We start from the raw sequence: 57,671 nt of genomic DNA on the forward strand, positions 1-57,671 counted from the left end.
ATATCATTTTTGGCATAATAAATGGCAGAAACGTCGACTATTTTTGGGTTTATGAAGTACGTTTCTGCCACAGATATTCTATCAGATTTTAAAAAGACTGTCGACAGTCACTTTGTCAACAGTCTGAAATGCAGACGATTCTACTTTCGTCTGCATTTTTATATTTTTTTATTTACCAAAATATTTCTTTACCAGCTCATCCATCTTTCCGTTTTCCTTCATCGTTTTGATGGCTTTGTTGAATTCATCCTTCAATTTGTTGTCCTTCTGGAAAATCATTGCATTCCCCGCAAGCTCAGCACCAGCTTCAAATTTGTAATAGCTCAAATCATCGTTATCTGCCGCAAGCTCCTCTGCTACTGCTTTTTCAACGACCATCGCATCAATGACACCCTTTTTCATTTCCAAAACCATATCAGAATAAGCCTTTCTCTTGTCCAGCTTCAGCTTATATTCATCCTGCAGAGAATTCAGAATGGATTCCTGAATGGTACCCATCTGCGTACCGATTTTCTTTCCCTTAATATCCTCTGTTTTTTTCATACCGCTGCTCTTCATTGTCAGCACATAGTTCTGTGCGTCCTCTCCTGCATAGTATACATCAGAGAAATCCACCTGCTTTGCACGTTCCTCGGTATATGTGATTCCCGCAATACCGATATCCGCTTTCCCCTGCTTTACAGAAGGTACAATACCGTCAAAGTCGACATCCTCCCATTTTACGGTATAGCCTGCAAGCTTAGCAGCCTCATTCATAACGTCGATATCAAACCCGTACAGATTTCCTTTTTCATCCACCATTTCATATGGCTTATAGCCGGAATTCGTATATACGGTCAGCTCCTTCTTCGCCGTATCGCTTCCCTCTCCTGCTCCATCATCCTTGCTGCCGCAGCCCGCAAGTCCAGCCATCATAACAACAGCCAGTAACCCAGTCAGTAACTTTTTCATGTTCTATTTCCTCTCTTTCCTTTTCTATATCATTTTTGACAGAAATTCCTTTGCCCTTGCCGTTTTCGGCTCTTCAAAGAATTCCACTGCCTTACTGCATTCCTCGATATTTCCCTGATCCATATAGATGACATAATCCGCAACCTTTTTGGCAAAGTTCATCTCATGTGTAACAACGATCATCGTAATACCGGTATGGTTCAAATCCTGAAGAACCTTCAGCACCTCACCGGTCATTTCCGGGTCCAGCGCGCTGGTCGGCTCATCGAACAACAGAACCTCCGGCTCCATAGCCAATGCTCTGGCAATCGCACATCGCTGTTTTTCACCACCGGACAGCTGATGCGGATAAGCGTCGGCACGATGTCGTAAGCCAACCTTATCCAAAAGGGAGAGCCCCTTCGCACTTGCTTCCTCCGCATTCATCTTTTTTACCTTGCGAAGTGCATACGTAACGTTGTCAATGGCTTTCATGTGATCAAACAAATTGAAATTCTGGAAAACCATCCCGATTTTTTCACGGACACGTGCCAAATCTGTTTTCGGATCATTGATTTTTGTTTCATTGTAAAATATATCCCCGCTGGTCGGTATCTCCAGCATATTCAGACAGCGAATAAAGGTTGACTTACCTCCGCCGCTACTACCAATAATCGCATAGGTTTTTCCATCCTCGAAGGTGAAATTGACATCGAAGAGAACCTTTACACTGTCACCGTAATTCTTATATAAATGCTCTACCCTAATCATATTTCAGCTTCCTTTCTATTGTCTTACCGATAAGAGACAATACCTTATTCATAATATAATACACAAGGAACACAATCAGCAGCGGTTCAAAATCCGCATAGGTCTGATTCTTAACCGCATAGAACCAGTACATCATATCATGCAGACCAATCACAGATACGATGGAGGTTTCCTTGGTCAGTGTGATAAATTCATTGATAACCGCCGGCAGTACATTACGAAACGCCTGAGGGATAATAATATCTTTCCCAATATCTTTACCGGATACTCCCAATGCCTTCGCTGCCTCAATCTGCCCCTTATCAATACCATCAATACCGGCACGCATAATTTCTGACATATAGGCACCGGAATTCAGGGAGAATACCAGAATTCCCGCAACCCAGTTGTTAATATTAAGCCCCGGGACAAGGCTGGGAATACCGAAATAGATGAAAAACATCTGCACATATACCGGTGTTCCACGAAACAGATCGATATATGCCGCAATGATTGCGTTAAACACCTTGTTCACCCTTCTCAGAAATACAGTCGCCAGACCAATCAGCGTTCCGAAGAATGCGGAAGCCAGCGACAATCCGAGAATAACCGGCACACCACTTAACAGCAGCTGCCAGAACCTTTCGATTACTGTAATATCAAAATTCATAAAATCTCCTTCCTCTCTATAAAAATAAAATCGCCCTTCAAAAAATCAAAGGACGATTGCTCGCGGTACCACCTTAGTTCCGTCCGTTTCTATAACGGACGACGCTTACGCCTGTAACGTCAGGTAACACGGAATTGCCTCCTGCCACAGCGCTCGACAATTCAACTCCCAGACACGTTCCATCCTGTTTTACTCTCCCGCTTTCACCAGTATGCAGGCTCTCTTTGCAGCATTTCAGATGTACTACTTCTGTTCTCAGTTGTTAATATAACACTATTATACACGGATGCAAAAAGAATGCAACACTTTTCTGTAAATTTTTTGAAAAAAATTTCATCTTTTAGTTTCAGGGCATTTTCATTAAAATTTATGTTGTGAAAAGATCGGGAGATGGGCTAGTATATAGGGCGTTTCCCCGTTTTCCCATATACTGTAGGGAAAGGAGATGTTACATGATGATTTCAACAGCCGCATTAAAACCGGGAAGCATCGGGATTGGTGTAAACAAACAGCAGGCATATTTGAATATGATGCAGGAAAAGGGGTTCATCAATACCCGTAATCTGCAGGATGGTGTATATGGTACCAGAACGGAGCAGGCCGTACGGGAATGGCAGCGCTATGCAAACCTTCCGATTGATGGTGAAATTGGCAACGATACCTGGGATTCCATTGTAAACAAGCTTCGTGATCTACAGATTGTCACCAATATTCCTGTCGCAAGCAGCTCTTACTATCTCAGCTCTGGTGCGCAGGGAATTTCCGTCTTTAAAATGCAGGAATATCTGAATGAGATTGCCGCTGTCAATAAATGCTTGCGTCCGATACCGGTAGACGGCATGTATGGTCCAAGAACAACCACCATGGTGCAGCAATTCCAGTATTTATATGACTTAAACATCGACGGTGTCATTGGAAAGGCAACCTGGGATGCCATTGTTAACGAGCGCAATAAGCTGTAGGATGAAATTCACAAAACGATAACGGGAGGATTGTCTTTCCTGCCGTTTTCTACATAGAATATACGGACGACCCGCCAGGATTGCGATCTGCTTGACCGATAAAAAAAGCACAGCAGAGACAATCTGTGCTGCACTTCTGATTATGAAAAACGGATAGGGCGGTCAAATTCCAGAACCTCCGGTTCAACATATTTTTCTATTGCATTCAGCTGGTTTTTCTGAAAGATATCCGGCATTCTTCGCTTCTGCAGCAGATAGGTCAGCATGCCCAGCATAATTGTCTCCAACGCCGCGATGATGAAATAAATTTTGAGGAACAGCGTTAAAACGAGAAAGACAGCCAGAAATAATATACCTACGATCATAAGCAAACGACGGTTGATGCCCTTGTAGGTATCCTTGAGAAACGCTGTGTACCGCTCAATAAATACATTCATTGCATCACTGCATACATATCCCTGTATATCCAAAAAGCGGGGACGTTTTTTTCTGGGATTGTGCATACATTCCTGTATTGCATGCATTCGCATGGCACAATAGCGTGCCGCATTTTTATTTCCCTGCTCCTCATAGCAAAGTCCCTTCATATACATGAGCTTCATATACGAAGCATCATCCAGCTCCTCCTTAGGATGCGTCAATAAATTATGCAGCGCTTCCTGCACATCAGTATTGGCGTGATTGTGCAGCGTGGAAAAGCGTTCCCATAGTGCATTCAGCCTTGCATCAAAATCTGTTTCACTCATCATCTCATCCATACCCTTTGCTCCTTTTATTGCCATTATTATATCATATCTGCAAAGCAATCGCCCGCAAACTTAAAAGAAACGCCCAGCCTACATATGCTATGTAGCAAAGCGTTCCTCCAGCTTTTTCATTTCACTGGTACGAACCCGCTCGATGTGCAGGGCAAGATATCCGATTTCTGTTTCCGGAATATCCTTATGATAGACCTTGCGCAGCTCCTCACAGATTTTCTGTGCCGTTTTATAGGCATAGGGAAACTGCTTTGATACATAATCACCGACATCCATCTGCAGCTCCTCATCCGACTGCAGCCGCAGCATCAGAAACTTCATATGATTCATCAAACGAGTATAGGACATGGAATTGGTATCGATTGAAATTCCATAATCCCGCTCCACCTCTTCGATACTGTCGCGTATGATGACCGCTGTCTGCATCGCCTCTGAAACCTTGTCTTCCCCTCTTGCGGAATGCACGTGCAGCGTAATATAGCCAATTTCTCCTTCATTGATCGTATAGCCACACATTTCCTCGATGATTGCCTTCCCCTGCAAGGCGACTTCATATTCCTCCCGGTAAAGCAGAGCGATTTCACTGGCGAAGGGATTGGAAATATCCATATTCGCCTTCATACGCTCAATGGAAAAAGCGATATGATCTGCCAGCGGCAGCAAGATGTTTTTATCAACCTCGTGAAATTTAGCCTGCGCAAGCTGCAAAATTCTGCCTGCGACCTCAATAAAGATTGGGTTGACCTCCTGTATGATTTCCATAGCATCCCCATGATCATTTGTTTCCGTGAACCGATACAGCTCCACTCCCGCACCGGGGGTGATGGAATCTCCGTTTTTCTTTCCGAAGCCGATCCCCTTCCCCAGAAATATCATAGATACACCGGATGCATCCTGTACCAGTACACTGTTGTTGTTTAATGTTTTTACAACGGTATACATAAATGTCCCCCTTTCCTAAATCTTTGTTTCCTAATACGTTTCTTCCTTACCAGCCAGACGTAACAGATAATCCTCTAAATCCGATTTTATAATCGTCACACGGGGACCATAAATAATCTGTAAACCGCGGCTTTTCTTATAGATACCGGCAGCTCCGCTTGCCTGCAGCAGTATATCATCCATCTGCATTGGATCCTTCATCGTCACATGAAGTCTTGTCGCACAGCAGTCCAGACTTATAATATTGTCCTTTCCGCCAAGTCCTGCACAGATCAAAGAGGACAAAGCATCCGCATCATTTTCTTTCTTTTCTGAATGCTGTCCCTCATCCGCTTTCTCCACCACAGCAAGCCTCTCGCTGACATTTATTTCCTGTGATTCGCTTTCCCTACCCGGTGTCTTGAAATCAAGCCGTTTGATCAGGAAGGTGAACAGCACATAATAAATCATAAAGTAGAAAACGCCGACGACTACAATCATCATCCAGTTGGTCTTTGCATTTCCCTGAAGAATTCCAAACAAAAACAGATCGATCAACCCTCCGGAAAAGGTTAAGCCAACACCGACCTGCAGCATATGCATGAGCATAAATGCACAGCCTGCCAGTACACAGTGTATGCCATAAAGCAGCGGTGCCGCAAACAGAAAGGTATACTCCAACGGCTCGGTGATTCCGGTCAGCATACTGGTAAGCGCAGCGGAAATCAGCAATCCTCCGGCAATTTTTTGTTTGTCAGGCGGCGCACAGCGATACATGGCAAGGGCAGCTGCGGGAAGGCCGAAAATCATCAGCGGAAATTTACCAGACATGAAGCGCGTTGCCTCTACACTGAAGTGTACGGTATTGGGGTCCGCCAGCTGGGCAAAGAAGATATTTTGTGCTCCCTGCACACTGACTCCCGCAATTTCCATCGTACCGCCAACTGCCGTTTGCCAGAACGGAAGATAAAAGACATGATGTAGCCCGAAGGGAATCAGTGCGCGCTCGATCACCCCGTAAAGAAAGGTTCCATAATACCCGGAGCGTTGCACGATATCCCCGAGCATATAAATCCCCTCCTGTAAAATCGGCCAGATATAGAACATCAGAATGCCGACCAGCAGATAGACGATGGAACAGATGATGGGCACAAAGCGCGTTCCTCCGAAGAAGCTCAAAATACGCGGCAGCTGAATTTTGTAGAAATGATTATGCAGCGCAGCTGTACCAAGACCTACAATGACACCGCCAAACATCCCCATCTGTAAAGAGGTGATACCGGTCACCGACGTTACAGAGCCATCCGGAAGCGTTGCCGCGATATCCGTAAGCTCCAGCATGGTAGCGATGGAGGTATGCATGATGAAGAAGCTGATTGCGGATGCAAGAACTGCGACCTCTTTTTCCTTCTTCGCCATACCAAGTGCCACCCCCATAGCGAAAATCAGAGGCAGATTCGTAAATACGATATTACCGGCATTGCTCATCACCTTGAATATCATATAGAAGAAGGTTCCTTCACCCAAAAGCCATTGCAATCCATAAGCAGCGATCATGTTGGGATTGCTGAGTGATTCCCCGATTCCCAGCAGCAGACCTGCAACCGGAAGTATGGCAATCGGCAGCATAAAGCTTCTTCCCACCCGCTGCAGAACATTGAGCATGCGATCTTTCATATATGTTCTGTATGAGTCGCCCGTACAGCGAATTCATACACTCCTTTCTCCTTACAACTAAACCATATATAATATGGTACCAATTTTGGAAGATATTGTAAAGGAAAAAACAACATTCGATTTCCATATTGTGCCTGTATTTCTTTACTATTCACATGCACCCATATGCTGAAAAAGGGAGTCAACATTTCTGTTGAAACCCTCTTTGTAAGCACGCTGTATCAACAGGATGCCGGATCCTCTTTTTTTCTGTGGATGATGCGTTTGATACTTCGTTTGATAACATCAAGGAAGCTCAGGGAACGCACCATCCGCTCTCCATCTATATAATTTGCGACCGCACGCAGCAGGACTTTGTTGTCGCGGGAGGAGAAGGAGAATGTACCGCTGCTTTTTGTCATGATTGCAAAACGCGAAATCTTTCTGCCTTTGAACAATACAGAAGCAACGATGGTATCCACCTCGTCCCAGGGAATCTGAATATAATCCTTAACGTTGCGATCATTATAAAACTCGAAGGCCCGATCCCCTACCATGATCTTTCCATAGGCTGATAATCCCATATAGGAAATACCCTTGACTGTATAATCCACCGTTGTGTTTCTTGACTGTACCATATCTGATTTCCTCCTCTGCTGCGAAGCAATGCAACCTTTTTTTTACGGCTTCTACATCACGCCGCCAAGACGTGCCAGAATACCTACGATGAATAAAGCTATGATAATGATGATCGGTGATACCTTTTTCTTTAACAGCCAGCAGCACAATAGCGTCAGCAGCAATGCGGCCAGTCCCGGAATCAGCTGATCCAGATTCTGCTGCAGGGTTGTCACCTTTTCCACATTTAAGCCGGTGCTTCCCAGTGCATCGTACTGCGTGATAGCCTCACGTACACCGTCAATACCGCTGGATAGATTATTCCAGTCAATGAACGCTCCCTTTGACTGTGTAACCGTAGATACAACCGGTGTAAAGGAAATGCTTACCCAGCGCTGTACAAGGGATCCGATGATAAACATACCCAGAATGGATGCTCCGCTTGTTATTTTGCCAAGCAGACCACCGGAAAGATCCTTTACAATAGAGGTTCCCACCTTATAGCCGAACTCCTGTGTATACCAGATAAAGGCCCAGCGGATCACATTCCATGCCACAAAGAACAGCAGTGGTCCGATGATGTTTCCGGACAATGCCAAGGATGCACCAAGCGCTCCCAGAATCGGACGCAGTGTAAACCAGAATACTGGATCTCCGACACCTGCCAGCGGTCCCATCATGCCGACCTTGACACCCTGTATTGCCGCATCATCCACAGATACACCGTTGGCACGCTCCTCTTCAAGTGCCAGCGTAACACCCATAACCGGTGCAGACACATAAGGATGTGTATTATAGAATTCCATATGACGCTTCAATGCGGCAATCTGGTCATCCTTATTCGGATACAGCTTTTTAATGGCAGGGATGATGGAATAACACCAGCCGCCATTCTGCATACGTTCATAATTCCAGGAACCCTGAAGGAACTGATGACGCCATGCAACTGACAAACGATCTTTTTTCGATAATGTAATTTTCTCCATGTTTTCTTCCTCCTTCAAGATCAATAATCATTCAATATATCGCCAAGCGGATCACCGGTATTACTGCTTCCTCCGCCGTTATTGGAACCACCGTGCTCCTTCAGTCCCAGATAAATCAGTGCAATGACAACACCGATTACACCCAGTGCGATCAGCGTCAGCTGGTTCAGCGCAGCTAACACAAAGCCCAGAGCGAAGAACGGCCAGGTTTCCTTTGTTGCCATCATGTTGATAACCATGGCATACCCTACTGCGGCAACCATGCCTCCACCGACTGCCATACCACCGGACAGCCAGGATGGCATCTGATTCAATACATCGGTAACAACACCCGGAGATACGACGCACAGGGCAGCAGCAGGAATCGCGATACGTACACCCTGCAGCAGGATAGCAAGAACCTGCCATACCTCCATCATGCGAATATTTCCCTTTTCAGCAGCGGCATCCATAAAGTGAACCATCGGAATTGCAATGGTACGACAGATCATCGTTAAAAACAGACCTGCTACGGACAGCGGTACGGCAACAGCAATCGATGTAGAAATCGCGTTATTTACATCGGTTGCTCCACCCTGCAATCCCAATACCATGATGATCGCCGATGCAACAGAAGCCAGTGCAGCATCCGGAGCAATCGCTGCTCCTACGTTTGCCCAGCCCAGTGCCATCATCTGCAGGGAGCCTCCCAAAATGATACCTTCCTTCATATGACCGCTCACGATACCGATCAGTGTACATGCTACCAGTGGCTGATGGAACTGAAATTCATCCAGGACCCCTTCCATACCAGCCAGAAGAGCAACGATAACGATTAGTAAAATTGTAATAATTGACATTATGATCTCCTCCTGTTCCTTAAGCCAGCTCTGCTTTGGCTTTCTTTATAATATCGTCCATGTTTTCTTTGGAATCGTTTGGTACCTTGCGCACATCAAACTGGATTCCCTTTGCTTTCAGCTTTTCAAAGGTTTTGACATCGTCCTTACCAAGAGACAGCACCTTGCTCACTGCAATCTTTCCGACGGAATGTGCCATGGAGCCAATATTCAGCTCCTTCACATCAACACCGCCTTCAATGGCACGAAGCGCATCCTGCGGTGTTTCAAACAGCAGCATCGCTTTTGTATTTCCAAAGCGCGGGTCCTTTGCGACCTGAATCATTTTATCAACCGGAACAACGTTGGCCTTCACACCCGGAGGAGCCGCCTGTTCAATCAGGTTTTTTCGCAGCTCATCCTTAGCCACACCGTCAGACACAACGATGATACGCGTTGGCTTAACGGTTTTTGTCCATGCTGTAGCTACCTGTCCATGCAACAGACGGGAATCAATACGTGCCAGCACATATTTGATATGTCCGTCTCCGATTACGGTTCCCTCAGGAATCGCTCCCTGCGGCGTCACCGGCTCAGCTGCCTGTTTTTCCTGTGCAGGCTCCAATGCCTCCGGAAGTAATCGAACACCTTCCTTTGCTACCCCATATACATGTGCGGCAATCTCCTGTGCTGATTCCATTGACATTCTGGATGCAAATGCTTCAATCAGCATCGGCAGATTCAATCCTGTAACGACAGCCCATGTGTCTTCATGACCGTTGATCAGTCCACTGGTCTGATTGAACGGTGTACCGCCCCAGAGGTCTACCATGAACAGGACCTGCTCAGGATTCTCGAATGTAGTGATTGCTTCTTCCATTTTTGCGCGAATGTCATCCGGTCCTTCACTTGGCTGCAGTGTTACTGCTTTTACATTGGGCTGCGTTCCGAAAATCATTTCCCCGGATTGCAGAATGCCTTTCGCAAAATCACCGTGACTTGCAAGAATAATTCCTACCATTTTTTCTCCTACCTTTCTTTTTTTGAATCCCTCGCAATGCAAAAAAACAGGCATCACTCTTCGATTGGATAGACTCCGCCTTTACTCGGTAATCCATCTTCTCAAATAGTTAATGCCTGTTCTTGATAACAGTAACACACCACGAAGTATTCACTTTTTACGGGTAAATAATATCATTGGTATCGCTTACTGTCAATTCTTTTTTTCATTATTTCTTGTATATAGCCATCAAAGCTGCGCGCTTTAGCACCCAGCTTTCAAGAGAAGCTGCACACACTAGAAGCATATCCTGACACCTGCCTATGCGATGGCCATGTCTTCTTGTACACCATTGCCGTTTTCCAATGATGAGCACCCCGGCAATGGATCCATCACACTGTCCCACTGCTTTCACATACCCTTTTGGCGCATGGCTTTTGGTGCATGCAGGAAAGGATAGCATACTCATACAGGGTACGGTTCTCATGCGGTGACGATGCTATAAAAACAGGGAAATCCAATGCTGTGATATGCAGCAACAGCAGCTCGGATTCCCCTTTTCAATACGATTGAAAGCCGCGAATGCGAAGACAGCAGCGATATGATTTCTATATCATACCTTCTGCTTTTCTCCCTGCTGATAGGCCTCATACAGAGCTTGTCCGCTTTTACAGCCTTTTGAACAGCCGCTGCATCCCCCACTGCAGGATTCCTCTTTGCGAATCGAACGCAGTGCAAGGATGATCAGCAGCAGCAAAAGTAACGAAATGATAATGGTAGCCATCCTTCATCAACCCTCTCTTTCTTGGTGTCAGGCATTGATATTTACTTTTTCAAGCTGCACCTGTTTTTTAGATTCCGGACGGAATAGCAGATACAGCATAACCAGCAGGAAAAGCAGAGCGATGATCGTACCGATACCGAATACGCCGGTTGTAAAGAAGGTTGCGAACTGGAATATCATAAAGGCGATCACATAGGCGAATACACACTGATAAGCGACAGCGAAAATCGTCCATTTCGCATTGTTCATTTCACGCTTGATCGCACCGATTGCAGCAAAGCATGGTGCGCACAGCAGATTGAAAACCAGGAAGGAGTACGCTGCAGCAACCGTGAAGCTTGCTGCCAGCGTTCCCCAGATTTCCGATCCATCCTCTGCCACTTCGGCAAAGCCGTACAGGATACCAAAGGTAGCCACGACATTTTCCTTTGCGACCAGACCGGTAATTGCGGCAACGGATGCCTGCCAGTCTCCCCAGCCCAGCGGTGCAAACAGCGGTGAAATTGCAGAACCCAGATTTGCCAGGAAGCTTTCGTTCAGCTGCGTTTCTTCCAGCATGGTGAAGCTTCCGTTCACGAAGCCGAAGTTGGAAGTAAACCAGATAAAGATCGTAGAGAGCAGGATAATGCTTCCCGCTTTTTTGATAAAGCTTGTGCCGCGCTCCCACATGCTGCGAAGAACATTCAAAGCCTTTGGAACGTGGTAGGCAGGAAGCTCCATGACAAACGGCGAAGGATCCCCTGCAAACATACGTGTTTTCTTCAAAATAATACCGGACATTATGATAGCAGCGATGCCTACAAAATATGCGCTCGGTGCCACCCAGCTTGCTCCGTGGAACAGTGCCCCGGCAATCAGTGCAATAATAGGAAGCTTGGCGCTGCATGGAATGAAGGTCGTTGTCATGATCGTCATACGTCGATCCTTTTCACTTTCAATCGTACGGCTTGCCATAATTCCAGGCACACCGCAGCCGGTCCCGATCAGCATCGGAATGAAGGATTTACCGGATAATCCAAATTTGCGGAAGATACGGTCCATGATAAAGGCAATACGTGCCATATAGCCGCAGTCTTCCAGAATTGCCAGAAACAGGAAGAGCACCAGCATCTGCGGAACAAAGCCGAGAACTGCACCGATACCGGCAATGATACCATCGACAAGCAGAGAAACCAGCCAGCCTGCGGTTCCGATGCCTTCCAGAAAGGAAGTCACGGCAGGAGGAATGACATCTCCAAACAGCACATCATTCGTCCAGTCCGTAACGTACGTACCAACCGTTGTTACGGATACATAGTATACCAGATACATCACCACAGCGAAGATCGGCAGTGCGAGCCAGCGATTGGTAACAACATGATCTATACGATCAGATACACTCATACCACTGTGTTTTTTCACATAGGTTTGCTTCATGAGCTTAGCAATGTATGCATAGCGTTCATTTGTGATAATGCTTTCCGCATCATCGTCATAGCTGTCCTCCAGCTCCTTGCGCAAGGCGTTTACGATGTTGCTGTCTGTACTGTTCAGCGGTGCAGATGTCAAAATTTTCTCATCATTTTCCAGATATTTTACCGCATACCAGAAGCTGCTGGCTCCCTTTGCCTGCACAGCACTCAAATCAGCTATGTTCAGCAGACAATCCTTCAGCAGTCCTTCATAAATATTGGTAAAGGCAGTGTTTTTGCTATTGAGCATACCGACTGCTTTCTGAATCAGTTCATCCAGTCCGCGGTTTTTCAATGCGGATACTTCCACAACCGGGATATTTAACAGATCAGACAGCTTGCCTGTATCGATTTCTGTTTTATTCTGCTGAATCAAATCCATCATATTCAGTGCCGCAACAACCGGAATACCCGTTTCCTGCAGCTGTGTTGTCAGATACAGATTCCTCTCCAGATTTGTTGCGTCGATAATATTGATAATCAAATCCGGCTGTTCTTCCACCAGATAGTTTCTTGCCACCACTTCATCCAGAGAATACGGTGACAGGGAATAGATACCCGGAAGGTCAGTAATCACGATATCTTTGTGACCCTTCAGCTTCCCTTCTTTTTTCTCTACGGTTACACCCGGCCAGTTACCTACATACTGATTACTGAGCGTCAGTGCATTGAACATCGTTGTCTTTCCACAGTTTGGATTTCCAGCCAATGCGATTCTGTACATAATCTCCCTCCTCTGTTAGTTTAACCTAACTCAATCTTCAAAAAAAATACATGTTATTCCACGTCGATTAGTGCCGCATCCGCCTTACGGATACTCAGTTCATAACCGCGCACGGTAAGCTCGATTGGATCTCCCAGCGGAGCAACCTTGCGGATATACACTTCCGTGTTTTTGGTAAGTCCCATGTCCATCAGCTTTTTCTTAACCGGTCCGGTAGAATTTAGTCTGCGGATTGTGACGCTGTTTCCGGGTTTTACTTCCTTTAATGTCATACTCATTTCCCTCCTATTTCACATGAATGCGGTTGGACAGGCTCTTATCCAATGCAATCCGTGTATCCTTTACGTGGATGATGACATTGCCGCTCAGCTCATTCACCACGCTTACGTCAGCACCCTCTACAAAACCAAGTGCCGCCAGATGACTGCGAACCTCATCCTTACCATTCACCTTTGCGATTTGAAAGTTTTTTCCAATCGGTGCAGCTGTCAGTACCATATGTCAACCTCCTTTGTTAGCGAACGCTAACCTTTCACACCAAAATATTAGCACAGGTTAACATGTCTGTCAACCAGTTTTTTCCTTGTATGCCCTTTCAGTTTTCGACTGTCAAGGAATATGCCCGAAGATAAGTGTAAAGAAACGATTTTATCGAAGGCTTTCTAAAACAACGAAATGCAGATCGAATGATCTGCACGCGTTTTTATGCATTGGCGAAGCGTTCTCCCAAGGACTCACAGGCATCCAGGCCGGCAGCATCCGGTGTGTAATTAATAATCAGTCCGTTTTCAAACAGATTGGCTCCGGCTGCTTCCACACGTTCCTCCCAGCTCTGCATCCATTCACCGCTGCCCCATCCGTAGGAGCCAAACAGCGCAACCTTTTTGTTCATCAGATTTCCTTCTGCCTGCATGAAGAAGGGTTCAAATTCTGACTCCTCCAGTACCTCCGCGCCCATAGCAGGACATCCGAAGATAATGTAATCATATGCGGATACATCCGGCTGATCTGCGACATGAACGACATCAGCATGCTTTCCTGCCTTTTCAACGCCCTGTGCAACAGCATTTGCCATAGCCTCTGTATTACCGGTTCCTGACCAGTATGCGATAAGAATATTCATGTAATTCCATCCTTTCCTAAGCTGTTATCAGCTGTTCCAGAGGAATGCCTTCCTGCAGTTTTTCCAGAGTACATTCCATGCTCTGCAGAAAGCGTGCCGTTGTTTTTCTCGCACGGGAGAGATTGTGATAAATCTTCCAGTATCCGATTTCCTGATAATTTTTTCCGTTGTTCTGTATAAACGACACAACATCATCCAGCGGATATCCGAGAAAGACACCGATTTCATGAGGAAAGCATTCCTTGCACATATGTTCCTGCAGATGATAAAGCGCCTGTCTGGTCGTCACAAAGCCGTATCCGAAAGCAGACAGAAACTGCTGTATATCCTCCTGACACAGATGCATATCCAGAAGATCCTTGCGATATACGAGGATCAGCTTGAAATCCGGTGAATGCTTCATAATCTGAAGATAAATCCGTTTTGGATTCAGACAGCGGTTATATGCCAGAACAAGTTCTTCTACATTTCCAACTTCACTATCTCTGCAGCTGAACAGGCAAGAAGGCTTCATACCCTCCAATGTCGGTGCTGCATAGTATGCAATCAGTTCAACAAACGACACAATGTTCCCTCCTTTATGTTAGATTAGTCTAACTATAATCCCAATAAGAAACAGAGGGAGTTCCTCTGCACATTAAGTAATCTTAATCTAACTTATGAAACAAGTATACTGCACCAGACTTCCGTATGTCAATCCCTTTTAAAACTTTTTCCTTTTTTTGGCTGTTTCCTTTTTTAGGTTTTTGCCCTTTTAGGCTTTTGACTTTTTAGGCTTTTGACTTTTTAGAATTTTCACTTTTTATGCCTTTTCCCTTTTAAAACTTTTTGCTTTTTAAGCCTTTTTCTTTTTAACATTCCTTTTATAAGCTTTCCCCTAAAACATATTCCATTTGCCTTAAAAGCCTTTTCATCCGTTCGTATCCCTTAAAATCCCCCATCCTTTCCTTGCTTTGCACTTGATACATATTTTAATTTGTTTCATCCGTTTTCTTTTATAGCTAATGATTCCCTCTGATTCACACATGATAAAGATCTTTTAAAATTTTTTCATTCACTCTCTTTACTCCCCCTATCACCTTTTTTCCCTTCCCAGGCTTTTTTTCATATCAGGGTACTCCCTCATTGACCTCAAGGTGCAAAATCAGCAGCGCAGTGAATTGTCCATTTGCATATATGAACGATTGTTACATTCTTTTCCAAGCAAGCATCCCCTTTTCATCCTTCCCTTCTTATCGGATGATAAGTTCTTTTTTATAAGACACCTGCGTTCATATGCTGGATATGTTAGCGGCGACCCTGCAAGAAATCAACAAAAGGCTTCAGAATGCTATGATCAGACAAAAAGAAATGTAAAAAGGAGAGGCGGGAAGTATTTGTAAAGTGGCTTCAACGAGAGATGTACGATAAGTGAATACAAGAGAAAAAGAAGGATAATGATTTTAGAGATGATGTAAAAAGATTTCGTAAGGATGAAGAAAAGCTTTAATAAAGGTGCGAATGGTGAAAAGGCAAGATGGTGTGAAACGAATTAAAAAGGGGATGAGGATAAGTGGCAAGTATACCAAAAGGCGAATCAGAAAACAGGATACAGCAGTTAACAACAGGTTTTCACATCCCCTTCTGCATACAGCAAGAGCGAATACGTACAGGAAAATGGCATTGACACTTTTTGTTAGCCATGCTAAACTTTACCCAGAAAAGGGGTGAGATGATGGCAACCATCATAATACTTATACTGCTCGTTTTGTATATTGTCTTTGCCTTCCATCGGTCAAGAAACAGAATAAAAAACGGCTGCTGCGGTGGCGGTGGACCTGTATTCAGAGAAAGCGTACAGACGGATCAATATGCAATACATGAGCAGTATCATATACGCGGCATGCATTGTGAAAACTGCGCGGCAAGCATTGAACACAGGCTTAATCATATGCAGGATACAGCTGCCCTTGTAAATCTTCAAAAAGAAGTTGTTGATGTATACAGCAATCATCCGCTCAATAAAGAGGAGCTGTTTCAAGCCATTCAAGCATTGGGGTATGAAGCGTATGAGTGATATCAGCTATAATCGCCGGGTTCGCTATTACATCGCGCTCTACGAGCTGTTTCAGGAGCAGGAATGTCTGCACTGTGTGGATATTGCCAGAAAGCTGTCCATCTCACTGCCGGCAGCCAGCCGTATGCTTCAAAAGCTGATCAGCGAAGGACTGATTGAGAAAAAAAGCTATCAGAGCATTTGTCTTACAGAGGTTGGAAGGGGACTGCTGCAGACAACCTATCACACATATTGCGAGCTGATTTCCTATTTTTCCCGCATACCCAATTTCACCGAGGAGGATCGTCTGGAAAGCTCCCTTCTCTGCCTGGGATCCTTTCCGCTATCCCGTATCGAAAAGCTGGTAAAGAGCGCAGACTGCATATAAACAGAAAAAAGGTGTCAAACACGTATTAGATAAAATAAGTGTTAACACCTTTTTTTGTATGCAGGTCAGGTTTTATTTTTCTTCCTTGACCGTAAAATACTGATCAGTTGCCGCTGTGATTTCCGTTGCCAGATCACGCTGCTGGAAGTTCTCTTTTCCACTGTCGCATAACGGGCACAGATAATCATCTGCTTCCTTTGTGAAATCCTCACCGTCATAGGTGTATCCACAAATACTGCACATCCATGTCATATCATATGTCCTCACTTTCTCTGTGAGTTATTATACACAATAAATGCACATCTGTCATTTCTTTTGCCAGCTTATATAGCTTCGAATCTCTGCCGCAGGTCCTCCAGTATATCGTCAATATGCTCGGTGCCTATGGAAAGACGCACCGTCTGCGGTGTGATTTTGACAGCTGCCAGCTCCTGCGCACTCATCTGTGAGTGGGTTGTGGAGGCCGGATGAATCACGAGGGATTTCACGTCCGCCACATTTGCAAGCAGCGAGAATACGGACAGGGATTCCGTAAAGGTTCTCGCCTGTTCTTCACTTCCCTTTATTTCAAAGGTGAAGATAGAAGCGCCTCCCTGCGGATAATAGAGATCATACAATTCTTTCTCTCTCCCCTGTGCAAGAGAGGGATGATGCACCGCAGCAACCTTCGGCTGCTTCTGCAAAAAGTCAACGACCTTAACTGCATTTTCAACGTGGCGTTCCACACGCAGAGATAATGTTTCCAGCCCCTGCAGCAGAAGAAACGAATTGAACGGGGACAGACATGCTCCCTGATCACGCATCAATGTAGTGCGAATTTTCATGATATAGGCGATGTTCCCCACGGCTTGCGTAAAGACAATGCCGTGATAGGAAGGATTTGGTTTTGACAGTCCCGGGAATTTATCGTTCTGTGTCCAATCAAAGCGTCCTCCGTCCACAATGACTCCGCCCATAACCGTTCCATGCCCGCCGATGAACTTGGTTGCGGAATGAACAACGATATCTGCTCCGTGCTCCAGCGGACGGAATAGAAACGGTGTGGCAAATGTGTTATCAACAATCACCGGAATACCATGGCGATGGGCGATTTCGGATACCGCCTCCAGATCAATGATATCCGCATTCGGATTTCCAAGAGATTCCAGATATACAGCCTTCGTATTATCCTGAATGGCTGCTTCAAAATTCTTCGGATCACTGCCGTCCACAAATGAAGTTGTGATGCCGCTGTCTGTCAGTGTGTTAGCGAACAGATTATAGGTCCCTCCATAGACCGTAGAGGAGGAAACGATATGATCACCACAGGTCACAATATTGCGAATCGCATAATCGATCGCCGCTGATCCAGATGCTGTAGCCAGTGCCGCAGCTCCATGCTCCAATGCGGCCATACGCTGCTCAAACACATCCGAAGTCGGATTCATCAGACGGCTGTAGATATTGCCCCCCTCGCTTAAGGCGAAACGCTGCGCTGCCTGCTTGGAATCCTTGAATACATAGGATGTTGTCGCATAGATCGGTACTGCTCTTGCATCGGTTGCACTATCCGGTTCTTCCTGTCCGGCATGCAGCTGCAGGGTTTCAAATTTATATGCTTTCTCTTTCATATGGGTTCCTCTCTTCCAAAACCTAGTGTTTTAGTAGGTTTATTGAAATTATACGGGGTGAATGCATGGATGTCAATATATTTTCACAGTTTTGTGAAAATAACATCATCTATAATGAAAATAATTTCACACAGGCGTATTGTCTTCCTATATAGCCCCTGCATGACATGCAAGTATTGTTTCTTCGACAGTACTTATACAACATATCGCATGGATAGCCTGCAATATCGCTCCTTCGCTACTTGCCCCTAGGAATCGCATAGGATACAACATATCGCGCACTGCAACACATATAAAAAGAGTCAGGGAAACCAAATTGAATTCCTTGACTCTATCCTTCTTTACTTAATTTGCAGTTCTTTTTTCTTTTTCAAAATCAAGAGGATACCGCCTGCCACAAGAGCACCAAGCATGCCTAACGCGTATATCTGCGCCTGTGTTTTATCACCTGTATCAACACCCTTTTCCGCTTTGTCTGCACTTCCCTTTTTCTGAGGTTCTTCAAATGTATCCGTCTTTGCAGAATCAAGAGGTGCGTTCTGTTGTGGGCTATCAGGTTTACCGGCATCCGGTATTTCCGGTTTTCCTTCCGACGTGCTTTCTTTGTCATCCTCCTGCGGTTTATTTGTATCCGGAATTTCCGAAGGCCCATTGTTATCGCCTGAACCTACTTTTTCTATCGTAACCGGTGCGATTGCATCCATACCGGATACTTCATTTACCGCATATACATCGTTTACAGTTTTCAGACTGTCTTCGATTACGCTAACTTCCGCCTTCGTTCCAGCGGCAAGATGCAATTCCACCGTTCCAAGATGCAATTCATCCTGTGCATACAGATGCTCATCACCGGAAAGATAAATTGTCAGCCTCCCGGTATTCTCCTGATAGCGCCATTCCTGTACGCCGCTTTTGATATTCTGGTGAAACTTGAATTGTACATGTTCTTTCCGTACCTTCCCCTGCGTCGCCTTGATCTGAAAGCTCAGTTGCAAGGAACGTATCGTATCCTTGGTATCGAATGGAATCAAAACCGCCTCTACCTGATTCTCATTCCCCGTAAGGATGATGCTTTCAACAGTATCTGCCTGAATGGTGATAGGACCTGCCAATAGACAAATCAGTAACAGGGATACTCCTCGCTGTAGCCATGTTTTCATCAGCCTTCTCCTTTCTTTTCAGTATTATTTTGTCAATGTGATTTCCGGCAAGATTTCCGGAATATTGACCAGCAGGGTATCGCTGACCAGCCGCTGTCCTTCATTGGTCAGGGCATTGTCCACACGATACAGCTCTGCACGTACTTTTTCAGGCAGATTTACACTTTTCAAATCGTTCGGTGCAATCCAGTATACCCAGGTACCCTCGGAAACCTCTCCAAGCAATGCATCCTGTGGATTTGGGGCAAAAATAACCTGATTGGCAATCAAAGACCCCTCTGCGTCTGTTCCGCCGATGATATTTCCTGCTTCATCGTACAGCATAACGACATTATAAGCCGGGTTGCCCTTATAGGTTCCTGTAAAAATCAGAGATTCCTTTTCAATCTTCTGTTCCTCATGCGTTTCGTCTTTTTCCTGAAGGATATAATCTTCTTTCAGAATACCGATTGACGCTGTCTTTGTCACTTCCTCATCGTAAAATTCGATATTATCACCGGTTGGTCCCAGGATATCCAATTCCGGAATGACCAGAGTTTTATTTTTCTGATTCAAGGCGGTGATGCGTACATAAACAGCATCATAGGTTGCTATCCATGGATCATTATTTGCATTCTGGAAATAGACGGTTGCCACATCATTCGTAAAGTCAAAGGTTCCTTCTTTAAGCTTTTTGAATGTTTTGCCATCCTGACTGATTTCAATTCTGTAATTTGTTATATCATTGCGATCATCCTTGCCGCGGTGATAACGCAGCGCTGTCACTTCCGTGGTTTTTCCCATATTGATCGTAATCTGCGGATTCGCATTCGTAGATGCACCGGTATAGGTGTTTTCCTCTGCCCTGCTGTCATCAATCATGCGGTATGCCGCTGACTTCAGCTGCGGAGCACATGGATCCTCTCCTTCTGCCGGTTTTTGTTCATCGTCTTTTGACAGCATATTCGTCGTAATGGTCCAGTTTTCCTTGACCTGACTGCCGTCACCCTCTACCTTGACAGGAGAAACCTGTACAGCAGCGGAGCGATTCAGGAATTTATCAACCACAGTTACCTTGTAGGAAACAGAACGGTTACTCATAGGACCTAGCTGATCCGTGAATTCGTTATCCATGGTAAAACCGACAACCTCATCCATCTGCTTCCCCTGTTCGTAGGTCGTTCTGACAATTTCATAGCCAAGGATAGCTTCTGCCTGTTCCGCTGTATTGCCCAGTGTCAGTGTTACGCTGGAGCGGTCATTCTTTGAAACAGATGCCGTAGCGACATCCCTGCCGCTGATACCTTCACTTGCCCCATGCTCGATTTCATAGGCACGTGCTTCATCATTTACATAATAAATGGCGCGTGTTTCCTTTTCAAACTGCTGCATATATGCCTTGGTATCCGCATCCATCACCATACCCCAGCGCTGGAAGAAGTCACTCAAATCCTTTTCTGCCGCAGCACTCGCCAGACGCATGATATTCTGTTTCCCGTCCCTGCCGAGTGTCAGCTTTATACCACCAGGTGCAGGTGCCAATGCTGTATTTCTAGCATAGCTGTCAACGCGTGCAAAGAATAGATTCTCGAATATTTCATCATAATCCGCATATGTCCTGTAGTTATATCCGCGATCATATGCCAGATGCAGCTGCCAGTACATGCCAAGCTGTGTGAATACATTTTCACTGCGTCCTGTTACATTGGATGTAACTTTCTGATACACATCCTCATATTTGAAACGCACACCGTTATTTGTCTCATCCGCCTGTGCCAGAAGGGAGAAATAATTGTTCGTGATTTCAGCGATTGCATAGCTTCCCTGATTGATATTGTGCCCGATTTCATGGGCAATGCCCCAGCCGAAGTATTTCCCGGCTCCGACCTTCTTTCCGTTTTCATCAATTTCTACAGGCTTGCTGTTTACCAGAGCGCTTGTGGATCCCCATTCAATCCCGATATGATTGCCCGCCGCATACATAAAGGCGCCGTCAAACATTTTCATATATCGGATATTCAAATGCTGTGCAGGCAAATGATTCTTGTCCTTCACATTTTGTGCAGTGCCTTCTTTAAAGTTATTGGTGAGTCCCTTATGCTGATAGAAAAGTGTCATCATGTCATCCATTGCCTTTAAGGAAGCGTTTAGCTTTTCAGCACCTGCCTCGACAGAATCGGCTTTGACTGCATTCCACACCTGTGAAGCCGGTATGGAGTACATCATCTGATCCAGCATAATATCCGTGATATTCAAAACACACGTTTTCTCATCATATGTATAGTCAACCTGCTCATTGCCCTCTGTTTTGTGAGCTTTCTCATGCTGCTGCTGTAAATTCGGTACAAAGCTTTGCAGTTCTTCGACATAGGTGCGAATTCTTTTCATTCGTTCTTCCGTATCCTTCACCTGATACAGATCCAGCTTTAGAACCCTTGTACCTGAACTGACTCTAACAGCATACTGATCTGTATCCTTGTTTCCATTATATTGAATATAGAGCGAGCCGCCCTTTTCAACATCGGTTGAAGTGATCTGCGGAATTGTTATCTCATTCTTGCCGACCTTTAAGTTCGCAACCGTCTTGGCAAATCCGCTTGCCTCTGCATGCTGCTGCGTTGCTATAAGACTCAAGGAACTGTTCTGCCCGCTTTTCATTCCCGGATTTCCGACATAAATGACCAGCTCCTGTCCTGCATATGCACTGATGCCCAGCGGCTGCCATGCATTCAGACCGCCAACAGCAATACCGGAATCCTTATTTGAGCGAAGACCGGCATGAACAGCAATCGTATCGTTCAGCTTATCCTGATCCTCAAACAGCTGTTTCGCTGTATCCAATTCCGTCTGCAGTGCTTTTTGATCTGGATGATATTCTCCATGATCCTTGGTATCAAGACGCTGCTGCAGTGTATTCAGCTGCTCAGCACTGACACCCTTTGTGAGCGTCAGATGGAGATCATCTGCAAATAATGCCTGAATATCCGATTCCAGAGAATCGTATTGGAAGAAACGGATTTCCGCTACCATGATGTTTCTTACACCGCCGGATGTAGTCAGCCCAAAACGCACCCTGTTTGTTTTGACCGGCTCTGCGAGCTTGATAACATAATATTTTCTTCCCTGTCCATCATCCTTCTGTTGAATGCGGACATCCGCTGCCTGTATTTCTTTATTTTGTGCACTGTCCCAATAATAAATCGCCGCAGCACCATAGCCTACCGTATCCATCGGCGCAGCCAGTGTGAAACGATCCATCGTGTATTCCTGATCCAGTTGTACGGTTGTACCCCACTGCCATTGGTGATAGCTGACCGCATCATCCCAGTCCTCTAAACGATAGTAGGATTCATAGCTGTCATCCACTAGACCATTCGCACTTTTCGCATCCGTATCCAAACTGCTGTTCACCATGCTTCCAACAACATGCTTCGCACTTACGATATGCTGTGTGAGCTTTCCTTCCCCATGGGAATCGTTAATCAGCTTATAGGAAGGCATATTCGCACGCTTTGCACTTAAAGTGGAAGCTTTAACCATCAGGGAGGCAGGACCTTCCCCTAATTCATTCACTCCTGTAACATATAAAACATACGTCGTTTCATCCTTCAGATCATTCAATGTAGTACCTGCTTTTGTGATATTGCTGATTTTGGTAAAGGATTTCTGCGCTTCTTCTTTATAGAATACATTATAGCTGTCCGTATCCTTCATGTTTTTCCATGATACGTTTATGGAGCGATATCCGCCGGATGCCTTTACATCGTCCGGTGCCGCTGGCTTACTGCTGGTCTGCGGTGTCATTTTTATCGGTGCTGAATACCCGCTTTTCCAATCACCGTTCACAGACTGTACGGATACCATATAATCCTTTTTATTTTCCAGCTTATCCTTCTTAAATTGTGTGACCGTCACACTCGGTACCGTTATTTTGATAACCTCGCTGTGTCCGTCTGCCTCAATTCTTACCTCATATCCCGTTACATTTCTTTCCGGCGTCCATGAAACTGTGAATTTTTTGTCTCCGACAGTCCCCTGCAGATTTTTCGGTATGTTCATCTCCGGCTCCGGGATCCGTGTTTCCATATCATTTAAGAATTCAACCTTGGAAATTTCTACCAGACTCCCCTGCTTTTGCGTCGTTTTCGTTACCTTAATCGTCACCCTTTTAACCGCGATCTGATCACCGAGATGTACAATCAGATTTCCCTTTGCATCCATTTCCACATAAGGTGAGGAAGCAGAACGACGGGAACGGTAGTAATTAACGATCGGTATTTGCAGTGGCTCAGCCTGTCCCTCAATTTCAACAAGGACCATGCCATCCGCAATTTTGTTTGCACTCTCAACCGGCGCCTGAATGGTAAAGCCCTCCATGCGGATCGGCTGTTCACTCCTCTGGAAATCAAAGGTCAGCTGCAACGGATTTTCCGTACTGATTGCCTGCCCGTCTGTATTTTTCAATGTCACAACAGATTCCGCCTCCAATACATCCTCCAGCTTTCCTGAAACAAGCTCTGTTCCCTCCTCTATGGAAACACCTACTGCGCTATTTGGAACTCGCCTTTCAACCGCAGAGGTCTGCTGCTTGTATTCCTTCCCTTCATCATATAGCTTCTGCAAATCCGCAAGATCTACCTTTCCATCATGATTGATGTCATAGATGGTATCTCCGCTCTCCTGATCCAGCGCATCAATGAATTCCTTGATCTGCAAATTCGATGCCTCATATGCCAGCAATCCGGGCTGCACAGCGTTGGATTGCTGTGGTGCTGAACCAAGATAGAGCTGAATGCTTTGATCATAGCCATCCATCTGAAATATCTGTTCATACATTCGATACCCCTTCGCAGCTACCTGCAATGTATAGGTTCCTTCCGAAAGATTTTCAAAAACAGTAGATGTCTTGGAAGCTCCCTGCGTAGCCTCCATAACAGCAGTTCTTGTCTCCTCTTCAGATTCGTGCTTCAGCGTCAATAAAAAGCTCTGACGCTCAGCTACTCCTTTTCCTGTTAAAAAAGAAACGGTAATACTGCCGTTGATCTGTTTTTTAACAGGCACCTCTTTGCCTTCCTCGTTATGTTGTTCCTTGAGAGCTGTTTGTGGTTTCTCATCACTTTGATCCTGTGTCTGCGTTCCCTCAGCTGCTTCCGATACCGTCTGCACCGGCTGCTCTTGTTCATTGACCACTGCTTTTGACTGCTGCTCCTCAGACTGCTCCTGCACTTCAACAGGCGTTTCTGAATCAGTTTCAGCCTTCATATAGCCGGAAGGAGAACCAAGCGTTAATTGTAACAGCATACATCCAGCAAGGATCAGGGAAAACCATCGTTTCATAACCTCTCCACACCTTTCTCTGTAACATCTGTACAGATTGCTATATACAGAATTACTGTAAGAATTATAACCGTTTTATCTTTTATAAGGCAATAAAAAAGCTCTTTTTTTATCAAAAAGGTTATAATTTCATCCATAAAACTTACATTAAAAAATTTCCCTTCCACAAAGGACAGACTTTTTGCACAACCGTTTTTTCTTCATCCAAGAAGAAATTACAAAAGAAGAGGTCGTTCACTTTAAAGCGCAGTACATCTTCATTGTATATGAAAAAAACAGCCGTGAGATGATTCCCGCAGCTGTCTGCTTGTTTTATTGAAACTTCTGTTCCGGTATATGGAATAGCGTGCAGGCACGCTTCTTGATCATTCTGTACGCAGGGCGGTAACCGGGTCCTCCTGCGCTGCTTTCTTTGATGGTATCAAACCGCCAATCAGTGTCAGAATGACACTTAGTACAATCAGGATGATACCTCCTGCCAGCGGCAGTGCCGCGCTGACCTCCACATTGCCTGCCAAATGATGGATCAGCATATTGCCAGGTATGAGCAGCAGCAGAGTGATAATAATCCCAAGAAGTCCTGCCAGCAGTCCGATGATAAATGTCTCCGCATTGAATACCTGCGAAATATTCTTCTTGGAGGCACCGATTGCACGCAGAATACCAATTTCCTTCTTGCGCTCGAGAACACTGATGTAGGTGATAACACCAATCATAATAGACGATACCACAAGCGATATTGCGACGAATGCAATCAGTACATAGCTGATAACATTGATGATATCAGTCACCGAGGACATCAGTGTACCCACATAATCGGTATAGGAAATCACCTTGTCTTCATCCACCTTTTCCATTTTGGCATTATAGCCATCCAGTACATCAATCACCTTCTGCTTGCTTTCAAAATTTTTCGGATAGATGCTGATGCCGCCCGGTTTATCCAGATCGGCATATCCAAGATTTTTCAAATTTCCATCATAGGAGGAGACCTCTGTGGTCATCAAGGACATCATCAGCTCTGAAAGCTCTTCTTCATTCATATTCATTTTAATCGCCTTGGAAAAAACGCTTGCGTCAATCTGAATTGCATCCTGCATACTGCTGGCAAGATTCCCCAGCTGGCTCTGCAGCTGTGTGCTCAATTCCTTTTGCAGCTGCGCCGTCAGTGTGGATGCATACTGTGTCATGATCGTCTGCATCTGCTTCTGCAGCTGTACCTCAAATTGCTCTGTCAGACCGCTTTGCTGCAGCAGCGTGCTCATTTCCTTCTGAATCAGCGCCTGTGCAGAATCTGTCTGTAGATAGGCAAGGAAATATTCATTCATCCTGGTAGGATCCAGCAGTGCATGCTCCACCATATATTTCTGAAAATCTGTCTGTAATGCTGTTGCCAGCACTTGCAGCTGCTCCTGTGAAATCTGAACATCCAGATTGGACAGGATACGTTGAAAATCAAGCTGCGGCAGCTTTGCCATATCAACCTTGATTCCGCTGAGATCAAGCTTTGCCATATCCATATTCAGCTTACTCTGATCAAAGGTAAAGGCCTGTTTCAGCATCTGTGTATCTACAGTGAATAAAGAATTCATATCAAATGTATTGCTGCTTTTATCTGTAAACGCCTTACCGGTAAATACATCCGTATCCGGCTTTGCCAGCTGTTTCTTAACGATTTCACTGTTCTTAGCCTGCTCGATCACATGCATGGTCAGCTCAGCAGGATAACCGATTCCTGCTTTCAGCATTGTCGCAGTCGCAGAGCTGCTAGGCTGAACAACGCCGACGATTTTTATGTTTTCCCCGTTTTGGATCAGCTGCTTCATATACTTTTTATCTTCTGTCTTATCCTTATATACGTGATAGTTTTTGTCATATACATAATAATCTGCAGCATCGACTAGCTTATAGGTAGTTCCCACAAGCTCATCATAGCTGTAGGAACGACTCTCATCCGGAACCTTTACCTTCACGTCTCTAGAGAATTGCTCCACCATTTTGTCAAGCTCCTCATAATCGCGTAGTCCCAGTGTATACAGCATAAAATCATTGATATTGCCGTTCTTTGTCAAAACCAGAACACATTCATTATACCGCTTGGGCCATCTGCCTGCTTTGATATCGTATTGATCCTCATACAGCCCGGTATCCTGCGGCATCTGGTAAAACACATCAGTGCTCATCATAGAGGACATCATGCTGTTGGTATTGTTGGAGGAGCCAAAGCCTAGTGAGGAAAAGGAGGTATCCGGATGTACCTGACGCAGGGTATCCTTTTTAGCACTATAAATCTGCGGTGCTACCGCATAGGTATATTCAATGGAATTGGTATTTTTCTCAAGATCGGTTTTTCCGTTATCCAGATACTGCTTCAGTGATGTCAGATCATTGGAACCGATTTTTGAAAACATGTTCGTAATCATTTGGGAAACGTGAATTTTATCTTCCTCGTCGTCTCCCTGCTTTTGACCGGGATGCGTATCTGTCATCATGGATGTAATATCAAAGCCTGTACTCTGAATTTGCAGCGGATATTCGGACAGGGTTTCTTCCTCGATGGATTGAATATACTGATTCACACCGTTGGAAAGGGAAAGTATCAATGCGATTCCAATAATTCCGATTGAACCGGCAAAAGATGTCAGTATGGTTCTCGCCTTTTTGGTGCGAAGATTATTAAAGCTCAGTGACAGTGAGGTCAGAAAGGACATGGATGACTTTCCCATATTTTCATGCTTGGGCTGTTCCAACCCGTCTTCACATATTGCATAGGGATCGGAATCACTGCGAATTCTGCCATCCCGCAGCGATACGATACGGGTTGCATAATCCTGTGCCAGCTCCGGATTATGGGTAACCATGACCACAAGACGATCCTTGGCAACCTCCTTCAGCAGATTCATAACCTGCACACTCGTTTCACTGTCCAGTGCTCCGGTCGGCTCATCTGCCAGCAGAATATCCGGATCATTCACCAGTGCACGTGCTATGGCAACACGCTGCATCTGTCCGCCTGACATCTGATTCGGCTTTTTATGTCCCTGATTGCCCAGACCAACCTCCTCCAGAGCCTTTCTGGCCTTTTCTCTTCGCTCTGCCTTGGATATACCGGAAATCGTCAGTGCAAGCTCAACATTTGCCAGCACTGTCTGGTGCGGTATCAGATTATAGCTTTGAAAGACAAAACCAATGGTATGATTTCGATATGAATCCCAGTCTCTGTCACGGTATTTCTTTGTTGAAATACCATTGATGATCAAATCTCCCTGATCATAACGATCCAGTCCTCCAATGATATTTAAAAGGGTCGTTTTACCGGAGCCACTCGGTCCCAGTATAGCGACAAATTCATTGTCCCGCAAATTCAGGCTAACGCCATCCAATGCCTTTTGTATCAAATTTCCAGTCTTATACTGCTTAAATATATTTTTTATTTGAAGCATATCGAACACCCTTTCCCGAATCCTGTTTCCTTCTATTACAGAAAAACAGGTCTGTTATGTGAATTATACGCAAATATCTCGAGAAATTCAATCATGTAAGGAAAGGAAACCTTGTTTTTCAAAGAAAACCGTGCATTTCCCACGTATTCACATCGTTTTTCAATTTCTAAAGGGATACGAATAGCATAAGCATCGTCCTTTCATCGATACTTTTTGCCTTTTAATAAAATCTAAAAAGCATCCAAAGGAGAAATATATTTTCTCTATGCAAAACATCAAAGAGCTTGAACTATCTAAAAAATGAGAATATCTATGATGACATTATCAAGTTTCAACTTCTCACTGGACTACGCATTGGCGAAACATTGGCTATTGCAATGAATGATATTAACTTTAATGAAAACTATATCGATATTAACAAATCTGTTTCAAGAGTAAATAAAGAATTTATTGTTGATACTCCTAAAAGCAATAATTCTTATCGAAGAATCTATATAAATAAGCTACTGAAAGAAATTATTAATCATAACTTGAAATCAAATCTTTCTATTTTCAATTCAAGATATGTTGATATGCTTTTTAGATTCACTTATTGTGAAGTAGTAATGATGAACGTATGTCTGAAATCATGTTTTGTTAAACTGTGACAAGCAGTATTCTTGCGAATAGCCTTTAGTTTAGAGCGAACATTGGCATAATGAACGTAAGTATCGACTATTAGAATAACATCCGATATCCAGTTTCACACAGCACATGAAGCTAGCGTACAGATATCTTTAAGTGTTGAAAATATATGTAATAGCCTTCCCCTCTCCCCCCTAAATAAGCACCAAAAATAAATTCAAAGCATAATTAATGATACTTCATCATACTACAAGATACAAAAAAGCTCGAATCTATCGAGCTTTTCGTATCCTATTGTATTTTTAGTATTGTGTAGTATTTTTGAGTATCTACTCGACACCGAGAATAAAGCTGTACACCGGCTGATTTCCGCTGTTTACTTCCACTTCAACATCGTATTTATCTTCAATGTAGGAAGCAATTCCCTGTGCTTCTTCTTCCGTGATGTCCTCACCATAAATCAGTGTAACGATTTCGCTTTCCTCATCCACCATGGCATCAATCAAATGACGTGTCGTATCCAGCTTATCCGGATTCGATACAATGATATCCTTTTCCAGAATACCCATGTAATCCCCTTCACGGATTTCCATGCCTTCAAAGGTTGTATCCTTAATCGCATACGTTACCTGTCCGGTTTTCACAAGTGCAATCGCATCGCTCATTTCCGAAAGATTCATATCAAAATCTACCTCCGGATTAAACATGATGCATGCGCTCAGTCCCTGTGGAATCGTCTTCGTCGGAATAACCTCCACATGCTGATCCTCACATACCGATGCCGCCTGCTGTGCCGCAAGCACAATATTGGAGTTGTTCGGCAGAATGAAGATATGCTCGGCATTCACCTTATCGATTGCCTGTACAAAATCCTCAGTAGAAGGATTCATCGTCTGCCCGCCACTGATGACATAATCGGCACGAAGCTCTGTAAACATATCCTTCAGTCCATCTCCAGCCGCAACTGTGATGATGGCATATTTGCTCTTCGGCTGCTGTGGCGCCTCTTCTTTTTCAACTGCGGCATTCATCATGATGTTTTCATGCTGCTCCTGCATGTTTTCCACCTTCAGCTTGACAAATTCTCCATAGCGCTGTCCCATGTTCAGGGCATCTCCCGGTGTCAGTGTATGCACATGCACCTTTACGATATCATCATCCTGCACACAGACGATGGAATTCCCGATGCTTGCCAGAGAATCACGCAGAGATTCCTCTCTGAAATTTTTCATGCCGCGCTCAGACAGACGAATGATGAATTCCGTACAATAACCGAATTCCTCACTTTCCATGGATGCCTGAACACCCTCGCTTGTTTCGCCTGCTTCCTCTTTCTGAATGATTGTTCCCTTCATTGCAGAAAGGAAGCCTTCAAAAATCGTCACAAGTCCAGCACCGCCGCTATCCACAACGCCGACTTCCTTCAAGACAGGCAACAGCTCCGGTGTACGAATCAAAGACTCCTTGGATTCCTCCACCATCTTTTCCATAACCTGCGTTACCGTTACATCCTGTGTAGAAGTCGCATAGGCATACGTATAATCAGCAGCCTCACGCACAACGGTCAGAATCGTTCCTTCAACAGGACGCATTACTGCCTTATACGCTACTCTGGACCCCTGTACCAGTGCATTTGCCAGCTGGAATCCGTTGATTTCCTTCATGCCTTCCACACCCTGATACAGACCGCGGAAAATCTGAGAGGTAATAACACCGGAGTTACCGCGCGCCCCCATCAGCAGTCCCTTGGACAATACCTTGGCGATTTCACAGACATCATCACTCGGACAGGCCAGCGCATCCTGTACACCGGCATTGAATGTCAACGACATATTTGTTCCCGTATCTCCATCCGGTACCGGGAATACGTTTAATGCATCGATTTCACTGAATTTGTTGGACAGCAGATTCGCACCGCTGGCCAGCATATCCTTAAATAAACTTCCGTTAATTGTCTCCATATGCAGTACCTATTTCATAACCTTTACATCCTGCACATAGACATTCACTTTTTTGAATTCCAGTTCCAGGGATTTTTCAAGCATATATTTCACACGTTGCTGCACTTCGTAAACAATCTCGCTGATTTTTACTCCGTGAGACACTACGATGTACAGGTCCAGCTCCAGATGATCATCCTTCTGGCGAACCACAACACCTTTTGCGTAATTTTCTTTCTTTAACAGTTCTGCGATACCGTCCTTCAGAAATTTCTGAGATGCCATACCGACTACCCCATAGCATTCTGTCACAACACCGCCAGCCAATGAAGCAATGGCATCAATGGAAATTTCGATATTTCCATACTGTGTACTTTTAGAGATTGACATAATATTCCTCCTTACATCTTATTTATTATACCAAAAACCGTATAGATTTCCAAGAATGTTCCTTCTTTTCTTGCCTGTTTATTCTTTTTTACTGCAATTTTCGTTATGTATGGAATGCGTAGCAGCATCCGGCCATAGGCAGACATTGCTCTTTTTCAGACGCTTCAGCGTTCCCAGATAGTCGTTGAGCAGCGGCATGGACTCATAGGAGGTGAAAATGGTATTCCCGTCCTGCATGATGATTTTCACCATATGCTTGTCATACGATGTTTCATACGGAACCATTTCCGAAATCATCTGCACGATGGAATCGTCCACCTTCTGCTTTCCGCCAAAGCTCTTGGCAAGCTTTTTTCGCTCTGCAGCCGTAAAGCCGTCCACGAGCGGATAATTGACAATCGTATCCAGCTTAGCGCTGTCGATCACCAGACTGCTTCCGTCATTCACCAATGCATAGTTTTTCCCATTATCGATATAATATCCGACAATACTCTTTTCTTTCACATCAATGGTAATGGCACCATCCAGTCCCTTATGTACGGTTGCATCCTCAATCAGATCATCCTTCTCCAGCTTCCATTCCAGATAAAAGCGGGGAATGACGATATAGCGGCTGTCATAGGTCAGTCCCACCTTTTGAAGAACCATTTGTTTTGTATAGAAGGAATTTCCTCTTACATCCAGTGATTTCACCTTAGAAAAATCACTGATAAAGTACAAGGCAGCAAGCACGCACGCAGCGAGAAGAATCAGCAGTCGCTTCTTTCGTTTTTTCTTTCTGCGGTTCTTTTTTTTATTCTGAAGGGCCAGGTATTTTGCTTCGACGTCATCATAGAGAAGATCGTTTATATCTTCCAATTGAATTTCTCTACTTCCGTAATCAGCTCAACGCCAAAGCGGTTCCGTACTTCCTTCTGAATGACTTCTACCAGCTGCACTACATCCTCTGCCCTTGCATGATCTTCATTGATGATAAAGTTCGCATGCTTCTCTGAAACCATCGCTCCGCCGATCCGTGTTCCCCGCATACCGATTTCTTCAATCAGCTGCCAGGCCTGATGATCCTTGGGATTGCGAAACATACTGCCGGCACACGGCTTGTCCAGCGGCTGGGAGGACATGCGGCGCTTTCGGCGGGAATCCATCAGATCGCGAATTTCCTTCTGATCCCCCTGCTGCAGCTGCAATCTGGCACCCAAAATGATCCAATCGCGGTGACTCTGGAAGATAGAATGGCGGTATGCGTATTCCAGCTCCTCGACTCGCATGACGACAATCGAGCGATCCTTTAATATATAAACCTCTTTTAAAATCTGTGAGATATCACTTTTATAGGCACCCGCATTCATGAAAACCGCGCCGCCAAGCGTACCGGGTATCCCACTGGCAAATTCCAGTCCGCTGAAGGAATTCTTCATTGCTTCATGTGCAAGCATGATAATGCTGGCACCCGCCTGTACCAGACAAGAGCCTTCCTCTTCAAAGAAAAAATCAGTAAAATAGCGGTCCAGACAGAGGATCGCCCCTTCATAATCATCATCGCTGCAAAGGATATTGCTTCCCTTGCCGAATATCCGGTGCGGAATTCCTTCCTCCTTCAGGATATCCAGAATCCGAAGCAGACACAGCTCATTCTTCGGATAAATAAAATATTTGCAAGTCCCGCCGATACGAAATGTCGTCCGCTTGGACAGCGGCACCCGGCATTCCACATCGCCATAGGACTGTAGTTTCATTTCTATATTCATTTATGTTCACCTTTTCATTTCATCGCACCAGTTCAGAATATCCTCACTCGCATTCGGTTTTCCAAGCGCCAGCGAAGCACTGCGCATGGAAGCGCGCAGCAAATCATCCGACATGATCTGATCAATTGCTTTTGATAATGCTGCCGCATTCAAATCCTTTTCCTCCAGCATGACAGCCGCCTTATGATCGACCAGCACACTGGCATTATAAAACTGATGGTTGTGGGCAACATAGGGACTTGGCACCAGAATGCTCGGTGTTCCCAGCGCAGTGATTTCCGCTGCGGTTGTTGCGCCGGCACGGCAGACGATCAGATCGACATGTGCCATGATATCCAGCTGTTTTACATAATCGACGACTTTTATATGCGGAGCATGAATCTGCTTACGCATCTCTTCGTAATTGTTTTTTCCTGTCACAAACAGTATCTGATAGCGATCACTCACAGTCGGCAGTGCATCCTTCATGATGGCATTAACGGATGTAGAGCCCAGTGATCCCATAACAACCAGGATCAGTGGCTTGTGCAGGCTCAGACCAAGTGATAAAAAGTAGTCCTTGTCAAATTTGGCATGGACCGCATTACTCGCGCGGGGATTACCCAGCAGTCTGGTTTTTTCTCTGCCGAATTCCTCAAAGCATTTCTCATAACAGATGACGATCGCATCCATATACTTAGCGACCATTTTATTAGAAACTCCGACAATGGAGTTTTGTTCATGGATAATGGTAGCTACATGCTTATGATGTGCAGCCAGCATAACAGGTGCACTCACATAGCCTCCAAAGCCAATCGCGATATCCGGTTTAAATTCATCAATGATCCTGCAGGCTTTACGGTAACAGTTCATCATCAGCAGCAGTGCCCTGCACTTGTTGAAGACATTTCCTGTCAGTCCGCTGGCATGCAGACCCTGAAAGGCGTAACCATGGGACGGTACTTCACTGGCCTCCATTCGATCATCATTTCCCACAAACAATATCTCAATATCCCCATAGCGCTCTTTTGCGGCATCCGCCAGCGCCAGGGCAGGATAGATATGACCTCCGGTCCCTCCAGTGGCAATCAGCATTCTCATGTAATCACTCCTTGTTTTTTATTATACCATAGGAAGACGTGTTACTGCGCAGTAAATTTTATGTTTTTCAGCTTTCATTTGCGATGCTCATCAAGAGCCCCATACTGCCCATCATAACAACGAGCGAGCTGCCTCCATAGGATATGAAGGGTAAAGTAATTCCGGTAACCGGAAACAGACCGACGACTACCCCAAGATTGATCATCACCTGAATGGCAAACAGCGAAATCAGACCGATAGCGACATAGCACAGATAGGGATCCGTGCTGTTTTTAGCGATTTTCACTCCCTGATAAATCACCATCAGAAATAAGGTGATTAGGATACAGCAGCCGATAAAGCCGAATTCCTCAGCAAAGATAGCAAAGATGAAATCCGTCTGTGGCTCCGGCAGATAGAAATGCTTCTGCATGCTGTTATCAAAGCCGACACCCAAAATCCCTCCCGGTGAGATGGCAAACAATGATTGGATGATCTGAAAGCCGGCTCCCAGCGGGTCCTTCCACGGATCGATAAAGGAGGTGATACGGGCAAGCCGATAGGGTGCGGAAATGATCAGTCCGCCCAGTCCGGCAGCCCCCAGCATGCCGACTCTCACAAAATAAGAAAGCGGAGAATCCGCCGCAAGCACCATGACGACAATGGAGCACACCATGACCATGCCGCTTCCAAAATCCGGCTGCAGCAGAATCAATCCGAAGCCGAGCATAACCAGAAAGGCCGGAAACAGCAAATCGCGTTTAAAGGTTTTGATACGGTATCGCTTTGCCAGAAAATCCGCAACATAAATGATGATGGCAATTTTGAAGAATTCGGATGGCTGAATCAGAAAGGAGCCGACACCGAACCAGCTGCGGCTTCCGTTTCGCTGGATGCCAAGTCCTGGTACCAGTACCAGAATCAGGGCAATCACGCACAGGATGAACAGCTTTTTTCCATACCTGCGAAGCTTCGTTAATGAAATGCGGCTGGCCACATACATAACAAAGACACCAATCAGCGCAAACACCGCCTGTCTGCTCATAAAATAGGATGCATCATGAAACTTTGCGGATGCCCATACGCGGGAAGAGCTTCCTACCATGATCACGCCGATGACCACCAGCAGCAAAATCAGCACGGTGAGCGTCCTGCACTTTCTGGAAAACATAACTACCACCTCTGACACAGTGTATGCCGCCAAGAAAAAAAGTAGTACCCGACTACTTTTCTCTGTATTTCCCATTCAGGATATCATCCTCGACATGTACCTTTCGCAGATTGATCGTTCCAAAGACGCAGGATACATCAACCGCAAGATCCTGTGTACCCTCCGGATGATGCTCCACGCGGGTATTACCGAATACATTTTCACTTTTTACACGATAGTGTATCGTATCACTGACAAGCAGATCAATGCTGCCAAACACCGCTTCCAGCTTTACATAGCCGCATTCCGTTAAATCCGCATCCACCAGATCGATCATCTGTGTTCCGAAGATACTTTCCGCCTTCAGCGAATATACGGTACCGCGCGCATTCAGCCGTTTGTTTCCGAAATAGGTGGCACTGCGCAGATCACGGCGTCCATCCTCCTCCTGCAGAATGCTGTCCCGATGCCTGAAGCGCAGAAAGCTGTCACCGATAATCATGCGGCAGCCTAGCAGAATCAAGCCGATCGCCACAAGCATGCCCCATGTCAGACGGATACTGATCCAGTCATTTGCACTGCACAAAAGATACACTCCGAGGAAGAAAACACAGCCGTTTCCGAAATGGAAGCCATCCTCAAAAAAGCTGAACACTGCCGGTACAATCAGAAACAGCGTCCACCAGCCAGGGAAAAAGATGGAGAAATCCCACCAGTCCATGGCACCTCCTAAATATCCGATTCCAACTGCCAGAAACAGCAGTCCGATAATTCTTGACTTCATATGCATACGTGTTCTCCTTTCACTTGCGCCTTCTTTCAAAGCTGCAGGACCCGCTATACATTGGTATCCCTCTTTTTTATTTCTTTACTGTCCCATCCCATTTCACGAGCACAGCATGCAGCAGATAGCGCAGCTCGCTTGGCTGTCCATCTCGTTCATAGGAACAGGTGCTCAATGAGACGATACGATCACGATTCTGTATGGTAATCGCTCGCTTGAAGTCCGAACGCTTTTTCACCATATCCACGTAGCTCATAAAGTCCGCATCATCCGCGTATTGCAGCCGATAGGAATCACTTGTTGCCGTCGTTGAATACATACTGAAGATTTCACAGCGGTAATTCTGCTTCTCGGTAAAGATGTAAAGATAGGGATGCTTTTCAAAAAATGCCTGCTCCTTAAACTTTTCCAGCTCGGCAAACATGGTTCCATGCTTGACGTTGTGTCCGTAGATGATCGTGTTTCGATCCTGAAAGGAAGCATCTGCACCGGCATCCATAAAAATAGCACCGGCATAATTTTCCTTTTTTTCAAAGGTGTGATTCAGATAATAGGAATTATCGCTTCCCTGCACGATGGGATAGGATATATCTGTATCCGGAATCAGAATCCAGCCGACAACCTCCGGATTTTTCTCCTTCAATGCTGACCAATCGATTGTAAAATCTTCCTTTTCCGGATTTTTGGGAACCTTGGCAACCTCCTGCACCGCATCCTTTTCCTTTCCCTCCTGATAGTTCAGATAGTAGATGCTGATCAGCTTGTAGGCAGAAAAGAGAAAGACGGCCAGAGCGATGACAAACAGTATATCGTATATGATTTTTTTTGATTTTGACATAGGCTTCTTCATGCGGATACCTCCGTTGCTGATTTTCATTTTACCATAGTTTATACAAAATTACTATCCATACGAAATTTGTTTGACAATCCAATCGTTCTGTCCTATACTTCATTTAGACATCTATCTAAATGAAAGGAGTGATGCAATGGGATTTCAGGAAACCTTTAAGGCGCTGTCCGATCCGACCCGCAGAGAAATCGTGAATCTGCTGAAGGACGGAAAACGCAGTGCAGGCGATATCGTTTCGCATTTTTCAAGCACGAATGCCACGATTTCCCACCATCTTTCCATTCTTAGAAAGGCTGGTCTGATTACAGATGAAAAACAAGGGAAATACATTTATTATGAGCTGAATACCAGCGTGATTGATGAAATTATCGGCTGGATCACATCCCTGAAAGGAGAAGAGCAATGAAAAAGCAGACCCTGGGCATCGCGTTTTTGATTCTGATTACGTTTTTATTCTGTCTTGGGATTCTTCCCTTCCTGCCCGCGCAGATACCGATTCACTGGAATGCGGCGGGTGTTATCGACGGCTGGTGCGATCAGCTTTTTCTGCTTCTGTTTCCGGTATTGCAGCTTGCGATGGCCGCTGTATTTTCACTTATCCGGCACATTGATCCGCGCAGGAAAAACGTGGAGCGCTTTGCATCCACCTGCAACGTATTTTTATTGGTACTGTGTCTGCTCATCTTCGGGATGTGTCTGATAACAGCGATTTCCGCCTGGAAGCCGGATGCTATCAACGTGCCGATGGCAATCACACTGGGACTTGGCATCCTGTTTGCCGTCATCGGGAATCTGATGCCGAAGATACGTCAGAATTACTTTATCGGCATTAAGACCCCCTGGGCGCTGGAGGATGAGGATAACTGGCGCAGAACCCATCGCATGGCAGGACGTTTATGGTTTACGGCCGGCTTGAGCATGATGCTGCTCTGTGTGCTGCCCAAAGAATTTCTGACGGCCTGCATCCTTGCCATTGTACTTGCAATCGCATTGCTGCCTTATGTTTATTCATATGCACTGTTTCGCTCAAAGCGGACGAAAGGAGAAAACAATGATTGAAATCAAGCATGTCACAAAAATATACGGAGGAACCCACAAGGCTGTGGATGATATTTCTCTAACCATCCCCACGGGAGAAATCATCGGCTTTATCGGTCCCAACGGTGCCGGCAAGACCACAACGATCAAAATGATCACAGGTGTGCTTAATCCGGATGAGGGAGAAATCCTGATCAATGGAAAAAACATCGTAAAGGAGCCGCTGGAAGCAAAAAAGGAATTTGGAATCGTACCGGATAATGCCGATATCTTCCTGCGTCTGAAGGGCTTGGAATATCTGAATTTCATGGGCGATATCTATGAGGTTGACAGTGAGCAGCGCAAGCAGCGCATCGCTTCCTTGGCGGAAACCTTTGAAATGAAGGACGCGCTGAATGACCGCATTCTTTCCTATTCTCATGGTATGCGTCAGAAAATCGTCATTATGGGTGTGCTGCTTTCCGATCCGAATGTATGGATACTGGATGAGCCGATGACCGGGCTGGATCCGCAATCCTCCTACTCCCTGAAGGAAATGATGAAGGAGCATGCCCGAAAGGGAAACACCGTATTCTTTTCCACTCATGTACTGGAGGTTGCAGAGCGCCTGTGTGATAAGGTAGCCATCATCAACAAGGGACGCATCGTGTTCTTCGGTACACTGGAGGAGCTGAAGCAGCTGCATCCGCAGTGTGATTCTCTGGAAGCCCTCTTTATGGAGGTTATTGCCCATGCGTAAATATCTGTCGCTGACACGTGTTCTGCTAAAGAACTCCATGGGGATGATGAGCGACGGTAAATCTAAGAAAACACTGAATGTGATTCTATACGGTGTGCTTGCGCTCTGTATGATTCCGCTGAGCTTCACGCTGTACATGATGTTTGATACCGCCATTGTTCAGCTGCAGGCTCTGCAGCAGGAGGGAGCTGTTCTGGCGCTGGGCTTTCACCTCTCCTCTCTGGTTACCTTTCTGTTTTCCATTTTTCTGATTCCCTCTATCTTTTATTTCAGTAAGGATTCCGAAACACTGCTCTCACTGCCCCTGCCTCCTCAGACGATTCTGAGTGCCAAATTCAGCGTGTGTCTTGCATATGAATATGCCTTTACGCTGATTGTCTTAGCACCGCTGTTTATCGCCTACGCAAGCAATACTGTGATTGGTATCCCCTATGTTCTGCTTGCACTGGTGATTTTTATCACACTGCCGATTTATCCCCTCGTCCTCTCCAGCATTATCACGATGCTTCTGATGCGCTTTGTGCCGTTCTTCAAGAATCGTGACCGCTTTAATATGATTGCCGGTATTCTGTCCATCGTTCTGGCCTTCAGCTTCAGCTTTGCCATGAATTCCGGTACGATCAGCGAGGACCCCAATGCACTGATCACCATGCTGGTTGCGGGACACAATTCCATGATTTCTCTGTTCTCGAAAATTTTTCCAGCGATTCCCTTTGCCGCAGAAGCACTTATCGGCAGTGATGTAGTGCAGCTGGCCTTGTATATTCTCATCACCTGTGCTGCTTTGGCGGTGCTGGTTATTCTGGGAAAATGGCTGTACTTCAAGGGAGCCATCGGCTTCAGTGAAACCAAAAGCTCCCGCAAGGAGCTGTCCGCAAAGGAATTTGCCCGTGTCAGCCGCCACAGCAAGGTACGCACCTATCTGATCAAGGAGCTGCGTCTGCTCGTACGTACACCGGTGTATGCATTAAACTGCATCGGCATGTGTCTGTTGATGCCGATCATGCTGCTGGTTATCTTTATGACCGCGGATGCGGATGTCCTGCTGCAGCAGCTGCCGGATATCACACCGTATCTGGACGGTATGCTTCCCTACGCTGTTCTTGTCGGCATGGCATCCGGCTTTCTGTTCAGTAATCTGAATATGATTTCCTCTACCGCCATATCGCGTGAAGGCAGCAATCTCTCCTTCATGAAATACATTCCGATGTCCTTGAAGCAGCAGCTGCAGGCAAAGGTTGTCAGCGGCATCCTGATGTCTGTCATCAGCATGCTGCTGACACTGCTCTGTGTTTACTTCCTGCTGCCGATTTTCCCACTTACCTGGTATTTCGCTGCCGCAGCAGCTTCCCTCATCACCATCGTGCTTGGCAATTATGCAAGTCTTGCATTGGATATCCTGCACCCTAAGCTGGTTTGGGAGCAGGAGGCTGCCGCCGTCAAACAGAATATGTCAGGAATCGTGTCCATGCTGGCAAGCATGGCGTTGTGCGTCCTATTCTGTATCGTACTCTTTATACTACCTGATGATTTCCTTCTCCTCACAACTGCAGGCATGGTGATTGCAGGCATTGTCATTGATGTGGTATTCTATATGCGACTTGATCGATTCGCACAGAAGCGCTTCGATCAGCTATAGGAGTGAACATATGAAACGTGTGATTGTATATTTCGGTGACGAGAAACAGAAGCAGCCCATCGTGGAACAGGTACTGAAGGAGCTGCAGATGGACTATCGCATCATTCCAGACGATTTGCTTAACCAGCGTGTTGCCGCCCTGTTTCATCTACCCGGCTATGATGAAATACCGGACACTGCCCCTGCCCACCACAGCATTGATCTCATGCTGTTTGAAGAGGCCTCGGATGAGGACATACAAGTGCTGAATGAACGCCTGCAGGCAAATGGCACCGCCATGCAGCGAAAAGCAATGCTGACAGAGCATAACAAACGCTGGAAATTCAGCGACCTGCTTTCAGAAATCGAACGGGAGCATACCTACTTTCAAATTATGGATGCTCTGCGCCCCCTGCTTGTCCAAAGCAGTGAGCTGGTGATTGAAGCCTACACCCCCGCTTCCTGGAAATCGTATGAGCAGGCCTTCTATCAGGCTTATGCATGTATGAACAAGGAATGCTCTTTAGAAGAGATCACTGCCGCCTACAAAGCCCTGTCCTCTGCAAAGAAGCAGCTGATACCTGCAGGATAAAAACACCTCTGCATGAAAGAGGCATTCCTGTCAGGTGGAACCAATGATGCCGGAATTCCCTTATACGAAGCAAGCTAGATTACAAAAGCCCAAGGACATGAAGTTCCTAAGTTATAGGGAATGGATGAAGCTGTAAAAAAAACAAAAGAAGAAATAAAGCTCCTGATGAATAGGAATTTATTTCTTCTTTTTTGCTATTTAAACACTTGTACGCTGACTGCATAAGAAGTACAGGACTTTTTCTTTTACTCGCTATACATACAAGGATGCTCTTTTCGCATGGCATCAAACACATCCGCAGGCTGCGGCTTGCCAAATACGAAGCCTTGTACCATATCACAATTCATTTCCTGCAGCAGTTTAACCTGAGAAAGGCTTTCCACGCCTTCCGCCACTGTGGTCATGCCCAGCTGCTTCGCCAGCTGTATCACAGCGTTGATCACCTCAAAGCCGCGATCATCCATATCCTGAAAGAAGAACCGATCCAGCTTCAGTACATCAACAGGAACATTCTGTAAAACATTCAGCGAAGAATAGCCGCTGCCAAAATCATCCAGTGAGCACAAAAAGCCCAGAGCATGGAGCTCATCGATCACCTGTTTCAGACGGCTCAGGTTTTCAAACACGACCGTTTCCGTCAGCTCGATTTCAAGCAGATGCGGCGGAATTCGATAACGTTCTTTCATCATGCGGTAGCTGTTCAGAAAATCCGGCTGATACAGATGATTGCGGGATAAGTTCACCGAGATGGGAATAACCTCGCTTCCTTCATCAATCCATGTCCGAAGCCGTTTGCACGCCTGCTCAAAGATGTATAAATCCAGCTTGCGAATAAAGTCATTGCGCTCAAACAGCGGGATGAAATCATTTGGCATAATCATGCCCCAATCTGCACTCTGCCAGCGGGCCAGCGCCTCTGCTCCCGCAACACGCCCGGTTTTCAGCGATACCTTCGGCTGCAGATACATGAGAAATTCCCCGTTTTTCAATGCGGCTTCCATACTGTTTTCCAATTCCTTTTCTCTCAGCATCTTCAGACGGTTCAAATCACTGAAGAACATATTGGAACAGACGGCATGCTCATGCTCCCCATGATTATGCTTCCTTGCGGCAATCGCCTTATCCCGAATGCTTACCGGATCCTCATGCGGATTGTCTGCCAGATAGGTACCACAGGACAACGTGAGATAATAGGGTTGCTGGCGCTTTGCATTGAACGCATTCACGTTTTTTGAAATGAGCTGCAGACGCTGTTCAAGCTGCTCCTTGTCCATGGTTCGCAGCAGAAGATTGAAATGATCCGCATGTATTCTGGACACTGCCTCCCCCTCCCTGAGCTGCTGCCGGATACATGCATATACGTGCTGGAGTACACGGTTTCCTTCCTCACTGCCAAATGCATCATTGATCAGCTTGAATCGTCGAATATCCAAGGACACATAGGCAAAGGACTGCGCGTTTTTCAACAGCTTTTCAACCTCAAGGTCAAAGCGCGGCTGTGTAAAGCCCTTCGTCACCGGATCCACAAAGGCGATGTTAAGGATTTCCCTGTTTTTCTTCTGGATGATAATCGATACCAGACAGGCAAGCATACAGAACATGAGCAGAGTTCCCCCTAGCACCATCCATGTATTCTGAACGATATAATCTGCCAGCCCTCTGGAATAGGCGGCCGGTGATACGATGGATAACAGATACCAGTCCGTTTTCTTCAGCGGGCTATAGGTAAGGATCCGCTCCTCCCCATTGTTCATATGAAATCGCAGATAGCCGCTTTTACCGTTTTGCATATCCGTACGCATGGCTTCCACATGATATCCCTTCATCATCGTTGCCTGCGCATACAGGCCGGAGAGATAATTCGTATCACTGATCTGAGCATTTTTATTGTGCGAGTGGAGAATGAAATCCCCATTACCGGATACAACATGTGAAAAGCCGCTGCCGTCAAAGGTATCCGTACCCTGTAACAGCTTCATGGTGTTTTGCGGAACCCAGCCGGCGACGACATGCTTTTTATTTTGTGCATCCACATACGGCACAGCATACAGCGCACCATAGCTGTTTGTCCCCCCTTTGATCAGGGAATCATTCACCGCATCACTTCCCTGCAGTGCCTTCTGGATTGCCGGTAATTCATGCAGATACAGCGTTTTCCCTTTTACCACTGCATCTTTGTTTTCATCCAGAAGCACTATCCACTCATAATCACTTTTTTCCTCCAGGGTATGCAGATAGGAATCGACCTCCTCCTCCTTCAAAAAGGGGAGGGACTCACTGATTGACTTGAGCTTATTCAAATTGAATTCGATCCGCTGATTGGCCTTTGCGGAGGTCTGGCGGGAAATTTCCTCCAGATAGCGCTGGATTTCCACCTGCTGTAAATGCTCTCCGCGGCTGATGAGCACATAGCAAAGATAAAGTGCTGACAGCACCACCACAGCGGTCAGGGACGCAATCCATACGATTTGTTTTTTACCAAGTATTTCATGTTGTCTCATATTATCTTTCCTTTTTACCCATTGGCATATTCATCTTTAAGTCTACCATGAATACTGTAGAAAGCAATAAAATACGCACATTTAAACAATAAAGCATAGAAATTCAGAATGCAAATCGTTAATAATATTTCATATGGCACAAAAAGGGATATCAAAATCATCGAAGAAATAAGGTCCTTCTTCAAATAATCATGGATAAACAGAAAAAAGCTGCATGCCGCAAATTCTGTGCAGCATACAGCAGTATGATTATACCTCTTCAAACTGAGAATTGTACAGCTTGGTATAGAAGCCATCCGCTTTCATCAGATCCTCATGATTGCCGGCTTCCACGATGTCGCCATCCTTCATAACCAGAATCAGATCAGCATCCCGGATCGTTGACAAACGGTGAGCGATCACAAAGCTTGTTCGATTCTCCATCAGCTTCTCCATTCCCTTTTGAATGAGTACCTCGGTACGGGTATCGACAGAGGAGGTTGCCTCATCCAGAATAAGCACCTTAGGATCCGCAAGGAAGGCACGTGCTATTGTCAGCAGCTGCTTCTGTCCCTGCGAGATATTATTGGATTCCTCATTGATCATCGTATCATAGCCGTGATCCAGCGTACGAATGAAATGATCGACATAGGCAGCATCTGCCGCAGCCATGACTTCCTCATCGGTTGCATTCAGACGGCCATAACGCAGATTCTCCATGACAGTTCCGTTGAACAGCCACGCATCCTGCAGCACCATGCCAAACAGGGAACGCAAATCGCTTCGGCGCATATCCGTCGTTTTTATACCATCGATATAGATGCTGCCGCTGTTCAGCTCATAGAAGCGCATCAGCAGCTTAACAATGGTCGTCTTCCCTGCACCGGTTGGTCCGACGATGGCAATTTTCTTCCCCGGCTTGATATACATAGAGAAATCATTGATGACGATTTTATCCGGTGTATAGCCGAAGTGCACGTTTTCAAAGGTAACCTGTCCCTTGATCCTCGTTTTTCCATTTGCATCAAAGACCTCGACAGGCTGTGTCGTTTCCTTGACCTCTTCCTCTTCTGCCAAAAACTCAAACACGCGCTCTGCCGCTGCAGCTGTAGACTGCAGAACATTCATCGTCTGCGCAACCTGAGAAATCGGGTTGTTGAAGTTTCGGACATAGATGATAAAGGACTGGATATCACCGATTTCGATGACGCCGTTCATCGCCAGCCAGCCCCCCAGAATACACACACCGACATAGCCGATATTTCCGACAAACATGGCAATCGGCTGCATCAATCCGCTAAGAAATTGTGATTTCCACGCAGAATCATAAAGCTCATCGTTGTATTCGGCAAATTGAGCAATGCTCTTTTCCTCTCCGTTGAAGGCCTTCATGACAATGTGACCGCTATACATTTCCTCGATGTGTCCGTTCACATTTCCCAAAGAGCGCTGCTGCTTTGCAAAGTATTTCTGAGAATGCTTGACAACGGTGGTTACCAGGAACAGGGACAGCGGAATGACAACCAGTGCCATCAACGTCATCTGCCAGCTGATGGACAGCATCATGACAAGGAAGCCGATAATCTGCACGATGGAGGATATCATCTGTGCCAGAGACTGACTCAGTGTCTGCTGTACCGTATCGATATCATTGGAGAAGCGTGACAGCACCTCACCATGAGACTGCTTATCAAAATAGGAGAATGGCAGAATGTCAATTTTCGCCGCCATCGTCCTGCGCAGATTGAAGGATACCTTCTGTGCCACACCTGCCATCATCCAGTTTTGAATGAAATTGCATAAGGTGGAGATCAGATAGATAGCAATCAGAAATAACAGAATCTCTGCGATACGGTCGAAATTGATGGAGCCTGTTCCATAAATTTTAGCGGTAAATCCGCTGACCAGCTCAGTTGTCGCCCTTCCCAGAATCTTTGGTCCAACGACCATAAAGACTACAGACAGTACGGCAAAGAGCATGGAAACAATAATATTCAGATAATAGGGACGCATGTAAGCAATCAGCTGCTTCATGGTGCCCTTGAAATTCTTGGCTTTTTCGGTAGGAGCTCCCGGGCCTCTGTGTCCCATCGGTCCTCGCTTCGCTGCATGTGAAGAACGGTTTTCTTTACTCATTTTCCAGTTCCTCCTTTGATAATTGACTATATGCAATCTCTTTATAGACATCGCATGACTTCATCAGTTCCTCATGGGTACCGATGCCGGCTACCTGCCCCTTATCCAGAACAACGATGCGCTGGGCATGCATGATACTGGAAATACGCTGAGCCACCAGCAGAACCGTACTTCTGGTTTCCTGACACAATTCGTTCAATGCCTTACGCAGGCGGGCATCTGTTTTGAAGTCCAGTGCGGAGAAGGTATCATCAAAGATATATATTTCCGGTTTTTTGACAAGCGCCCTTGCGATGGACAAGCGCTGACGCTGTCCGCCGGAAACATTCGTACCGCCCTGTGCGATCGGTGTATCAAAGCGCTCCTGTTTCTCATCAATGAAGTCCAGTGCCTGTGCAATGGAAGCGGCCTCTTCCATATCCGCAGCTGTCGCGTCCTCTTTCGCATATCGCAGATTGCTGGCAATCGTACCGGTAAACAAAGAGCCCTTCTGCGGTACATAACCGATTTTCTCACGCAGATCATGCTGAGATACCCTGCGGACATCCACGCCATCCACCAAAATACTTCCCTCTGTTACATCGAAGAAGCGCGGAACCAGATTGATAATGGTCGATTTACCGCTTCCGGTACTTCCGATAAAGGCTGTTGTTTCACCCGGCTGAGCCGTAAAGCTGATATCGTGAAGAACATCCTCCTCAGCACCCGGATAGCGGAAGCTGACATTATGGAATTCAATACAGCCGCGTTTTGCATCGTCAAAGCGCTCTGCTGTCTTCGGATCGCAGATGGTCGGCTCGGTATGCAGAACCTCCATCGCACGCTGTGCAGCCGCACTCGCTCTTGGCAGCATGATGGAAATCATCGTAATCATCATAAATGCCATGATGATTTGAATCGCATACTGGATAAACGCCATCATATCTCCGACCTGCAGTGCTCCGGAATCAATCTGATGGGATCCAACCCAGACAATCAGTACAGAGGCACAGTTCATAATCAGCATAACCAGCGGCATCAGACATGCCATGGCACGCGTGGTGAACAAATTGGTTTTCAAAATATCTCCGTTTGCCTTTGCAAATTTCTCACTCTCACACTTTTGGTTGTTGAAGGCACGAATTACCGGCATTCCATCCAGAATTTCACGTACGACGGAATTCAGCTTGTCCATCAGCTTCTGCAGCATCTTGAACTTCGGCATAACAAAGGCGAATGCCACCATCATGATGCTCAGAATCAGCACAACGACCAATGCGATGATCCATGTCATGGATACGTTGGTATTCACAACCTTGATCACAGCACCGATCCCGATGATCGGGGCATAGATGACAATACGCAGAATCATAACCAGCGCCATTTGAATCTGCTGGATATCATTGGTGGTACGGGTAATCAGCGTATTCGTGGAGAATTTATTAAATTCAGCACTGGAGAAGTGTTCAACCTTATTGAAAACATCCTTACGAAGATTCCTGGACACACCCGCCGCAACACGCGCAGCCAGAAAGCCGACAGCAACAGCTGCTGCTGCAGAGCCAAGTGCCACCGCCAGCATCATAAGACCATGCTGGATCAGATAGGTGTATTGAATGGCATCCACATCAACACCGATTGTCTTGTATTCATTGCGCACATAGGTTGCATTGGCAGTATCTGCTGTTTCCGCACCCATGGCATCGGTTACCTTGTTCATTTCCTGCTTCATATCCATCAGCTGCTTTGATGGCATGGTTTCCAAAACGGTGAAGATATCCATGCCCTTCGGCAGACTGGTAAGCAGTTTCATCATCTTTTTCTGCTCATCGGACAGATCCTTGCTGGATGAGGTTTTTCCACTCTTAGCCTCTGCAGCACTCTGCTCCAGCCCCATGACAGTCGTTTCCGCCTTGCGCAGGGATTCCTTTATGGTATCTCTTGTCGCACTATCCACATCCTTCAGCTCATAGACATTTTCCTTTTTCAGTATCGGATAGGCATCCAGCTGATCGGCAGTTGCTTCCGCACTTGTGATCTTTGTATAATTGTCTGTAAAGACCTTCTGTTCCTTTTTATCCATGAACAGAACCAGCTTTTTCACTTCACTTTCACGAATTACACTCGGAACACCGTCTTCTACACCACCGGATACGATACCGACATCGACGATGCTGGACATATAATCCGGCATCGCAAGCTCACACATCGCCTGCGTGAACAGCAATGCAACAATCGCCAGAATCGATAGGGCAAACGGCTTCAGATATTTACCTAATTTCGTCATTTCTGTTCTCCTTCCTCAAGCTTTTCTTTGCGTTTCTGAGAATATGCCAGTGCCTTTTCCAAGATACGGACAAACGCATTGGCATCCTCCTCACCGAGTTCCTCAATGAATTCGGCAAGACGTTCCGTCATAAAGGCTTCACAGTTTTTCATCATCCGCCGGGCATCCTCACTCACCTGAATATAGACGCTTCTGCGATCGGTATCCAAAAGAATCCGATCCACCCACCCCTTTTTCTCAAACTGCTTTATAATCTGGGAAATCGCAGCGGGCGTCACCTGAAAATAATCACTCAGCTCGCTCATCTTTACCAAATTGCCGTCATTGAGCTTCATGATGGCATCCAGCACCATGATATCACGATGCTTCATTTTCGGATGATCATCTTTTTTCAGCAGGTTGTCTCTGCGAAACATGTAAAATAAATGTGTAACCTTCCGGACAATATCCATCTCATCCATTGTATCACCTCTCCAATTAGTTAAGTAACTTAATAATTAACTACCTTAACTATTATATTCAAAATTGCGGCTCTGTCAACAAGGTTGCTTATCTTCACACAAAGTTCACAATGTTTCCGCTTTCACTGAAAATAAAAAAAGAGGATTGAAAGCGTCCTCTCTCGTCTGCATATTATTCCTGTACGGCAGCCTCTGCCTGTTCGATCGTTTTCAGAAAGCTCTGTGCCTTTTCCACGTAATAGATTTTATTACCATGCGCACAGACATAACGGAAGCAGCCTTTCGCTTCCTCCAAGTCCTTCTCAACAAAAGCAATCAGTCCCAAATAGTATTTGAAATCCACACGCTGAAATTCAAATCCTGCTGTCGGCATCGCTTTTTCAAAAAAGACGCGGGAGCCGGTAAAGTTCTGATCCATCAGATCCAGCTTGTTTTGAATCCCCTCCAGACACTGTGTTTTAATCATTTGCATCGGTCCGTTGTTTACTCTGGCCCCGGCCTTCTCACATTCATCGTAATGATATTTCACCATACTGCGATCTCCCAGCTGGTAATACGCATAGGCCATCAGCGAGTGATAGGCGAAGATGAAGTTTCCTCTGCCCTGCGCACTGGTTGCCAGCACATCGATTGCCAGATGCGGATCATTCAGATAGACCATGCACTGTGCAAGATGCTGCGGCATCGGAAAGCTCTTTTTCCGTTTTCCTTTTTTGGCATAGGCGAAGATTGCCGTTGCGCAGGCCTCCGGATTGCATTGATCATACAGCAGGGATATAATCGGCTGCATGGACATATTTTTACGTTTGGTAAGCTGGAAAAACAGAATGGAATACATCATCATCGCCGCAAAGACCGCAAAGAAATTTTCGACATACAGGATGACGAGCAGAACTGCGATCAAGCCTGTAAAATACAACAGATTCATTTTCAGATTAAAGCTCCAGGCCTTTTTGCCAAGCGCTTCATACTCACTCAGATATGCATGGTGCAGGCGGTAAACACGTTCCACCTCCGCAACGCTGGTGACATTTTCCTTTGCGAATTCCCTACGCTTGCCTCTGTTGGGAATACTCAGCATTCCATACAGGCAGACGACAAGTGCCGGAAGCACGGTTACGGTGCCAATCAGCTCAACGATGGTGAAGCCGCCCATAAAGAACAGCACCATGATGAGGATAAAGGGAACGTTAAAGCGCTGCATGGCATAGCTCAGCAGCATGACGCCGTTAGCAAGACCGGATATGGTCAGACCACCGATCAGATAATACATATAATCCGCTTTTACAAGCTCTCCCACCATTTCCGCAGGAATGCTTTGCTGCATCAAGGAAACGATATAGTCTCTTTGATAGCCCATAAGTCCAAACAGGACTGCACCGGCCGCAAAGCTGACCAGTAAAACCATAAGATGTTTCTTACATTGATATTTCCACATACAATTACCTCTTTTGAATACTGTAACATACTATATCATAAACAAAGGAAAAGGAAAAGAAATTTCCCTTTCCTTTCCATAAGTTTTATATAAATTTACTCGCTTTTGATCTCTCTTCCGTTCATCATCGGAGCACAGACCAGCACGATTACAACGGATATGACAAAGTTCATCGCCAGCGAAATCAGCGTCAGCTGCTGCAGCAGCTCCAGTGTAAACGTCCCCTTGCTCAGGAAGAAAATGGTCAGCCCGATCCCGGGAGCAGCAGCTGCAACCATGATCAGCATACGCAGCATATTCTCCATCATTGCGTTGTTGCGACTCTTTAAGATACGCACAGAAAGCACGCTCGCTGACAGAAACAGCGTCGCATAGCCCAGCAGCATGATGAAATACTGCACGACACTGGCGATATCCGTTCGATACAGCAAAGCCGCCACAAGAATAGCCGCACTCATGGGCAGCAGCATCTTTAAAAAGGTCGGCAGTAGTACGCAGAGCAGCTTTTTCAGCGGATGATCGGGAATCAGATAAATCTGATAGTTGTTCATATCCTTCATGAAATCGGAATTCTGGACAATGGTAAAGAGCCAGAACATCATCATATACATGAAAAAGCCGAAGCCCATATCCATGATGAGCGTGATAACCAGATAAATACCAATCGTCAGAATATCCGTCCAGCGGATATAGTCATTGGATTTGCGCAGCAGCAGAACTTTCTTGGAAAAGATAGCCATCGCACCACTGCGAAAGCTTGCCTTGACCTCATGTATCTTACGATCACTCATTCCATCGCGTTTGCCAGCACGCATATCCTTATACAGTGCAGTAAACTCCTGTGCATCCTGCATGGCACGCTCCACAAAATCCCCCTTATAGCCGCATAGCAGCAGATAGGCTGCCATACAGGAAATCAGAAGTAAGCCGATTCCAAGCAGCATAAGTCCCCATGAGGAAGCGATATAGGAAACCAGTATCATTTTGATCCATCCAAACAGCGGCACCCAGTAAAACAGCTCCGTATTCAGAAAGAGCGTTCCACTTCCTGCCAGTGCAAGATCATTCTGCATGACAACCATACCATACACCGCCGCAACCATCAATACATACAGCAAAGCGGCAATCGCAGGAATATGGCGGTAGCTGTCCTTTTGAATGGAGAGCAGATACACATAATAATATACAACCAGAAAGACAAAATACACCAAGGAAAAGCAGAGGAATGCCATAAGCAAAAACGGAAAGGACAATTCGATCGTGCTTCCCAGCAAAATGACCATCAGCAGAGAAACCGCCCCGCACAGGAAGGCAGAAGCGATATTCTGCAGCATGAGAAAGCGCATCGTCTGTACGCGGGTAAAGGGTCCGCTGAACAGATAAAAGGCATCCGATTCCATGAACAACGCCTTTCTTTTTTGCAGCAGCATGACGCCGACCATCAGAGCAGTAAAGCCAACACCGATCATGATGGCCATATTGGCATCCGTGATATTTTGCATCGACAATGCAATTTCCGGCTTGGAAAGACTCATGACAATCAGTCCGCCGTATAGCAGAATCATGAGTATGGCGAAAATCGCGCTTCCCTTACGGGAAAATACATGGCGGATATTCGCCTTCATGCGGGTCAGATACAGCTTATACAGTACGCTCATGTTCATCACCTTCCACCGATGCAAAGAAGATTTCCTTAATGCTTTCATCCTTCAGCTCTTCCTTTCGCACATGCGCAACGATTCTGCCATGATCCATAATATAGGCACTGTCCCATATCGCTTCGATCACATCAATGATGTGCGTGGAAATCAGAATGGCAACCCCCTGCTGCTTCAGGCGTACAAACAGCTGCAGTGTTTCTTCAATACTGGACGGATCCAGTCCTACCATCGGCTCATCCACCAGCAGCGTCTGCGGGGAAATAATCAACGCCAGCAGCATACTGACCTTTTGCTTCATCCCCTTGGAGAGCTCACGAACCGCTTTTTTACGTTTATCCTCCAGCTTGAACAGAGCGATATATTCATCCGCAAGTGCACGGTAATTCTCACAGCGGTATGCCTTTCCGATAAATTCCACATGCTCATCTATGGTCAGAAGATCATAGAGCACCGGTGCTTCAGGAATATAGCCAAAACCCTTTTTCGCATCCAGTGAGCTGTTGGCAACACCGTTGATTTTGATATCTCCCTTGTACTGCAGCAGATTGGTTATGCTTTTTATGGTTGTCGACTTACCAGCCCCGTTTGGTCCCAGCAGAATGGTTACCTCTCCATCCGCCGCGCATAAGGAAACATCATCCACAGCCTTGAATTTCCCATACAGCTTTGTCAGATTCTTTACTTCGATCATAATACACCCTCATCTTTCTTTTTTATATGAACTTCTTTTTTATCCCGAAACTGACGATATTGAAAGCACATCCACAGAAAGCCCTCAATCGTACAGACTGTCCCGAGTATCAACAGCAGATTATGCATATTCGCTGCCCAGCCAACCCCGCTTGCAAGCAGCATACCGACACCAGCCACAAACAGCACAGCACCCTTGCGAAAGGTCAGATTCACGATACGCAGACGCATGTTCTTCATGCGAAGCAAAATACCGACCACCATCAGCAGACCGACAGCCCCCAGAATCGAGCCTGCCAGCAAAAGAATCATCGACACTACAGAGCTTTTAACCCACAGCAGGGACAGCAGACAGAGGCAGCCGATGACCAGTGCACCGGCGAATATATGCAGGGTCGAACGATACCCCTCCATTCTGGTTTCCACCTCACTGTGTAAGGGAACACAGCCCTCCTCAGCCCAGAAAAAGTAAACATCTTCTCCCTTCGGATTTATAATGTGCCAGCCGCTGTTCTCAAACAGCTGAAAGTACGCTTCCTTTTCATCCTCCTTCAGCTTCTGCATATCGTAGCTGAAGATGCGATTGACCGGCTCCTGCTTCTGCAGGATGTAGCACATACCGCGGAATTCCTCAAATACCCAGCCTTCCTTTGCATACTGATGCAGCATTTCCATATCCTCACAATCGGAAAAGGCAAGACCACCGCACATCACGCGTTTTCTATCCTTCATATCCGTTTTCCTCCAATATTCGCAATCCGTCCTCTACCATACGCCTACGACGCGCTACCTCATGAAGCAGCACCTGTCTGCCAGTATCGGTAATCTGATATTTTTTTGTCCGGTCCGCATCAACAGAGGTCTGCAGAATCCATTCCGCCTTGCACAGCTTCTTCAACAGGGTATACAGGGTTCCCGGTCCCATGGTAATGCTTTGATTACTGAGCTCTTCGATATATTTCATGATCGCATAGCCATGGCGCTCCGTAATCAGCGACAGCAAAATGTAATACATGGCATCTGTCAGCTGCTCACTCTCCATCGTATTGCTTTTTGACATATTCTCAACCTCCATAATAGATATATCCATTTTAGATATATCTATTACAGATATAATATACCATGCGAATAAGCAATCGTCAATATGTTTTGATTATCAAACTGCCAAAGAATGGAGACAGGAGACTGCACTCCCTCAGTCCGCATGCCTTTCAGCACTGCAGAAAGACCGCAACAAGGCAAAGCAGCACAACCAGCATCAGCTTCATTTCCTCATCCTCGCTTTCCAGTGCAGATATTCCATATGGTATACGATTAGAAATACTGGCATATTCCTAAAAAATATGCGAAAACACATGTATATCCCATACAAAAGCATACAAAAAAGAGCTGTACACAAACGTATACGTTTATGTACAGTGCACAGGATTATTTTATAGCATACCGCAACATTGTGCAAGTGTGCAGTACAACATTATGATATTCTTCCCTTACACACGTTTCGCAAAAGCCGGCAGGCTAAGAAGCGCGTTGATACGGGCAAGGCAATAAAAAAAGCCGCGGCATCGTATCTGTAGCTTCCGCAGCTTCTTACATTTAATAAAATATACAGTGCTTTTCCCGTTTATCTTTAGCAGCCAGACCAATGAAAGTAGAGCCTGCCGGTACATCGCTGATCACAACCGCATTGGCTCCGACCTTGGCATCATCATGAATCGTGATATTGCCAAGACATTTTGCGCCTGCTCCAATCATGACACGGTTTCCCAGTGTCGGATGCCGTTTGGCGTGCTGTTTCCCGGTGCCGCCCAGGGTTACTCCATGATACAGCTGACAATCATCCCCAATGACGGCGGTTTCTCCGATTACAACTCCCATTCCATGATCAATCAACAGTCCCCTGCCGATCGTTGCCCCCGGATGGATTTCAATTCCTGTCCAATGTCTGGCGATATTGGAATTCAGCCTTGCCAGAAAGAACAGATGGTGCTGATATAGAAAATGAGAAACCCGATGAAAAGCCAGTGCACGGATATGCGGATACAGCAACAGAATTTCCAGCTTGGAATGTGCTGCCGGATCATTTTGCAAGGAGCGGTTCAGATTGTGATTGATGTCCTTCAGTACACGAAACATATTAGTCAAAGTCCAGTACGGAGAGATATTTTTCTCCGCCGTCCGGTGCTACTGTAACGATGTTTTTTCCGGGATAGCGCAGAGCCAAACGCTTTGCTAAAGCGATGTTGGCACCGGAACTGATACCAACCAGGATACCGGTTTCCTTAGCGAAGCGCACAGTCTCAAAAACAGCCTCATGATCGGATATCAGCAGAATATCATCCGCCAGCTCCCGATCAAAATTGGCAGGAACAAAATTTGCACCGATCCCCTGTATTTTGTGCGGACCTGCCTGACGTCCGCTTAAAACTGCACTTTTTTCCGGTTCACCAGCCATACATAAAATAGCGGGATTGTGCTCCTTCAGCCGCTTTGCCACCCCGCTGAAGGTACCTCCCGTACCGATGCAGGCCACAAAGATATCTACATCATGCAGCTGATCCAGAATCTCTTTTCCGGTTGTTTCGTAATGTGTAGTGGGGTTATCCGGATTGTCGAATTGTGATAGCGAACGATAGTTGCTATGCTCCTTCATCAGGCGCTCCATCTCCTCCATGGCTCCCTGCATTCCCTTGCTTCCCGAAGTCAGAATAAGTGTCGCCCCATATGCCTTAACCAGCTGCCGACGCTCCATGCTCATCGTTTCCGGCATGATGATAATCACCGGAATATGATAAACAGCTCCAAGCATAGCAAGAGCGACGCCGGTGTTACCGCTGGTGGCTTCAACCAGCACGGTGTCCTGTCTGATTTCTCCCTTGCTCCTGGCGGCCTCCAGCATTCCCAGCACCGCGCGGTCCTTGATACTGCCACCGATGTTATATTTTTCCAGCTTTACATATATATTGGTATCCTCTATATGATACAGGGGTGTATTTCCAATCAGCTTTACTGTTTCCTTCATCTTTCATGTCCTCCTTTTTACAGTTAATATCCTCTATGAACGATACGATATACAACATCGTTCACGAAGCAGGACGCTTTCGCATTTGAACGTATTCCAGAACAATTTTCCTGCAGTATATGCTTTCATGCGACAAACCTCCTTATCTGCTATAGTATATTCCTTTTCATAAGGAAAAGACACTATGACGCTTTTATGCTTTTTATTATCCCATACTTATGCAAAAAAAGAAACAGTTTGACTATATTTTCTGAAAGAAATGAAACTTTGTGTAAGCTGCAGCCCGGTATTCTAACCATGCAATCCCCTTTCCTTTACGCATGATAAAACTGCAATGCCCACGATACACAGCTCCTCATGTAAATGCAATCATGAAATTGTAAAACATTAAAAAAATTTAGGAGTTTTGCACCTTCCATACGTATATAAGAGTATATAGGAAAAAAAGGAGGATATTACCTATGAAAAAAGATTATGCAAAGGATTACCCGATTCCCTTTCACAATGATGTTTTTTTCAAGTATATGCTGATCGGTGAGGATGCAGACTCTGCATGGCTGAGAAGCAGAATCATTGAAGAAATTTACGGGTTGAAGGTCCATGAAACGAAGGTGCTGAACCCGGAGCTGTTACCGGAAGCATTTTTTGGAAAACGTGCAGTTTTGGATGTCGTACTAGAGGATGAAGCCGGTCACTTTTACGATTTGGAAATGCAGGTATCGGGCTATACGCAGAGGGAACAGCTGCGTTTTCAGCAGTATGGCTATCGCTTGGTCGGCAGACAACTGAAGCAGGGAGACGAATATACCGAGCTGAAACCATTTTATCAGATTATTTTTATGAATGATAAGCCCAAGGATGGAGGTCGCATGATTCGTCATTACAAGGTTAAGGATGAAGATAATCAAGAGGAGCCCAATGGTACACTGAATCGTGCAATTGTGTTTTTACCAATGATTCAGCAGCGTGTAAAAGAGGTTGGAGGAGTGGAAAATTTGACAGAGTTTGAAACCTTCTGCTATGTGCTTGCATATAATCCGGATGATGCTATACTAAACATGAAGAAAAGGATGGTGAACGTAGTTATGGAAAAATATAATAAAATGCGAGAAGATGGATCGTTATTCAGCTGGGCGGAATCCGTGGAGTTTGCAGAACAGGCAGTTCAGGCCAATTTGCAGGAACGAACTGCAGAAGCTGAGCGAGTGGGGCTGGAGAATGGATTTAAAAAGGGCATCGAAGAAGGACTTGAAAAGGGGCTTGAAAAGGGACTTGAAAAAGGTTTTGAAAAAGGAAAAAGGACATTCTTACAGACACAAATCATCCATAGGTACAAAATTGAAGATAATTGGGTGAATTCCCTATCCGATCAGCAGATAGATGACGCGGTCATCCTTATTCTGGAATGTGATACATATGATGATTTAAAAGAAAAGCTGAGAAAGAATGAACGTAAATAGCAAAAAAAGGAATGCGAGTAAAATCCGCATTCCTTTCTTTTTTAAATTATGAACAAGCATCCATTCCTTAACCATTTCAAGCCTACCAGCTGTCGAGAAAAGCCATTCTTCTTTTCACGCATGAAACAGCCCGCATATACAAACCACAGGATACAAGTGGATGCAGTGCACGGCTGAGCCTTTGCGTCCTGCCCAAAAAAAGCCGCAGGTTTCCCTTTGGCTGTTGCATCTTATTTCTTTTTTGCTTTGCTCTTGGTGCTTTTGGAATCCTTGGCATTTGCCATTTTCGGTGCCTTCGGATCAGGATCATCAAAGTAGCGTCCCGGCTTGGATAAATCAAAATACAAACGGCTGTCTTCACTCATACCAAAGCTCTTATTGCTGCCATCATCTGTAATTTTATTCAGTGCTTCACAGAACAGAGCATTGTGGGCTTCCTCACGCTCCAGCAGGAACATGATGGTTTCCTTGACATATTTGTCATCAATCTGACGATACAAATATTCGTATACAACCTTGGCGCGCTGCTCACTTGCAATATCCGCAAGCAGATCGGCTGCCAGATCACCTGTCACGGTAACATAATCAGCAGTCCATGGATTTCCGCTGGAATTTACCAGAGCAGGATTCAGACCAAAGGTAACCATCGTTTCAATTTCACCGGCATCCACCTTCTTATAGTCCACATCACCGCCATTTAACAGATTGATGGTTTCTGCCACCATCTCCATGTGGCTCAGCTCTTCGGTACCGATATCCAGAAACAAATCCTTGAAGACCGGATCCTTAGCGCGAAAGCTCTGTGACAGATACTGCATCGCTGCCTTGACCTCACCGTTGCAGCCTCCCAGCTGTTCCTGCATCAGCACAGCATACTGCGGATTGGGACGCTCTACCTTTACAGGATGTAATAACTTTTTCTTGTGTTCAAACATATTCTCACTCCTTTGTCACCATTAGTATGGGAAGGAGTGTTTCATTTATACGTGAATTTCAGACATCTATTTTCTTGTATTCACTGCCAAGCTGTGCATAATGCGCCGCATTCTCCAGAATCTCCTTTACCTGCTCCTCACTGCATTTGCGAATGATCCGGGCAGGACTGCCCACAGCCAGACTGTTTTCCGGTATCTGCTGTCCTTCCTTCACAAGAGCCCCTGCACCGATGATACTGTGTCTGCCGATATGTGCACCGTTCAACACAACAGCACCCATGCCAATCAGCACCTCATCCTCAACAATACAGCCATGCAGCACCGCATTATGGCCCACAGTCACCCGTTTCCCTATTTGCAGCAAATGCTTCGGATCCGTATGCAGCGTGCAATTATCCTGTATATTGCTGTCTTCGCCGATATGAATATGATCCTTATCCCCGCGCACCACACTGTGAAACCAGATGGAGCTTCCCTTTTCCAGTGT

51 protein-coding genes and 1 other annotated feature (1 of these 52 running past the window's edge) are annotated in these 57,671 nt (G+C 45.7%); of the genes, 9 read left to right on the top strand and 42 right to left on the bottom strand.

The window, feature by feature from the left end:
• Positions 1-168 precede the first annotated feature (168 nt).
• From NE665_RS11670 to NE665_RS11680, 3 genes are read right to left on the bottom strand one after another with little or no spacing between them, the layout of a single operon-like run.
• On the bottom strand, positions 169-951 hold the full coding sequence (locus NE665_RS11670; RefSeq protein ID WP_117444108.1) for a transporter substrate-binding domain-containing protein: 783 nt from the start codon (positions 949-951) through the stop codon (positions 169-171).
• 24 nt (positions 952-975) lie between these two features.
• Complete coding sequence (locus tag NE665_RS11675) at positions 976-1,701, bottom strand: amino acid ABC transporter ATP-binding protein (RefSeq protein ID WP_117444109.1); 726 nt, start codon at positions 1,699-1,701, stop codon at positions 976-978.
• Positions 1,694-2,350 carry an amino acid ABC transporter permease gene (locus tag NE665_RS11680; protein ID WP_117444110.1) on the bottom strand — a complete coding sequence of 219 codons (657 nt, stop codon included), beginning with the start codon at positions 2,348-2,350 and terminating at the stop codon, positions 1,694-1,696. Before NE665_RS11680 ends, NE665_RS11675 begins: the two co-directional genes overlap by 8 nt.
• 45 nt (positions 2,351-2,395) lie before the next feature.
• Positions 2,396-2,616: a binding site (T-box leader), on the bottom strand.
• Positions 2,617-2,802: 186 nt separating this feature from the next.
• On the opposite strand from NE665_RS11680, the gene NE665_RS11685 reads away from it, so the two are divergent.
• On the top strand, positions 2,803-3,312 hold the full coding sequence (locus NE665_RS11685) for a peptidoglycan-binding protein (protein WP_002610548.1): 510 nt from the start codon (positions 2,803-2,805) through the stop codon (positions 3,310-3,312).
• Positions 3,313-3,452: 140 nt separating this feature from the next.
• On the opposite strand, the gene NE665_RS11690 is transcribed toward NE665_RS11685, so the two are convergent.
• From NE665_RS11690 to NE665_RS11750, 13 genes are all read right to left on the bottom strand, one after another.
• The gene (locus NE665_RS11690) at positions 3,453-4,070 is read right to left on the bottom strand and encodes a hypothetical protein (RefSeq protein WP_117444111.1); all 618 of its coding nucleotides are present in this window, start codon (positions 4,068-4,070) and stop codon (positions 3,453-3,455) included.
• Between the two features lie 87 nt (positions 4,071-4,157).
• The gene (locus tag NE665_RS11695; RefSeq protein WP_117444112.1) at positions 4,158-5,012 is read right to left on the bottom strand and encodes a PRD domain-containing protein; all 855 of its coding nucleotides are present in this window, start codon (positions 5,010-5,012) and stop codon (positions 4,158-4,160) included.
• Between the two features lie 30 nt (positions 5,013-5,042).
• The gene (locus NE665_RS11700; RefSeq protein ID WP_117444113.1) at positions 5,043-6,668 is read right to left on the bottom strand and encodes a PTS transporter subunit EIIC; all 1,626 of its coding nucleotides are present in this window, start codon (positions 6,666-6,668) and stop codon (positions 5,043-5,045) included.
• A 221-nt stretch (positions 6,669-6,889) separates the two neighbouring features.
• Positions 6,890-7,285: a DUF956 family protein gene (locus NE665_RS11705; RefSeq protein WP_117444115.1), complete on the bottom strand. Its 396-nt coding sequence runs from the start codon at positions 7,283-7,285 to the stop codon at positions 6,890-6,892.
• Positions 7,286-7,336: 51 nt separating this feature from the next.
• Positions 7,337-8,251 (bottom strand): PTS system mannose/fructose/sorbose family transporter subunit IID, encoded by a 915-nt coding sequence (locus NE665_RS11710; protein WP_009587571.1) that lies wholly within the window; start codon positions 8,249-8,251, stop codon positions 7,337-7,339.
• Positions 8,252-8,271: 20 nt separating this feature from the next.
• Complete coding sequence (locus NE665_RS11715; protein WP_318250631.1) at positions 8,272-9,096, bottom strand: PTS mannose/fructose/sorbose transporter subunit IIC; 825 nt, start codon at positions 9,094-9,096, stop codon at positions 8,272-8,274.
• 13 nt (positions 9,097-9,109) lie between these two features.
• On the bottom strand, positions 9,110-10,090 hold the full coding sequence (locus NE665_RS11720) for a mannose/fructose/sorbose PTS transporter subunit IIA (RefSeq protein WP_008817516.1): 981 nt from the start codon (positions 10,088-10,090) through the stop codon (positions 9,110-9,112).
• A gap of 592 nt (positions 10,091-10,682) precedes the next feature.
• Positions 10,683-10,853: a FeoB-associated Cys-rich membrane protein gene (locus NE665_RS11725; protein ID WP_009270983.1), complete on the bottom strand. Its 171-nt coding sequence runs from the start codon at positions 10,851-10,853 to the stop codon at positions 10,683-10,685.
• A 27-nt stretch (positions 10,854-10,880) separates the two neighbouring features.
• Positions 10,881-13,028, bottom strand: a complete 2,148-nt coding sequence (gene feoB / locus NE665_RS11730; RefSeq protein ID WP_117444117.1) for a ferrous iron transport protein B — start codon at positions 13,026-13,028, stop codon at positions 10,881-10,883.
• A gap of 53 nt (positions 13,029-13,081) precedes the next feature.
• Entirely contained in the window at positions 13,082-13,300 is a 219-nt protein-coding gene (locus NE665_RS11735) for a ferrous iron transport protein A (protein ID WP_044903390.1), read from the bottom strand.
• A 13-nt stretch (positions 13,301-13,313) separates the two neighbouring features.
• Positions 13,314-13,526: a FeoA family protein gene (locus NE665_RS11740; protein WP_002610528.1), complete on the bottom strand. Its 213-nt coding sequence runs from the start codon at positions 13,524-13,526 to the stop codon at positions 13,314-13,316.
• Positions 13,527-13,731: 205 nt separating this feature from the next.
• Complete coding sequence (locus NE665_RS11745) at positions 13,732-14,151, bottom strand: flavodoxin (protein ID WP_117444118.1); 420 nt, start codon at positions 14,149-14,151, stop codon at positions 13,732-13,734.
• Positions 14,152-14,167: 16 nt separating this feature from the next.
• A complete protein-coding gene (locus tag NE665_RS11750) occupies positions 14,168-14,716 on the bottom strand; it encodes a DUF3793 family protein (RefSeq protein WP_117444119.1) in 549 nt (182 codons plus the stop codon).
• A gap of 1,149 nt (positions 14,717-15,865) precedes the next feature.
• Between NE665_RS11750 and NE665_RS11755 the strand changes: the two genes are divergently transcribed.
• Both NE665_RS11755 and NE665_RS11760 read left to right on the top strand, forming a co-directional pair.
• A complete protein-coding gene (locus NE665_RS11755; protein WP_117444136.1) occupies positions 15,866-16,207 on the top strand; it encodes a heavy metal-associated domain-containing protein in 342 nt (113 codons plus the stop codon).
• Positions 16,200-16,574 (top strand): winged helix-turn-helix transcriptional regulator, encoded by a 375-nt coding sequence (locus tag NE665_RS11760; protein ID WP_233104657.1) that lies wholly within the window; start codon positions 16,200-16,202, stop codon positions 16,572-16,574. The genes NE665_RS11755 and NE665_RS11760 overlap by 8 nt, the downstream gene beginning before the upstream one ends.
• Positions 16,575-16,646: 72 nt before the next feature.
• Here NE665_RS11760 and NE665_RS11765 read toward each other — a convergent pair whose 3' ends face one another.
• The 13 genes from NE665_RS11765 to srtB form a co-directional block, all read right to left on the bottom strand.
• On the bottom strand, positions 16,647-16,826 hold the full coding sequence (locus tag NE665_RS11765; protein WP_117444122.1) for a rubredoxin-like domain-containing protein: 180 nt from the start codon (positions 16,824-16,826) through the stop codon (positions 16,647-16,649).
• Positions 16,827-16,897: 71 nt separating this feature from the next.
• On the bottom strand, positions 16,898-18,184 hold the full coding sequence (locus tag NE665_RS11770; protein ID WP_117444123.1) for an O-acetylhomoserine aminocarboxypropyltransferase/cysteine synthase family protein: 1,287 nt from the start codon (positions 18,182-18,184) through the stop codon (positions 16,898-16,900).
• Between the two features lie 341 nt (positions 18,185-18,525).
• The gene (locus tag NE665_RS11775; protein WP_117444124.1) at positions 18,526-19,344 is read right to left on the bottom strand and encodes an LPXTG cell wall anchor domain-containing protein; all 819 of its coding nucleotides are present in this window, start codon (positions 19,342-19,344) and stop codon (positions 18,526-18,528) included.
• A gap of 24 nt (positions 19,345-19,368) precedes the next feature.
• Positions 19,369-24,660 carry a fibronectin type III domain-containing protein gene (locus NE665_RS11780; RefSeq protein ID WP_178759971.1) on the bottom strand — a complete coding sequence of 1,764 codons (5,292 nt, stop codon included), beginning with the start codon at positions 24,658-24,660 and terminating at the stop codon, positions 19,369-19,371.
• A gap of 365 nt (positions 24,661-25,025) precedes the next feature.
• On the bottom strand, positions 25,026-28,103 hold the full coding sequence (locus tag NE665_RS11785; RefSeq protein ID WP_117444125.1) for an ABC transporter ATP-binding protein/permease: 3,078 nt from the start codon (positions 28,101-28,103) through the stop codon (positions 25,026-25,028).
• 953 nt (positions 28,104-29,056) lie between these two features.
• Positions 29,057-30,688, bottom strand: coding sequence for a DAK2 domain-containing protein (locus tag NE665_RS11790; RefSeq protein ID WP_117444127.1), 1,632 nt, complete (start codon positions 30,686-30,688; stop codon positions 29,057-29,059).
• A 9-nt stretch (positions 30,689-30,697) separates the two neighbouring features.
• Positions 30,698-31,057, bottom strand: a complete 360-nt coding sequence (locus tag NE665_RS11795) for an Asp23/Gls24 family envelope stress response protein (RefSeq protein WP_117444128.1) — start codon at positions 31,055-31,057, stop codon at positions 30,698-30,700.
• A gap of 78 nt (positions 31,058-31,135) precedes the next feature.
• Positions 31,136-31,915: an FtsQ-type POTRA domain-containing protein gene (locus tag NE665_RS11800; protein WP_117444129.1), complete on the bottom strand. Its 780-nt coding sequence runs from the start codon at positions 31,913-31,915 to the stop codon at positions 31,136-31,138.
• Positions 31,903-32,805, bottom strand: a complete 903-nt coding sequence (murB, locus tag NE665_RS11805) for a UDP-N-acetylmuramate dehydrogenase (protein ID WP_117444130.1) — start codon at positions 32,803-32,805, stop codon at positions 31,903-31,905. Before murB ends, NE665_RS11800 begins: the two co-directional genes overlap by 13 nt.
• Before the next feature lie 6 nt (positions 32,806-32,811).
• Positions 32,812-33,885, bottom strand: a complete 1,074-nt coding sequence (gene murG, locus NE665_RS11810; RefSeq protein WP_117444131.1) for an undecaprenyldiphospho-muramoylpentapeptide beta-N-acetylglucosaminyltransferase — start codon at positions 33,883-33,885, stop codon at positions 32,812-32,814.
• 67 nt (positions 33,886-33,952) lie between these two features.
• On the bottom strand, positions 33,953-35,035 hold the full coding sequence (ftsW, locus tag NE665_RS11815; RefSeq protein WP_117444132.1) for a putative lipid II flippase FtsW: 1,083 nt from the start codon (positions 35,033-35,035) through the stop codon (positions 33,953-33,955).
• 52 nt (positions 35,036-35,087) lie between these two features.
• Positions 35,088-35,798 (bottom strand): hypothetical protein, encoded by a 711-nt coding sequence (locus tag NE665_RS11820; protein ID WP_233104656.1) that lies wholly within the window; start codon positions 35,796-35,798, stop codon positions 35,088-35,090.
• 76 nt (positions 35,799-35,874) lie between these two features.
• Positions 35,875-36,648 (bottom strand): class B sortase, encoded by a 774-nt coding sequence (gene srtB, locus NE665_RS11825; RefSeq protein ID WP_117444134.1) that lies wholly within the window; start codon positions 36,646-36,648, stop codon positions 35,875-35,877.
• A 136-nt stretch (positions 36,649-36,784) separates the two neighbouring features.
• On the opposite strand from srtB, the gene NE665_RS11830 reads away from it, so the two are divergent.
• From NE665_RS11830 to NE665_RS11850, 5 genes are read left to right on the top strand one after another with little or no spacing between them, the layout of a single operon-like run.
• On the top strand, positions 36,785-37,054 hold the full coding sequence (locus tag NE665_RS11830; RefSeq protein WP_002610489.1) for an autorepressor SdpR family transcription factor: 270 nt from the start codon (positions 36,785-36,787) through the stop codon (positions 37,052-37,054).
• Entirely contained in the window at positions 37,051-37,707 is a 657-nt protein-coding gene (locus NE665_RS11835; protein ID WP_117444135.1) for an SdpI family protein, read from the top strand. Before NE665_RS11830 ends, NE665_RS11835 begins: the two co-directional genes overlap by 4 nt.
• Positions 37,700-38,425, top strand: a complete 726-nt coding sequence (locus NE665_RS11840; RefSeq protein WP_118654599.1) for an ABC transporter ATP-binding protein — start codon at positions 37,700-37,702, stop codon at positions 38,423-38,425. Before NE665_RS11835 ends, NE665_RS11840 begins: the two co-directional genes overlap by 8 nt.
• Positions 38,418-40,064 (top strand): hypothetical protein, encoded by a 1,647-nt coding sequence (locus NE665_RS11845; RefSeq protein ID WP_117444508.1) that lies wholly within the window; start codon positions 38,418-38,420, stop codon positions 40,062-40,064. Before NE665_RS11840 ends, NE665_RS11845 begins: the two co-directional genes overlap by 8 nt.
• A 10-nt stretch (positions 40,065-40,074) precedes the next feature.
• The gene (locus NE665_RS11850) at positions 40,075-40,635 is read left to right on the top strand and encodes a DUF3783 domain-containing protein (RefSeq protein WP_117444507.1); all 561 of its coding nucleotides are present in this window, start codon (positions 40,075-40,077) and stop codon (positions 40,633-40,635) included.
• A gap of 245 nt (positions 40,636-40,880) precedes the next feature.
• On the opposite strand, the gene NE665_RS11855 is transcribed toward NE665_RS11850, so the two are convergent.
• From NE665_RS11855 to NE665_RS11905, 11 genes are all read right to left on the bottom strand, one after another.
• Positions 40,881-43,136, bottom strand: a complete 2,256-nt coding sequence (locus NE665_RS11855) for an EAL domain-containing protein (protein WP_233104655.1) — start codon at positions 43,134-43,136, stop codon at positions 40,881-40,883.
• Between the two features lie 249 nt (positions 43,137-43,385).
• Positions 43,386-45,251 (bottom strand): ABC transporter ATP-binding protein, encoded by a 1,866-nt coding sequence (locus NE665_RS11860; RefSeq protein WP_117444505.1) that lies wholly within the window; start codon positions 45,249-45,251, stop codon positions 43,386-43,388.
• Positions 45,244-47,517: an ABC transporter ATP-binding protein gene (locus NE665_RS11865; RefSeq protein ID WP_117444504.1), complete on the bottom strand. Its 2,274-nt coding sequence runs from the start codon at positions 47,515-47,517 to the stop codon at positions 45,244-45,246. The genes NE665_RS11860 and NE665_RS11865 overlap by 8 nt, the downstream gene beginning before the upstream one ends.
• Complete coding sequence (locus NE665_RS11870) at positions 47,514-47,978, bottom strand: MarR family transcriptional regulator (RefSeq protein WP_178759973.1); 465 nt, start codon at positions 47,976-47,978, stop codon at positions 47,514-47,516. The genes NE665_RS11865 and NE665_RS11870 overlap by 4 nt, the downstream gene beginning before the upstream one ends.
• Positions 47,979-48,150: 172 nt before the next feature.
• Positions 48,151-49,416 carry a hypothetical protein gene (locus NE665_RS11875; RefSeq protein ID WP_117444503.1) on the bottom strand — a complete coding sequence of 422 codons (1,266 nt, stop codon included), beginning with the start codon at positions 49,414-49,416 and terminating at the stop codon, positions 48,151-48,153.
• A 95-nt stretch (positions 49,417-49,511) separates the two neighbouring features.
• Positions 49,512-51,074, bottom strand: a complete 1,563-nt coding sequence (locus NE665_RS11880) for a putative ABC exporter domain-containing protein (protein WP_178759974.1) — start codon at positions 51,072-51,074, stop codon at positions 49,512-49,514.
• A complete protein-coding gene (locus NE665_RS11885) occupies positions 51,058-51,768 on the bottom strand; it encodes an ABC transporter ATP-binding protein (protein ID WP_117444502.1) in 711 nt (236 codons plus the stop codon). The genes NE665_RS11880 and NE665_RS11885 overlap by 17 nt, the downstream gene beginning before the upstream one ends.
• The gene (locus NE665_RS11890; protein WP_117444501.1) at positions 51,765-52,499 is read right to left on the bottom strand and encodes a DUF2812 domain-containing protein; all 735 of its coding nucleotides are present in this window, start codon (positions 52,497-52,499) and stop codon (positions 51,765-51,767) included. Before NE665_RS11890 ends, NE665_RS11885 begins: the two co-directional genes overlap by 4 nt.
• Positions 52,489-52,827 carry a PadR family transcriptional regulator gene (locus NE665_RS11895; RefSeq protein WP_117444500.1) on the bottom strand — a complete coding sequence of 113 codons (339 nt, stop codon included), beginning with the start codon at positions 52,825-52,827 and terminating at the stop codon, positions 52,489-52,491. The genes NE665_RS11890 and NE665_RS11895 overlap by 11 nt, the downstream gene beginning before the upstream one ends.
• A gap of 536 nt (positions 52,828-53,363) precedes the next feature.
• Entirely contained in the window at positions 53,364-53,903 is a 540-nt protein-coding gene (gene epsC, locus NE665_RS11900) for a serine O-acetyltransferase EpsC (RefSeq protein ID WP_117444499.1), read from the bottom strand.
• 1 nt (position 53,904) lies between these two features.
• Complete coding sequence (locus NE665_RS11905; RefSeq protein ID WP_117444498.1) at positions 53,905-54,789, bottom strand: cysteine synthase family protein; 885 nt, start codon at positions 54,787-54,789, stop codon at positions 53,905-53,907.
• A gap of 461 nt (positions 54,790-55,250) precedes the next feature.
• Between NE665_RS11905 and NE665_RS11910 the strand changes: the two genes are divergently transcribed.
• Positions 55,251-56,249 carry a PD-(D/E)XK nuclease family transposase gene (locus NE665_RS11910; protein WP_117444497.1) on the top strand — a complete coding sequence of 333 codons (999 nt, stop codon included), beginning with the start codon at positions 55,251-55,253 and terminating at the stop codon, positions 56,247-56,249.
• 230 nt (positions 56,250-56,479) lie between these two features.
• Here the strand turns inward: NE665_RS11910 and NE665_RS11915 are convergent, their stop codons facing one another.
• Together NE665_RS11915 and NE665_RS11920 are read right to left on the bottom strand one after the other, a co-directional pair.
• Positions 56,480-57,184 (bottom strand): manganese catalase family protein, encoded by a 705-nt coding sequence (locus NE665_RS11915; protein WP_117444496.1) that lies wholly within the window; start codon positions 57,182-57,184, stop codon positions 56,480-56,482.
• 58 nt (positions 57,185-57,242) lie between these two features.
• Positions 57,243-57,671, bottom strand: partial view of a gamma carbonic anhydrase family protein gene (locus NE665_RS11920; RefSeq protein ID WP_117444495.1) — the 3' portion only. Its footprint extends 84 nt past the window's final position; the window shows 429 of its 513 coding nt (coding positions 85-513); its start codon lies off the right edge, out of view; the stop codon is at positions 57,243-57,245.

This window comes from Clostridium sp. DFI.1.208, from assembly GCF_024463855.1.
In the GTDB taxonomy this organism is placed as follows: Bacteria; Bacillota_I; Bacilli_A; order Erysipelotrichales; family Erysipelotrichaceae; genus Clostridium_AQ.

Bases quoted from the DNA above. Each gene is read 5' to 3' on its own strand.
- NE665_RS11670 (WP_117444108.1), bottom strand. From the start codon at position 951: ATGAAAAAGTTACTGACTGGGTTACTGGCTGTTGTTATGATGGCTGGA.
- NE665_RS11675 (WP_117444109.1), bottom strand. From the start codon at position 1,701: ATGATTAGGGTAGAGCATTTATATAAGAATTACGGTGACAGTGTAAAG.
- NE665_RS11680 (WP_117444110.1), bottom strand. From the start codon at position 2,350: ATGAATTTTGATATTACAGTAATCGAAAGGTTCTGGCAGCTGCTGTTA.
- NE665_RS11685 (WP_002610548.1), top strand. From the start codon at position 2,803: ATGATGATTTCAACAGCCGCATTAAAACCGGGAAGCATCGGGATTGGT.
- NE665_RS11690 (WP_117444111.1), bottom strand. From the start codon at position 4,070: ATGGATGAGATGATGAGTGAAACAGATTTTGATGCAAGGCTGAATGCA.
- NE665_RS11695 (WP_117444112.1), bottom strand. From the start codon at position 5,012: ATGTATACCGTTGTAAAAACATTAAACAACAACAGTGTACTGGTACAG.
- NE665_RS11700 (WP_117444113.1), bottom strand. From the start codon at position 6,668: ATGAAAGATCGCATGCTCAATGTTCTGCAGCGGGTGGGAAGAAGCTTT.
- NE665_RS11705 (WP_117444115.1), bottom strand. From the start codon at position 7,285: ATGGTACAGTCAAGAAACACAACGGTGGATTATACAGTCAAGGGTATT.
- NE665_RS11710 (WP_009587571.1), bottom strand. From the start codon at position 8,251: ATGGAGAAAATTACATTATCGAAAAAAGATCGTTTGTCAGTTGCATGG.
- NE665_RS11720 (WP_008817516.1), bottom strand. From the start codon at position 10,090: ATGGTAGGAATTATTCTTGCAAGTCACGGTGATTTTGCGAAAGGCATT.
- NE665_RS11725 (WP_009270983.1), bottom strand. From the start codon at position 10,853: ATGGCTACCATTATCATTTCGTTACTTTTGCTGCTGCTGATCATCCTT.
- feoB (WP_117444117.1), bottom strand. From the start codon at position 13,028: ATGTACAGAATCGCATTGGCTGGAAATCCAAACTGTGGAAAGACAACG.
- NE665_RS11735 (WP_044903390.1), bottom strand. From the start codon at position 13,300: ATGACATTAAAGGAAGTAAAACCCGGAAACAGCGTCACAATCCGCAGA.
- NE665_RS11740 (WP_002610528.1), bottom strand. From the start codon at position 13,526: ATGGTACTGACAGCTGCACCGATTGGAAAAAACTTTCAAATCGCAAAG.
- NE665_RS11745 (WP_117444118.1), bottom strand. From the start codon at position 14,151: ATGAATATTCTTATCGCATACTGGTCAGGAACCGGTAATACAGAGGCT.
- NE665_RS11755 (WP_117444136.1), top strand. From the start codon at position 15,866: ATGGCAACCATCATAATACTTATACTGCTCGTTTTGTATATTGTCTTT.
- NE665_RS11760 (WP_233104657.1), top strand. From the start codon at position 16,200: ATGAGTGATATCAGCTATAATCGCCGGGTTCGCTATTACATCGCGCTC.
- NE665_RS11765 (WP_117444122.1), bottom strand. From the start codon at position 16,826: ATGACATGGATGTGCAGTATTTGTGGATACACCTATGACGGTGAGGAT.
- NE665_RS11770 (WP_117444123.1), bottom strand. From the start codon at position 18,184: ATGAAAGAGAAAGCATATAAATTTGAAACCCTGCAGCTGCATGCCGGA.
- NE665_RS11775 (WP_117444124.1), bottom strand. From the start codon at position 19,344: ATGAAAACATGGCTACAGCGAGGAGTATCCCTGTTACTGATTTGTCTA.
- NE665_RS11780 (WP_178759971.1), bottom strand. From the start codon at position 24,660: ATGAAACGATGGTTTTCCCTGATCCTTGCTGGATGTATGCTGTTACAA.
- NE665_RS11785 (WP_117444125.1), bottom strand. From the start codon at position 28,103: ATGCTTCAAATAAAAAATATATTTAAGCAGTATAAGACTGGAAATTTG.
- NE665_RS11790 (WP_117444127.1), bottom strand. From the start codon at position 30,688: ATGGAGACAATTAACGGAAGTTTATTTAAGGATATGCTGGCCAGCGGT.
- NE665_RS11795 (WP_117444128.1), bottom strand. From the start codon at position 31,057: ATGTCAATCTCTAAAAGTACACAGTATGGAAATATCGAAATTTCCATT.
- murB (WP_117444130.1), bottom strand. From the start codon at position 32,805: ATGAATATAGAAATGAAACTACAGTCCTATGGCGATGTGGAATGCCGG.
- murG (WP_117444131.1), bottom strand. From the start codon at position 33,885: ATGAGAATGCTGATTGCCACTGGAGGGACCGGAGGTCATATCTATCCT.
- ftsW (WP_117444132.1), bottom strand. From the start codon at position 35,035: ATGTTTTCCAGAAAGTGCAGGACGCTCACCGTGCTGATTTTGCTGCTG.
- NE665_RS11820 (WP_233104656.1), bottom strand. From the start codon at position 35,798: ATGAAGTCAAGAATTATCGGACTGCTGTTTCTGGCAGTTGGAATCGGA.
- srtB (WP_117444134.1), bottom strand. From the start codon at position 36,648: ATGAAGAAGCCTATGTCAAAATCAAAAAAAATCATATACGATATACTG.
- NE665_RS11830 (WP_002610489.1), top strand. From the start codon at position 36,785: ATGGGATTTCAGGAAACCTTTAAGGCGCTGTCCGATCCGACCCGCAGA.
- NE665_RS11835 (WP_117444135.1), top strand. From the start codon at position 37,051: ATGAAAAAGCAGACCCTGGGCATCGCGTTTTTGATTCTGATTACGTTT.
- NE665_RS11840 (WP_118654599.1), top strand. From the start codon at position 37,700: ATGATTGAAATCAAGCATGTCACAAAAATATACGGAGGAACCCACAAG.
- NE665_RS11845 (WP_117444508.1), top strand. From the start codon at position 38,418: ATGCGTAAATATCTGTCGCTGACACGTGTTCTGCTAAAGAACTCCATG.
- NE665_RS11850 (WP_117444507.1), top strand. From the start codon at position 40,075: ATGAAACGTGTGATTGTATATTTCGGTGACGAGAAACAGAAGCAGCCC.
- NE665_RS11855 (WP_233104655.1), bottom strand. From the start codon at position 43,136: ATGAGACAACATGAAATACTTGGTAAAAAACAAATCGTATGGATTGCG.
- NE665_RS11860 (WP_117444505.1), bottom strand. From the start codon at position 45,251: ATGAGTAAAGAAAACCGTTCTTCACATGCAGCGAAGCGAGGACCGATG.
- NE665_RS11865 (WP_117444504.1), bottom strand. From the start codon at position 47,517: ATGACGAAATTAGGTAAATATCTGAAGCCGTTTGCCCTATCGATTCTG.
- NE665_RS11870 (WP_178759973.1), bottom strand. From the start codon at position 47,978: ATGGATGAGATGGATATTGTCCGGAAGGTTACACATTTATTTTACATG.
- NE665_RS11875 (WP_117444503.1), bottom strand. From the start codon at position 49,416: ATGTGGAAATATCAATGTAAGAAACATCTTATGGTTTTACTGGTCAGC.
- NE665_RS11880 (WP_178759974.1), bottom strand. From the start codon at position 51,074: ATGAGCGTACTGTATAAGCTGTATCTGACCCGCATGAAGGCGAATATC.
- NE665_RS11885 (WP_117444502.1), bottom strand. From the start codon at position 51,768: ATGATCGAAGTAAAGAATCTGACAAAGCTGTATGGGAAATTCAAGGCT.
- NE665_RS11890 (WP_117444501.1), bottom strand. From the start codon at position 52,499: ATGAAGGATAGAAAACGCGTGATGTGCGGTGGTCTTGCCTTTTCCGAT.
- NE665_RS11895 (WP_117444500.1), bottom strand. From the start codon at position 52,827: ATGTCAAAAAGCAATACGATGGAGAGTGAGCAGCTGACAGATGCCATG.
- epsC (WP_117444499.1), bottom strand. From the start codon at position 53,903: ATGTTTCGTGTACTGAAGGACATCAATCACAATCTGAACCGCTCCTTG.
- NE665_RS11905 (WP_117444498.1), bottom strand. From the start codon at position 54,789: ATGAAGGAAACAGTAAAGCTGATTGGAAATACACCCCTGTATCATATA.
- NE665_RS11910 (WP_117444497.1), top strand. From the start codon at position 55,251: ATGAAAAAAGATTATGCAAAGGATTACCCGATTCCCTTTCACAATGAT.
- NE665_RS11915 (WP_117444496.1), bottom strand. From the start codon at position 57,184: ATGTTTGAACACAAGAAAAAGTTATTACATCCTGTAAAGGTAGAGCGT.